This window comes from Enterovibrio sp. FF113 (genome assembly GCF_041439165.1).
GTDB classification, from domain to species: Bacteria; Pseudomonadota; Gammaproteobacteria; order Enterobacterales; family Vibrionaceae; genus Enterovibrio; species Enterovibrio norvegicus_A.
Genome location: NZ_JBGONO010000015.1, coordinates 1 through 56,628, shown reverse-complemented (window position 1 = coordinate 56,628; position 56,628 = coordinate 1). Strand labels below are relative to the sequence as shown.

The 56,628-nt window shown below is 46.4% G+C and carries 60 protein-coding genes and 1 pseudogene (1 of these 61 only partly in view); 37 read left to right on the top strand and 24 right to left on the bottom strand.

Annotation, left to right across the window (positions count from 1 at the left end; genetic code table 11):
- The 8 genes from ACED36_RS13400 to ACED36_RS13365 all read left to right on the top strand — a co-directional run.
- Positions 1-1,265, top strand: the 3' portion of a protein-coding gene (locus ACED36_RS13400; RefSeq protein ID WP_016960406.1) for a sugar ABC transporter substrate-binding protein. Its footprint begins 52 nt before the window's first position; the window shows 1,265 of its 1,317 coding nt (coding positions 53-1,317); the start codon falls outside the window, past its left edge; it ends in the stop codon at positions 1,263-1,265.
- Between the two features lie 62 nt (positions 1,266-1,327).
- Positions 1,328-2,188 carry a carbohydrate ABC transporter permease gene (locus ACED36_RS13395; RefSeq protein WP_016960405.1) on the top strand — a complete coding sequence of 287 codons (861 nt, stop codon included), beginning with the start codon at positions 1,328-1,330 and terminating at the stop codon, positions 2,186-2,188.
- A gap of 9 nt (positions 2,189-2,197) precedes the next feature.
- Positions 2,198-3,031 carry a carbohydrate ABC transporter permease gene (locus ACED36_RS13390; protein ID WP_016960404.1) on the top strand — a complete coding sequence of 278 codons (834 nt, stop codon included), beginning with the start codon at positions 2,198-2,200 and terminating at the stop codon, positions 3,029-3,031.
- Positions 3,028-4,131 (top strand): ABC transporter ATP-binding protein, encoded by a 1,104-nt coding sequence (locus ACED36_RS13385; RefSeq protein WP_016960403.1) that lies wholly within the window; start codon positions 3,028-3,030, stop codon positions 4,129-4,131. The genes ACED36_RS13390 and ACED36_RS13385 overlap by 4 nt, the downstream gene beginning before the upstream one ends.
- Positions 4,124-5,524, top strand: a complete 1,401-nt coding sequence (locus ACED36_RS13380) for a mannitol dehydrogenase family protein (protein WP_017003303.1) — start codon at positions 4,124-4,126, stop codon at positions 5,522-5,524. Before ACED36_RS13385 ends, ACED36_RS13380 begins: the two co-directional genes overlap by 8 nt.
- Positions 5,521-6,330 (top strand): L-iditol 2-dehydrogenase, encoded by an 810-nt coding sequence (locus ACED36_RS13375; protein ID WP_017006315.1) that lies wholly within the window; start codon positions 5,521-5,523, stop codon positions 6,328-6,330. The genes ACED36_RS13380 and ACED36_RS13375 overlap by 4 nt, the downstream gene beginning before the upstream one ends.
- A gap of 4 nt (positions 6,331-6,334) precedes the next feature.
- Positions 6,335-7,810 (top strand): xylulokinase, encoded by a 1,476-nt coding sequence (gene xylB / locus ACED36_RS13370; RefSeq protein ID WP_017006314.1) that lies wholly within the window; start codon positions 6,335-6,337, stop codon positions 7,808-7,810.
- A gap of 12 nt (positions 7,811-7,822) precedes the next feature.
- A complete protein-coding gene (locus tag ACED36_RS13365) occupies positions 7,823-8,704 on the top strand; it encodes an AraC family transcriptional regulator (protein ID WP_016960399.1) in 882 nt (293 codons plus the stop codon).
- A gap of 45 nt (positions 8,705-8,749) precedes the next feature.
- Here ACED36_RS13365 and ACED36_RS13360 read toward each other — a convergent pair whose 3' ends face one another.
- The 7 genes from ACED36_RS13360 to ACED36_RS13330 form a co-directional block, all read right to left on the bottom strand.
- The gene (locus tag ACED36_RS13360) at positions 8,750-9,151 is read right to left on the bottom strand and encodes a hypothetical protein (protein WP_017003301.1); all 402 of its coding nucleotides are present in this window, start codon (positions 9,149-9,151) and stop codon (positions 8,750-8,752) included.
- A gap of 194 nt (positions 9,152-9,345) precedes the next feature.
- A complete protein-coding gene (locus ACED36_RS13355; protein ID WP_017006313.1) occupies positions 9,346-10,104 on the bottom strand; it encodes an SDR family oxidoreductase in 759 nt (252 codons plus the stop codon).
- The gene (locus tag ACED36_RS13350; RefSeq protein WP_017006312.1) at positions 10,104-10,583 is read right to left on the bottom strand and encodes a cupin domain-containing protein; all 480 of its coding nucleotides are present in this window, start codon (positions 10,581-10,583) and stop codon (positions 10,104-10,106) included. Before ACED36_RS13350 ends, ACED36_RS13355 begins: the two co-directional genes overlap by 1 nt.
- Positions 10,584-10,810: 227 nt before the next feature.
- Positions 10,811-11,152 carry a DUF1428 domain-containing protein gene (locus ACED36_RS13345; protein ID WP_016960396.1) on the bottom strand — a complete coding sequence of 114 codons (342 nt, stop codon included), beginning with the start codon at positions 11,150-11,152 and terminating at the stop codon, positions 10,811-10,813.
- A gap of 347 nt (positions 11,153-11,499) precedes the next feature.
- Positions 11,500-11,916, bottom strand: a complete 417-nt coding sequence (locus ACED36_RS13340; protein ID WP_017003299.1) for a BLUF domain-containing protein — start codon at positions 11,914-11,916, stop codon at positions 11,500-11,502.
- Between the two features lie 234 nt (positions 11,917-12,150).
- Positions 12,151-12,414 carry a hypothetical protein gene (locus ACED36_RS13335; protein ID WP_016960394.1) on the bottom strand — a complete coding sequence of 88 codons (264 nt, stop codon included), beginning with the start codon at positions 12,412-12,414 and terminating at the stop codon, positions 12,151-12,153.
- A gap of 135 nt (positions 12,415-12,549) precedes the next feature.
- Complete coding sequence (locus tag ACED36_RS13330; RefSeq protein WP_017003298.1) at positions 12,550-13,032, bottom strand: MarR family winged helix-turn-helix transcriptional regulator; 483 nt, start codon at positions 13,030-13,032, stop codon at positions 12,550-12,552.
- A 111-nt stretch (positions 13,033-13,143) separates the two neighbouring features.
- Between ACED36_RS13330 and ACED36_RS13325 the strand changes: the two genes are divergently transcribed.
- The 8 genes from ACED36_RS13325 (at position 13,144) to ACED36_RS13290 (ending at position 20,590) form a co-directional block, all read left to right on the top strand.
- The gene (locus ACED36_RS13325; RefSeq protein ID WP_017003297.1) at positions 13,144-14,004 is read left to right on the top strand and encodes a DMT family transporter; all 861 of its coding nucleotides are present in this window, start codon (positions 13,144-13,146) and stop codon (positions 14,002-14,004) included.
- 386 nt (positions 14,005-14,390) lie between these two features.
- A complete protein-coding gene (locus tag ACED36_RS13320; protein WP_017003296.1) occupies positions 14,391-14,867 on the top strand; it encodes a GNAT family N-acetyltransferase in 477 nt (158 codons plus the stop codon).
- Between the two features lie 27 nt (positions 14,868-14,894).
- Positions 14,895-15,386: an N-acetyltransferase gene (locus ACED36_RS13315; protein WP_017003295.1), complete on the top strand. Its 492-nt coding sequence runs from the start codon at positions 14,895-14,897 to the stop codon at positions 15,384-15,386.
- Between the two features lie 646 nt (positions 15,387-16,032).
- Positions 16,033-16,458 carry an ATP-dependent zinc protease gene (locus tag ACED36_RS13310; protein WP_198928382.1) on the top strand — a complete coding sequence of 142 codons (426 nt, stop codon included), beginning with the start codon at positions 16,033-16,035 and terminating at the stop codon, positions 16,456-16,458.
- A gap of 4 nt (positions 16,459-16,462) precedes the next feature.
- Positions 16,463-17,371: a 30S ribosomal protein S6--L-glutamate ligase gene (rimK, locus tag ACED36_RS13305; protein ID WP_016960386.1), complete on the top strand. Its 909-nt coding sequence runs from the start codon at positions 16,463-16,465 to the stop codon at positions 17,369-17,371.
- Complete coding sequence (locus tag ACED36_RS13300) at positions 17,355-18,419, top strand: succinylglutamate desuccinylase/aspartoacylase family protein (protein WP_016960385.1); 1,065 nt, start codon at positions 17,355-17,357, stop codon at positions 18,417-18,419. The genes rimK and ACED36_RS13300 overlap by 17 nt, the downstream gene beginning before the upstream one ends.
- Before the next feature lie 236 nt (positions 18,420-18,655).
- Positions 18,656-19,597, top strand: a complete 942-nt coding sequence (locus tag ACED36_RS13295; protein WP_035008534.1) for a triacylglycerol lipase — start codon at positions 18,656-18,658, stop codon at positions 19,595-19,597.
- Positions 19,598-19,708: 111 nt separating this feature from the next.
- Positions 19,709-20,590 carry a lipase secretion chaperone gene (locus tag ACED36_RS13290; protein ID WP_371733416.1) on the top strand — a complete coding sequence of 294 codons (882 nt, stop codon included), beginning with the start codon at positions 19,709-19,711 and terminating at the stop codon, positions 20,588-20,590.
- Positions 20,591-20,662: 72 nt separating this feature from the next.
- On the opposite strand, the gene ACED36_RS13285 is transcribed toward ACED36_RS13290, so the two are convergent.
- Entirely contained in the window at positions 20,663-21,301 is a 639-nt protein-coding gene (locus ACED36_RS13285; RefSeq protein WP_371733415.1) for a hypothetical protein, read from the bottom strand.
- 138 nt (positions 21,302-21,439) lie between these two features.
- On the opposite strand from ACED36_RS13285, the gene msrB reads away from it, so the two are divergent.
- Complete coding sequence (gene msrB, locus ACED36_RS13280; RefSeq protein ID WP_016960380.1) at positions 21,440-21,883, top strand: peptide-methionine (R)-S-oxide reductase MsrB; 444 nt, start codon at positions 21,440-21,442, stop codon at positions 21,881-21,883.
- Between the two features lie 72 nt (positions 21,884-21,955).
- Here the strand turns inward: msrB and ACED36_RS13275 are convergent, their stop codons facing one another.
- Positions 21,956-22,192: an RNA recognition motif family protein gene (locus ACED36_RS13275; protein ID WP_016960379.1), complete on the bottom strand. Its 237-nt coding sequence runs from the start codon at positions 22,190-22,192 to the stop codon at positions 21,956-21,958.
- A gap of 167 nt (positions 22,193-22,359) precedes the next feature.
- The gene (locus ACED36_RS13270; RefSeq protein WP_371733414.1) at positions 22,360-23,751 is read right to left on the bottom strand and encodes a class II fumarate hydratase; all 1,392 of its coding nucleotides are present in this window, start codon (positions 23,749-23,751) and stop codon (positions 22,360-22,362) included.
- A 189-nt stretch (positions 23,752-23,940) separates the two neighbouring features.
- On the opposite strand from ACED36_RS13270, the gene ACED36_RS13265 reads away from it, so the two are divergent.
- Positions 23,941-24,213 (top strand): hypothetical protein, encoded by a 273-nt coding sequence (locus ACED36_RS13265; protein WP_016960377.1) that lies wholly within the window; start codon positions 23,941-23,943, stop codon positions 24,211-24,213.
- 51 nt (positions 24,214-24,264) lie between these two features.
- Here the strand turns inward: ACED36_RS13265 and ACED36_RS13260 are convergent, their stop codons facing one another.
- Positions 24,265-24,729 carry a DUF3429 domain-containing protein gene (locus tag ACED36_RS13260; RefSeq protein WP_017003289.1) on the bottom strand — a complete coding sequence of 155 codons (465 nt, stop codon included), beginning with the start codon at positions 24,727-24,729 and terminating at the stop codon, positions 24,265-24,267.
- A gap of 93 nt (positions 24,730-24,822) precedes the next feature.
- Entirely contained in the window at positions 24,823-25,086 is a 264-nt protein-coding gene (locus tag ACED36_RS13255) for a DUF5062 family protein (protein WP_016960375.1), read from the bottom strand.
- 620 nt (positions 25,087-25,706) lie between these two features.
- Here ACED36_RS13255 and ACED36_RS13250 point away from each other — a divergent pair.
- From ACED36_RS13250 to ACED36_RS13240, 3 genes are all read left to right on the top strand, one after another.
- Complete coding sequence (locus ACED36_RS13250; protein WP_017003288.1) at positions 25,707-27,653, top strand: PTS mannitol transporter subunit IICBA; 1,947 nt, start codon at positions 25,707-25,709, stop codon at positions 27,651-27,653.
- Positions 27,654-27,748: 95 nt separating this feature from the next.
- The gene (locus ACED36_RS13245) at positions 27,749-28,897 is read left to right on the top strand and encodes a mannitol-1-phosphate 5-dehydrogenase (protein ID WP_017006307.1); all 1,149 of its coding nucleotides are present in this window, start codon (positions 27,749-27,751) and stop codon (positions 28,895-28,897) included.
- A 76-nt stretch (positions 28,898-28,973) separates the two neighbouring features.
- Positions 28,974-29,504 (top strand): MltR family transcriptional regulator, encoded by a 531-nt coding sequence (locus ACED36_RS13240; RefSeq protein ID WP_016960372.1) that lies wholly within the window; start codon positions 28,974-28,976, stop codon positions 29,502-29,504.
- 303 nt (positions 29,505-29,807) lie between these two features.
- On the opposite strand, the gene rluF is transcribed toward ACED36_RS13240, so the two are convergent.
- Positions 29,808-31,034: a 23S rRNA pseudouridine(2604) synthase RluF gene (gene rluF, locus ACED36_RS13235; protein WP_371733413.1), complete on the bottom strand. Its 1,227-nt coding sequence runs from the start codon at positions 31,032-31,034 to the stop codon at positions 29,808-29,810.
- A gap of 500 nt (positions 31,035-31,534) precedes the next feature.
- Here rluF and ACED36_RS13230 point away from each other — a divergent pair, with 500 nt between their 5' ends.
- Both ACED36_RS13230 and yqfB read left to right on the top strand, forming a co-directional pair.
- On the top strand, positions 31,535-32,491 hold the full coding sequence (locus ACED36_RS13230; RefSeq protein ID WP_016960369.1) for a sensor domain-containing diguanylate cyclase: 957 nt from the start codon (positions 31,535-31,537) through the stop codon (positions 32,489-32,491).
- Between the two features lie 145 nt (positions 32,492-32,636).
- A complete protein-coding gene (gene yqfB / locus ACED36_RS13225; RefSeq protein WP_016960368.1) occupies positions 32,637-32,957 on the top strand; it encodes a N(4)-acetylcytidine aminohydrolase in 321 nt (106 codons plus the stop codon).
- 80 nt (positions 32,958-33,037) lie between these two features.
- Here yqfB and ACED36_RS13220 read toward each other — a convergent pair whose 3' ends face one another.
- Together ACED36_RS13220 and ACED36_RS13215 are read right to left on the bottom strand one after the other, a co-directional pair.
- Positions 33,038-34,279, bottom strand: a complete 1,242-nt coding sequence (locus ACED36_RS13220; RefSeq protein WP_371733412.1) for a cysteine desulfurase-like protein — start codon at positions 34,277-34,279, stop codon at positions 33,038-33,040.
- Complete coding sequence (locus ACED36_RS13215) at positions 34,257-34,892, bottom strand: 2OG-Fe dioxygenase family protein (protein ID WP_371733411.1); 636 nt, start codon at positions 34,890-34,892, stop codon at positions 34,257-34,259. Before ACED36_RS13215 ends, ACED36_RS13220 begins: the two co-directional genes overlap by 23 nt.
- 343 nt (positions 34,893-35,235) lie before the next feature.
- Here ACED36_RS13215 and ACED36_RS13210 point away from each other — a divergent pair, with 343 nt between their 5' ends.
- Both ACED36_RS13210 and ACED36_RS13205 read left to right on the top strand, forming a co-directional pair.
- Positions 35,236-36,408 (top strand): GNAT family N-acetyltransferase, encoded by a 1,173-nt coding sequence (locus ACED36_RS13210; protein WP_371733410.1) that lies wholly within the window; start codon positions 35,236-35,238, stop codon positions 36,406-36,408.
- A gap of 117 nt (positions 36,409-36,525) precedes the next feature.
- Positions 36,526-37,095: a DUF6151 family protein gene (locus tag ACED36_RS13205; RefSeq protein WP_016960364.1), complete on the top strand. Its 570-nt coding sequence runs from the start codon at positions 36,526-36,528 to the stop codon at positions 37,093-37,095.
- A 23-nt stretch (positions 37,096-37,118) separates the two neighbouring features.
- Here the strand turns inward: ACED36_RS13205 and ACED36_RS13200 are convergent, their stop codons facing one another.
- Positions 37,119-38,645, bottom strand: coding sequence for a sensor domain-containing diguanylate cyclase (locus ACED36_RS13200; protein ID WP_371733409.1), 1,527 nt, complete (start codon positions 38,643-38,645; stop codon positions 37,119-37,121).
- Positions 38,646-38,865: 220 nt separating this feature from the next.
- A complete protein-coding gene (locus ACED36_RS13195) occupies positions 38,866-39,234 on the bottom strand; it encodes a hypothetical protein (protein WP_017006228.1) in 369 nt (122 codons plus the stop codon).
- Positions 39,235-39,695: 461 nt separating this feature from the next.
- On the opposite strand from ACED36_RS13195, the gene ACED36_RS13190 reads away from it, so the two are divergent.
- Together ACED36_RS13190 and arsJ are read left to right on the top strand one after the other, a co-directional pair.
- Positions 39,696-40,709: an ArsJ-associated glyceraldehyde-3-phosphate dehydrogenase gene (locus ACED36_RS13190; RefSeq protein WP_371733408.1), complete on the top strand. Its 1,014-nt coding sequence runs from the start codon at positions 39,696-39,698 to the stop codon at positions 40,707-40,709.
- A 13-nt stretch (positions 40,710-40,722) separates the two neighbouring features.
- The gene (gene arsJ / locus ACED36_RS13185; RefSeq protein ID WP_371733407.1) at positions 40,723-41,952 is read left to right on the top strand and encodes an organoarsenical effux MFS transporter ArsJ; all 1,230 of its coding nucleotides are present in this window, start codon (positions 40,723-40,725) and stop codon (positions 41,950-41,952) included.
- Positions 41,953-42,105: 153 nt separating this feature from the next.
- Here the strand turns inward: arsJ and ACED36_RS13180 are convergent, their stop codons facing one another.
- Entirely contained in the window at positions 42,106-42,453 is a 348-nt protein-coding gene (locus ACED36_RS13180; RefSeq protein WP_016960359.1) for a hypothetical protein, read from the bottom strand.
- Between the two features lie 259 nt (positions 42,454-42,712).
- Between ACED36_RS13180 and ACED36_RS13175 the strand changes: the two genes are divergently transcribed.
- From ACED36_RS13175 to ACED36_RS13160, 4 genes are all read left to right on the top strand, one after another.
- Positions 42,713-42,883, top strand: coding sequence for a hypothetical protein (locus tag ACED36_RS13175; protein WP_016960358.1), 171 nt, complete (start codon positions 42,713-42,715; stop codon positions 42,881-42,883).
- A gap of 248 nt (positions 42,884-43,131) precedes the next feature.
- Positions 43,132-44,979 carry a GGDEF domain-containing protein gene (locus ACED36_RS13170; RefSeq protein WP_016960357.1) on the top strand — a complete coding sequence of 616 codons (1,848 nt, stop codon included), beginning with the start codon at positions 43,132-43,134 and terminating at the stop codon, positions 44,977-44,979.
- 177 nt (positions 44,980-45,156) lie between these two features.
- Positions 45,157-46,407 carry a glycosyltransferase gene (locus ACED36_RS13165; protein WP_241823338.1) on the top strand — a complete coding sequence of 417 codons (1,251 nt, stop codon included), beginning with the start codon at positions 45,157-45,159 and terminating at the stop codon, positions 46,405-46,407.
- Between the two features lie 160 nt (positions 46,408-46,567).
- On the top strand, positions 46,568-46,957 hold the full coding sequence (locus tag ACED36_RS13160; protein WP_371733406.1) for a response regulator: 390 nt from the start codon (positions 46,568-46,570) through the stop codon (positions 46,955-46,957).
- 68 nt (positions 46,958-47,025) lie between these two features.
- Here ACED36_RS13160 and ACED36_RS13155 read toward each other — a convergent pair whose 3' ends face one another.
- The 4 genes from ACED36_RS13155 to ACED36_RS13140 form a co-directional block, all read right to left on the bottom strand.
- Entirely contained in the window at positions 47,026-47,733 is a 708-nt protein-coding gene (locus tag ACED36_RS13155; RefSeq protein WP_371733405.1) for a UTRA domain-containing protein, read from the bottom strand.
- Between the two features lie 183 nt (positions 47,734-47,916).
- Positions 47,917-48,225, bottom strand: a complete 309-nt coding sequence (locus ACED36_RS13150; protein ID WP_016960353.1) for a hypothetical protein — start codon at positions 48,223-48,225, stop codon at positions 47,917-47,919.
- A 249-nt stretch (positions 48,226-48,474) separates the two neighbouring features.
- Positions 48,475-49,830: a sigma 54-interacting transcriptional regulator gene (locus tag ACED36_RS13145; protein ID WP_371733404.1), complete on the bottom strand. Its 1,356-nt coding sequence runs from the start codon at positions 49,828-49,830 to the stop codon at positions 48,475-48,477.
- Positions 49,831-50,570: 740 nt separating this feature from the next.
- Entirely contained in the window at positions 50,571-51,050 is a 480-nt protein-coding gene (locus ACED36_RS13140; protein WP_371733403.1) for an NADAR family protein, read from the bottom strand.
- Between the two features lie 184 nt (positions 51,051-51,234).
- On the opposite strand from ACED36_RS13140, the gene ACED36_RS13135 reads away from it, so the two are divergent.
- On the top strand, positions 51,235-51,834 hold the full coding sequence (locus ACED36_RS13135; protein WP_371733402.1) for a pentapeptide repeat-containing protein: 600 nt from the start codon (positions 51,235-51,237) through the stop codon (positions 51,832-51,834).
- Between the two features lie 2 nt (positions 51,835-51,836).
- Here the strand turns inward: ACED36_RS13135 and ACED36_RS13130 are convergent, their stop codons facing one another.
- Positions 51,837-53,336, bottom strand: coding sequence for a PLP-dependent aminotransferase family protein (locus ACED36_RS13130; protein WP_371733401.1), 1,500 nt, complete (start codon positions 53,334-53,336; stop codon positions 51,837-51,839).
- A 127-nt stretch (positions 53,337-53,463) separates the two neighbouring features.
- Here ACED36_RS13130 and ACED36_RS13125 point away from each other — a divergent pair, with 127 nt between their 5' ends.
- Both ACED36_RS13125 and ACED36_RS13120 read left to right on the top strand, forming a co-directional pair.
- Positions 53,464-54,123, top strand: coding sequence for a pyridoxamine 5'-phosphate oxidase family protein (locus tag ACED36_RS13125; protein ID WP_371733400.1), 660 nt, complete (start codon positions 53,464-53,466; stop codon positions 54,121-54,123).
- Positions 54,124-54,229: 106 nt separating this feature from the next.
- Positions 54,230-55,120, top strand: coding sequence for an aspartoacylase (locus ACED36_RS13120; protein WP_371733399.1), 891 nt, complete (start codon positions 54,230-54,232; stop codon positions 55,118-55,120).
- A 92-nt stretch (positions 55,121-55,212) separates the two neighbouring features.
- Here ACED36_RS13120 and ACED36_RS13115 read toward each other — a convergent pair.
- Positions 55,213-55,584: pseudogene (locus tag ACED36_RS13115) on the bottom strand (hypothetical protein).
- Here ACED36_RS13115 and ACED36_RS13110 point away from each other — a divergent pair.
- The 3 genes from ACED36_RS13110 to ACED36_RS13100 all read left to right on the top strand — a co-directional run bounded on the left by ACED36_RS13110 (position 55,583) and on the right by ACED36_RS13100 (position 56,500).
- Complete coding sequence (locus tag ACED36_RS13110) at positions 55,583-55,765, top strand: hypothetical protein (protein WP_016960344.1); 183 nt, start codon at positions 55,583-55,585, stop codon at positions 55,763-55,765. The pseudogene ACED36_RS13115 and the gene ACED36_RS13110 overlap by 2 nt on opposite strands.
- Positions 55,766-55,971: 206 nt before the next feature.
- Positions 55,972-56,220, top strand: coding sequence for a type II toxin-antitoxin system Phd/YefM family antitoxin (locus tag ACED36_RS13105; RefSeq protein ID WP_016960342.1), 249 nt, complete (start codon positions 55,972-55,974; stop codon positions 56,218-56,220).
- Positions 56,210-56,500, top strand: a complete 291-nt coding sequence (locus ACED36_RS13100) for a type II toxin-antitoxin system RelE/ParE family toxin (protein WP_016960341.1) — start codon at positions 56,210-56,212, stop codon at positions 56,498-56,500. The genes ACED36_RS13105 and ACED36_RS13100 overlap by 11 nt, the downstream gene beginning before the upstream one ends.
- The last annotated feature ends 128 nt before the right edge of the window (positions 56,501-56,628 follow it).

Genomic DNA, 56,628 nt, shown 5'->3' with positions numbered 1-56,628 from the left:
TCTCAATGTCCGCTTCTGCGGCGACCGAATTAACCATCGCGACGGTGAATAACGGTCACATGATCGAAATGCAAAAGCTTAGCGAAGAGTTTGAAAAACAGAACCCCGATATAAAACTTAATTGGGTGACACTCGAAGAAGGTGTACTCCGTCAACGTGTCACTACAGATATCGCGACCAAAGGTGGTCAGTTTGATGTCATGACAATCGGTATGTACGAGACCCCGATTTGGGCAGAGAAAGGTTGGTTGAAAGAAATCGAAACCGATGCTGCCTACGACGTAGATGACCTACTTCCGTCAATGCGCGCAGGCTTATCAGTCGACGGCAAACTATATGCCGTTCCGTTCTACGGCGAAAGCTCCATGGTTATGTACCGTAAAGATCTGGTCGACAAGGCCGGTATGACAGTCCCAGATCGCGCAACGTGGGGACACATTCGTGATGTTGCCGCAGCGATTCACGATCCGGATAACGGCGTTTACGGTATCTGTCTTCGTGGTAAACCTGGTTGGGGCGACAACACCGCTTTCGTCACCACCATGGCGAATTCGTTCGGCGCTCAATGGTTTGATGAAAACTGGAAACCACAGCTAAACTCGCCAGAGTGGAACCACGCCGTTAACTTCTACGTGGATCTTCTGAGCACTTACGGCCCTCCGGGCTCAAGCTCGAACAGCTTTAACGAAATCCTCGCCCTGTTCAATGAAGGCAAGTGCGGTATGTGGATTGACGCCACTATTGCAGCATCATTCATTACCGATCCAAAACAGAGCAAAGTGCATGACAAAGTCGCCTTTGCACAGTCTCCTGTCGCTGTCACCGATCGCGGTGCAAACTGGTTGTGGGCTTGGGCGCTGGCAGTACCCGCAGCAACCCAAAACACGGAAGCAGCACAGAAATTTGTCACTTGGGCTACGTCAAAAGACTACATCAAGTTAGTGGCTGAGAAGAATGGTTGGGCAAGCGTACCGACAGGTACACGCCAATCAACGTATGAGACACAAGCATTCCTTGATGCCGCATCGTTTGCTGAAGCGGAACTGGCTGCCATCAATTCGGCAGATCCCGCCAACAGCACACAGAACCCAAGCCCTTACGTTGGTGTTCAATTTGCTGCCATCCCTGAATTCCAAGCGATTGGTATTGCGACGGGTCAGCAATTGTCTTCTGCACTAGCAGGCAAAACAACGGTAGAAAAAGCGCTTCAAAGTGCCAACAAGTCAGCTGATCGCGAAATGCGTAAGTCTGGGTACTACAAGTAAACCCCTTTCGCCGGACAGTTCGCTGTCCGGCTACTTCTTCTTTAGTTTTTCGGATAGTCGCTATGCAAAAATGGTTGCCTCGACTGCTGGTTGCGCCCTCCTTTGTCAGCTTGCTGCTCTGGATGATCGTCCCTCTTTCCATGACGATATATTTCTCAACCATCAGATATAACCTGCTTTACCCCGGAGAGAACGAATTTATCGGCTCGATGAATTTCGAGTTCTTTTATACCGATGATGCATTCTGGCCTGCACTGATCAACACCTTGACCTTAGTTGGCATGGTGCTAGTGGTCACTGTAATTGGCGCGCTGCTCATCGCCATTGCGTTAGATAAGCCCTTTTTTGGTCGCGGCATTGCACGTGTCCTGCTTATTTCTCCTTTTTTCATCATGCCCACTGTCAACGCCCTGATCTGGAAAAATATGATGATGCACCCCGTTTATGGTGTGCTGGCATCAGTGTGGGAAAGTGTTGGGCTGGAGCCTATAGATTGGCTTACCGCTTTCCCTCTTGGCTCCATCATCACCATGGTCAGTTGGCAATGGATGCCCTTTGCACTGCTCATTTTTATCACATCGCTACAATCGATGGATCACGAACAAAAAGAAGCGGCACTGCTTGATGGTGCAACAGGCTGGCAAGTATTTCGTTATCTCACGCTGCCACACCTGGCCCGTCCCATTGCGGTCGTGATGATGATTGAAACCATCTTCATGTTGTCGATATTTGCTGAAATTTTTGTCACCACAGGCGGCGGTCCGGGCTACGAGTCCACCAACCTCGCCTTCCTGATCTTCGCGCAAGCACTGATGCAATTCGACGTGGGTGTCGCCTCTGCGGGTGGTTTGATTGCAGTCATTCTCGCCAACATTGTTGCGTTCTTCCTCATCCGTGCCATTGGCAAAAACTTGGTCGCTTAAGGAGGCATCATGGCTAAACAAGTTTCACTTATCGACCAAACTGGCTGGCTCCGTCCCATTATTTGTTGGGCATTGGCGCTACTGGTCTTTTTCCCAATTTTTATGATGCTAATAACGGCATTCAAAACCGAACAACAAGCGATTTCGGTGCCACCCGCGTTCATCTTTGAACCAACGATTGAAAACTTTGGCATTGTGCAAGAGCGCAGCGACTACATGAAGTTTGCGATTAACTCGGTGATCACAGCGTTCGGCTCAACAATATTGGCGTTACTCATTGCGATTCCCGCGGCCTATTCCATGGCGTTTTATCCTCAAAAACACACCAAGGATATGTTGCTTTGGATGTTGTCTACCAAAATGCTTCCAGCGGTTGGCGTATTGATCCCTATCTATGTGCTGTGCCAAAAGACAGGACTACTCGATACCACGTTTGCACTCACGATTATTTATACCCTGATCAATCTGCCGATTGTGGTGTGGATGCTGTTCTCTTACTTCAAGGACATCCCGCGTGACATCCTTGAAGCAGTGCGCCTTGATGGTGCAGATACGCTAGGAGAAATTCGTCATGTGTTGCTTCCATTATCGTTAGGGGGCATTGCTTCTACCGCATTGCTATCCATCGTATTGAGTTGGAACGAAGCATTTTGGTCAATCAACTTAACGTCTGCTAACGCAGGCACGCTGGCCACCATGATTTCCACCTATTCAAGTCCAGAAGGATTGTTCTGGGCGAAGCTGTCTGCTGCATCTACGCTTGCGTGTGCGCCTATCGTCATTCTGGGTTGGTTCTGTCAGAAACAACTGGTTCAAGGATTAACCTTCGGGGCTGTTAAATGAGCTACTTACAAGTCAAAAACTTATACAAGAAATACGGTGACGTCCTTGCGCTTAAGGACATCGACTTCGAGATTAAAAAAGGGGAATTCGTTGTTTTCGTGGGACCGTCAGGTTGCGGTAAATCAACGTTGCTACGGACAATTGCCGGCTTAGAGTCTTCTTCTGACGGGGATATTCGATTGGACGGTGAGTCGATCATTGAAACCCACCCCTCTAAGCGCGACGTGGCCATGGTGTTTCAAAGCTATGCGCTTTATCCGCACATGTCGGTGAAAGACAACATGTCATTTGCGCTCAAACTAGCAAAACGCCCACCGCAAGAAATAGAAGAAAAAGTTGGTAACGTTGCCAAAGCGCTAAAACTTGAAGCACTGCTTGACCGCAAGCCAAAAGCGCTTTCCGGCGGTCAGCGTCAGCGGGTGGCCATTGGTCGCGCCATCGTGCGAAATCCAAAAGTCTTTCTGTTTGATGAACCTTTGTCTAACCTCGATGCGGCGTTGCGTGTCGAAATGCGCATCGAACTTTCAAGGCTGCATCAAGAACTTCAAAGCACCATGATTTACGTCACGCATGATCAAATTGAAGCCATGACGTTAGCCGACAAAGTGGTGATCATGAGCCAAGGTGAAGTTGCCCAAATCGGTACACCACTTGAGCTTTATCACCAGCCTGCCAGCCGTTTCGTTGCCACCTTCATCGGCACACCCAAAATGAATACCTTGTCCGTTAACAAGGTATTTAGTGGAGAGATGTTAGACGTTACCTTCAATGACGACGCCCGAATTCTTTTACCCAAAGAGGCATATACAGAGCGCGCTTTGGAAGCCGGAAGCATTGGCTTTCGCCCTGAATCCTTGAGCATTTGCGCCACCGATGAAGGTCATATCAACGGAGATGTCGAAGTCATCGAACAGTTGGGCAGCGAAACGCTAACCTACGTCCGTACCTTAAGTGGCGAAACCATCGTCGTGCGTGCAGACCCTAAATTCACGCCTAAGTTGCGTGATGCTGTTGGCGTAAAATTGGACCCATCAAAAGTTTATCTTTTTGACAAAGAAGAAAAAGCCACCAACATATACGGCGAGGTTAGCCATGTCTGAAAACAACCGCCTTGTGCATTTTGGTATTGGTGCCTTCCACCGCGGTCATCAGGCTTTTTACTTGAAGCTGCTCAACGAGCAGCTCCCAGAAGCTGATCGCTGGTATTACACCGATGTGAATTTACGAGATGACACACGCCGTATACCCGATGCGTTGAAACAGCAACAAGGTCTCTATCATTTCAAACGCATCGCCCCAGATGGCACTGCACAATACATTGAGATAGACAGTATCGACCGCGTAGAAGATGCCTCAGCCGACCCTTCTGTGATTGAACGTATATTCAATGATAGCGCCGTTAAAGCCCTAACTATTACAGTGACAGAAGCGGGTTACTACCTTACTGACAGCGACGATCTCAACCTCGCCAATCTTGAGATTTCACATGACATAAAGGTAATTAGCCAAGGTAGTGGACAACCTCAAACTCTGTATGGCTACCTCGCACTCGCACTGCTCACTCGCCAAAGTATGGCATCAGGCGCTATCACCGTCGCCACGTGCGATAACTTACGCGACAACGGTAAGCGTCTTGAAAAAGCTTTTGGTCAGTTTATTGAGGCCGCTGAGTTAAGTGACCTTTCAAACTGGATGAGTGACAACGTCACTTTCCCGTGTTCGATGGTGGACAGAATTACACCCGTGCCACCAGCGAATCTGTCACAAGAGATTAAGCGAGAGTTAGGCGTGGATGATGCCTGCCCAATCATGGGCGAAAATTTCGAGCAATGGGTCATCGAAGACAAATTCGCGACCGACTTTCCCCCATTGGAAAAAGTCGGCGTGACCTTCACCAACAAGGTGCATGCGTTTGAAGAAGCAAAAATCCGCATTCTAAATGGCGGACATTTTCTGCTGTCCTATGTCGGTGCGCTGCGTGGCTATCAAACCTACGATGAGAATGTTCGAGACGCCAATCTCAACGAATGGCTCAAGCAGTATCATCAAAATGAAGTCATCCCGACGATTTACGACCGACCGTTTGATTTAGAAGAATATCGAGCAATCATCATTTCTCGTTTCAGCAATGCTTACATTGCCGATTCCATCGAACGTATAGCAATGGACAGCATCAGCAAATTTCCACAGTTTATTTTGCCAACGGTGAAACTCAATCTAGAACGAGATTATATCCCGACCGCTGCCATGAGGCTCATTGCACACTGGTACTGCTTTCTGGCACTCAACATCAGTGGTCGCTTTGCGTTTAACTATAAAGACCCCTACCTCGCGGTTGCAGAAGGGTGGATGGAGCAAACTGACCCAATCGATGCCTTCTTGCAAGACCCTGATGTCTGGCAGGGGCTCAATCAACGTTATCCGTTTTTCGGTGAATCCCTTGCCATTCAAATCAAGCAGACCTTAGACGAATATGAGGAGCGCTACCCATGACACTTTCTCTCGACCTTCACGGTAAGCCGGTGCTCGATAGCAAAGTCGCGTTACTTACTGGTGCGAACGGTGGCATTGGTCTGGCGGTGGCCTATGCCTACCTCGCCAGCGGGGCGAAATGTGTGATAGTCGATTTACCCCAAGATCCCTCCCCTGGCGTGAGTGCCCTACTCGATAAATATGGCGACAACCTTGCGTATCTGCATGCTGACCTCACAGATGCTGAGGCGCGTCAGCATATTGTCAGCGCCGTAGTATCGAAGTTTGGCGGCATTGATGTGCTGTTTAACAATGCGGCGGTGTTCGACATGGGGCCGTTCCTTGAAGCCACTGAAGCGCAGTTTGACAAGCTGTTCAACGTCAACGTGAAAGCCATGTTCTTTCTGATGCAAGATGTCGCTAAGGCGATGGTTGAAGCTGGGAACGGTGGCAAGATCATCAATATGGCGTCACAAGCAGGACGACGAGGAGAAGCGCTCGTCGCCCATTACTGCGCGACCAAGGCTGCGGTGGTCAGTTACACCCAATCCGCAGCGCTTGCCCTTGCAGAGCACGGGATTACAGTGAATGGCATTTCGCCTGGCGTGGTTGATACCCCAATGTGGGATAGCGTGGATGCCCTGTTTGCCAAGTACGAAAACCGCCAACTGGGTGAAAAGAAAAAACTCGTGGGTGAAGACGTCCCCCTCGGGAAAATGGGTGTGCCCAATGATATTGCCGGCATGGCACTGTTTCTTGCCTCGCCGTTATCGGACTACATCACCGCCCAGACATACAATGTCGATGGCGGCAACGTGATGAGCTAACGATATGACGACCTATCTCGGTATTGATATTGGTACGTCAGCGGTGAAAGTGCTGTTGGTTGACAGCCACGGTGATGTACTTGATAGCCACTCAGAATCTTATGGGATCGACTCGCCGCAGCCATTGTGGAACGAGCAAAACCCAGATGTATGGTGGCAAGCCACCGTCAATTCGCTCAAAGCGCTACAAGCCGTGAATGAATCAGCATGGCGTCAGGTTGCAGCGATTGGGCTATCAGGCCAAATGCACGGTGCAGTGTGCCTTGATGACCAAGGCCAACCATTGCGTCCTGCTATCTTATGGAATGACGGTCGCGCCTTCCAAGAGAGCGCAACACTCAACCGTTTGTGCCCGAACATAGGGCACACCGCAGGCGTTCCGGCCATGCCTGGCTTTACCGCGCCAAAGCTGCTTTGGTTGCATGAACATGAACCTGACGTTTTTCGCCGTATCCACAAAGTTATTCTGCCGAAAGATTATGTCCGTCTAAAACTGACCGGCACGTATTGTACCGATGTGAGTGATGCAGCCGGCACGGTATGGCTCGATGAAGCCAAGCGCGATTGGGATGATGACATTTTGCAAGCTTGTCACCTGACGCGAGTGCAAATGCCAACGCTGATTGAAGGTAATGGAAACAGCGGCACACTGCTAGAAGACATCGCAAATCAACTTGGCTTATCCACGCAAGTCTGTGTCGCAGGAGGCGCGGGTGATGCGTCAGCCGGCGGTATTGGCATTGGGGCGATCAACGAAGGCGATGCCTTTTTATCTCTCGGCACATCTGGTCAGATATTCGTTGCCAAAGAGCAACACCTCGCCAACCCAGATGCTTACATTCATGCCTTCGCACATGCGCTGCCAAACCGATGGTGCCATATGGCTTGCCTACTTAATGGAGCCAGTCCACTTCAGTGGTTTTCCACCATTACGTCAACACCCATTGCAACATTGTTAGAAGAAGCAGAAAGCCAGCACAATATTCATGACTCCGTCTATTTTCTTCCCTATCTCACAGGCGAGCGTACCCCGCATAACAATCCTTTTGCAACGGGCAGTTTTGAAGGTATTACGGGGCAGACCCAACGCAGTGACATGACACAAGCCATTCTGGAAGGCATCGCATTCAGCTTTCGAGATTGTTTGCTAGCACTCAACAGTCGTCATCCCTCTTTAACAGCACTTGGTGCCATTGGAGGCGGAGCGAAAAGTGCGTTCTGGCTTCAGATCCTAGCAGATGTATTAAACGTCCCCATTCACAAATACCAAGGCGCTGAAACCGGGCCAGCAATGGGCGCCGCTAGACTCGCTATTTTGAGCCACACTCAACAAGATATCGAATCAGTCTGCACTCCGCCGCCTGTTGAAGCGATCTTTTTGCCCGATCCCGACAGACACAATATCTATGTGAAAAAGCACGTGCATTTTGACCGTTTGTATCAAGCGCTGTCGCCGACCTATGGTCACACAAGCAAGTAGAGGTTACACCTAATGTCAGTTGCTCAAGATCCGGTTTGGGAATTTATACAGATAGAAGATAAGTCCGTGTTCTATAAAGAACATGGTGTGCCGCACCACAGCATTCACTGGCATGTGCACGAACAATATGAACTGCATCTCATCGTAAAAACCAATGGCAAGGCCATGATAGGTAACCACTTGGGTCCTTTCTCACCAGGCCAACTTACCTTGGTAGGGCCGTGGTTGCCTCATAACTGGGAAAGCCAGTTAGCGCCAGGGGAAACGCACGAACTGCGTGACATGGTGATCCTGTTTAAACCTGATCTTTTCTATACCGCTGCAAAGTCATTTCCTGAACTCGTCCAATTTGGTCCATTACTTGAGCAAGCTAAAATGGGGATTGAGTTTTTAAATGTCCCTTTTGATACGGCCGTGGAGTATTTTACTAAAGTAAAACAAAGTGAAGGCGTGACACGCTTGGTGAACTTTCTTTCGTTTATTGATTATCTCAGCCATCGAAATACGCGCTTGCTTTCGAATATGCCAGCATCAGAAGTGAAAGATGCAGGTACCTTGCAAACACGAATCAATGAAGTGGTGGACTACGTGATGCAAAACTATCAGCATCCGCTTCGATTAAAAACGCTTGCTGATAAATTGGGCATGACAGAATCATACTTCTCTCGTTTCTTTCATCAATCCTCAGGACATCGATTTACTGACTTCGTCAACCGCGTCAGAATCCAACGCGCCTGTGTGCTTCTGAGTGATACCAATAACACCATTGCCGACATCAGCCAAACGGTCGGTTTCCACAATCTCGCGAACTTCAGTCGACAATTTCGTCGTATTAACGGGATAAGCCCGCTGGCTTACCGCAAGAAACACCTATCTCCAAGTCGAAATCTCTAGACCGATTCGACACTAAGACCAATAAAAAGACGGCTTAGTCGCGTATCAAGGACGATGATCAAAACTTTGAATCTGACCGGTTTTTGGTGCATACGCCTTTTCAAGGGCATCGATTTCCAAAAACTGGATCAGCGCCAAACTGGCGGCGCAGTAGCTCTGTTTTTCCTCAAATACAGCGCGCGCCACATCAATGCTTTCCTCAGCGAATCGTCGAATTTCCATTGAATTCTGACTATCACTGAACGTAATCTGTTGTTGTAAAAGCATCGTGCGTAAGTGACTGCTGCAAACAGATTCACTCGTGTTCACTTGTTGCCGATCATAAAGAGGCTTGCCTCTAGCCGCCTCAGATCCGTTTGTAATTTCAGCGCAAAACACCGACGGCACAAACAATAAGAACAGAAAAAAAGCAGAGACATAAAAGGAAGAGCGCATAAGTAACAACATCAAACTTATCAACCTGTTATTAGGTTGAAGATTATTTCATAGATAGGAGTGATTGTTGATACCGCATTCCATTTTTTGAAGCAGGATAGTGTAACGAAACCTATACCCGATGACTTAGAGTCCAACGTGTCAACGCACCACACGTGCCATATTGTCAAAGATACCCAGTGGCGTTTACGTTCAAACGGGGCGTGTTAGACACCTCCCGTCACATCAATAATGGTACCCGTGGAGAAAGACGCGTCATTGGACAATAAAAAGCAGATTGCAGCAGCAACTTCTTCTGGGCTACCACCACGCTGCAAAGGAATACGCGGGGTAAGGCGAGCAATACGGTCAGGCTCTCCGCCATCAGCATGAATATCAGTATGGATTAGACCCGGCCTCACACCGTTAACACGAATACCTTCTTCCGCCACTTCCTTTGACAGCCCAATAGTCAATGTATCCACCGCACCTTTACTGGCGGCATAATCGACGTACTCGTTTGGCGAACCCGTGCGGGAGGCCCCAGAAGACACATTAACTATCGCACCACCTTTGCCACCGGATGATATCGCCATACGTTTGATGGCTTCGCGAGCACAGAGAAAGCTCCCCGTTACATTGGCGAGCAATACCTTGTTAATGCGGTCGGCATTCATGTCCACCAGCTTACTTTGAGTAAACAAAATACCCGCATTGTTAACCAATCGAGTTAGCGGTATACCGAATGTATCGATACAAGCAAACAGTGCCATCACCTCCTCTTCCTGCGATATGTCTGCTTGAACTGCAAAAGCATGGCCCCCCGTGGCTTTAATGGACGAAACCACAGCATCGGCTGCATCCTTTCTTGAATGGTAATTCACACAAACCACAAAGCCTTGTTCAGCAAGACGCTTCGCTGTCGCCGCGCCAATGCCTCGACTTGCCCCAGTCACGAGGGCAATTTCTTGATGCTTTTGTCCCATCACTTCTTACCAGCATTGGGGAAATCAATATCTTCTATGTCAACGACTTGCCAAGGACGTCCTTGATTGCGGAAGATGCGCTTGTTTAAGCGTGGATAATCCGCTTCATCATGTGCAAGACGCTGCCCTACAACAATACATCGCAGTGTGCTCTCTCCGGTATTGATCATGGTATGTGGTAACCCTCCCGCGGGATAACCAATAAAATCGCCCTGTGAGACAGGGAATACCTCTTCATCAATAGTAACTTCCGCATTACCTGCCAGCACATAGACACATTCATCTTCAAAATAGTGAACATGGTATTGGGTTGACTCATGGCCCGGCTCAATCTCAATGATATGAAAACCCAATCCTGTCAGGCCAACGAGATCACCCAATGATTTGCTCTTTCTAACCGCATTGGCATTCAAAAAGTGGGTTTTGGTCACCCCTTCCATTTCTTCAATGGCTTGTTTTTTGATGATGTATTCGCTCATAGTCGTCGTCCTTTTCCTTTAGCCAACGATATTGACTTAACATACCGTCCACTGGCAGCACAAGTTGCCTGAGTTTATTCAATCATAAAGGAGTATCACTTCATTAGCTGACAAGCAAAACAGGACGCGAAGAATGAGCGCAAGTTATTGAAAGCGCGAGAAGGGTCTAGACATATACCCAAGTAGCCTAAAGACACTTGTTCAGTGACAATGGGTTTGGGTATGTATCAGTGAAGTTTAGGACTGAATGATGCATCCAAATCTATTCGTTCACCGTCGAGTGCAATCGGATTCATCACTTCATCAAAGCGCGGATCGGAGAGCATTTTTTCCATACCCTGATCACGCACTTGTCGTGACGGCCAGATAATCCACGAAAACAGGACGACGGATTTGGCGTTGTGATTGCTACTTTGTGAAGGGTAGTCATCAGAGTTTTGGTCACTGCAATGCACTACATTGATCGCACCATAGGCACGCATCAACGGGATAGCGTCAGTCACAAGGCGTCGATAAGTTTCTTTGTTTGTTACGGGTAAGGCGGTAACTAAGCCATCAACATATAGCATGATCTATTTCCTCAGCCGTTCGCGATTACTGATATCGGAACCCGAAATGCGGCGTTATGATCAAGCCACTGACTTTGTTGCTTTTTGGTTAAAACTTTTTAAGGTTTTTTAGCCTTTTTTCAACCTATGCCTACGCATTTTTTGACGTATGCAGCATGGATAAAAAGAAGCGAGTTTGAGATTTAATATTAATCTTGTTGCACTCCCCGTTGCTGACTCATCATCGAGAAATGCATAAAGTTTCTTATGTGTTATTGATTTTGCGGAAGAACATTTTGCGAAAGAAAAGCATGAGGAAATAACGTGACTAAAAGAAGAGATATAGAACGAGAGAGAACATCACCCGGTCACCAAACACTTTTGAATTGCTCAATCATGTAAATAATATCCGAGCCCATCTCGCCAAACTCTTTCGCAGACAGTTTACGATCGAGAAAATCGTTGTACCCACGCAGTTCTTGCTTATCAAAATGCTCCAAATTTTTAAATCCCATGGACCAATCTGGAAATACACGTTTGGTGATCTCACTGCGCTCAAGCACCACTACGCTGGTATGACGATCATCTTGCTGAATTTGACAATAAAGCCTTTCAACAGCTTGCTGCTCACCCTCTAAGATCTGAAAGAAATTTCCTTTTGCATAAAGTAGCAACCCACTGATGTTGTTTCCTGCGTTGTGTGTACGTGCTTTACCTAGAAGCTGCATTAGCTTTGATTCACTAAACTCAATGGTGGCAGCACTCGCATAGATTAACCGAAACATTCATACCCCGAAAACGCACAATTTCACGCTGTTAGCGACATTTACTCTAGTTGTCTAATAAATATAGTCGTTTATACACGATAAACATAAACACACTTATGCAACGAGATTACGCATAGCCAAATAACCTCAAGATGCTTGTTCAGCGAGAATTTTTGGGCGTTAGGCACGTCACTGAGTAGAACAGTAGAAGGGCAGAGAAAGTAAGGAGAGATGAAATATTAGTGAGACGTTTCAGGGAATATTCGATTGAAATATGGACACAGGAATAGGCAGATCTTGCCCTGTATCCTGGAACAGCTTAAACGCCGCCGAGATACGGTGACCACCATCCTGAAGAATGTAGGTTTTTCCACATGCACACCGAATCAGTTGAATCGCCTCTTTTATACTGTCACCGCTTTTGAGGCTTTTTAGCACACTTTTAAAGCGTGCATCGTCACCACGCAACCATTGGAGATCCATCTTTACCAATTCACTGACTGGGATCAATTCCATGGCGTTTTACCTCATATTCAAAGCATGCAGAACAGCCACTATGACGCAACAAATCCTAAATATTGGAACTATAAGTGAGACTATCGGTGTTCCCATTTTTGTCGCGTACCTGGCTTGAAGGCCGATAGCTCTCCGTTATTCGTTTGCCATTAGCCATTTTTTCAACAAAGCTGCGAGTTGTGCTTGTTCATTGTCATCGAGCGAAGACAGCATTTCTCGTTCATTGTCGACATGCGCTTCCACCACTTTGTCGATTAATACCAAACCTTCCGTTGTCAGCGTCACGAGGCAGCTTCTTCTGTCTATTTCGCTTGCTTGTCGTTCAACTAATCCACGCTTCACCAACCCATCAACGCGAGTGCTCATCGCACCAGATGACAGCATCAACGTCTGATAAAGTTCTGTCGGGGTGACCGCTTCACCCGCTCGACGTAACGAGGCGAGAATATCAAATTCAATATTGCTCAGATCAAATTGCTTAAACACCCCATCAACCCGAATGGTCATTAACTGTTTCGCACGACCTACGCGCCCAATGACCCCCATAGGAGAACAGTCCAAATCCGGCCTTTGCGCCTTCCACTGGGCCAAAATTGTATCAACGTGATCCGTTTTCATTACGCCTCCAAAAGTATCTTTTGTAAAAGATACTTGATCGAAAACACGAAAGCGAATACTTTATCTTTTACAAAAGATACTTTTTAGCGAAATATCAATGAGGAGCTCACCGTGCCAAATTATTTACTCGCAGCACTTGTTCCCATTCTGTGGGGCAGCACCTACGCTGCGGTGAGTCTCTTCTTATCAGATTTATCGCCATTTTGGGTGGCAGTATGGCGTGCACTACCCGCAGGCCTTTTGCTGTTAATACTAAAACCCGGTCGGCCCCCTTTGCCTTGGAGCAAAATGACACTGCTTAGTGTGTTCAACATTGCGGCTTTCTTTCCTCTCCTTTTTATCGCAGCGTATCGCCTACCTGGCTCCGTCGCGGGTACCTTAGGCGCGACACTTCCTTTACAACTGATGTTGGTTCAGTGGCTAGTCGAAGGAAAAAAACCAGAATTTAAAATGCTGGTACTGGCTTTAGTTGGGTTAGGTGGTGTTGTGCTTATCCTTAATCCCAGTGCAGATATCGACCCAATCGGCGCAGCAGCCGCATTGACAGCGACGGCACTCGTGGCACGTTCATCATTGTGGTTAAAAAACTGGCCAGTGACTGACATTTTTCGCCTCACTGCGTGGCAATTGACGCTGGGTGGATTGATGTTGGTGCCAATCGCCTTTTTGGTCGAAGGCATGCCAAAAGCACTGACTCTGCATGAACTGCCCGGTTTGCTTTGGGTAAGTTTGCTAAACAGCTCTTTCGCATATTGGGCATTTTCACGTTCAATCAAAAAGATTGGTGCCGATTCAATGGCGATGATCAGTATGCTCAACCCTGTAGCCGCAGTGACTCTTGGCATTTTCCTTGTCGGCGAAGTCTTAGGGCCCTATCAATGGTTAGGTATCTCAATCGTAATGTTGAGTTTATTGCTGATGGTAAGAATGAAGCAAAAAGCAGTCAGAAAGGCTTCGCTCAAAGGGTTGTGACAAACGCTTACTGCGATGCGTCGTTATTCAATCAATGTCGACTTAATAAAGGTATGGATAAGGAGGCTTTGAAAGGCCTTTCTTGCTCTCGTTTAATGAGCAGACGACACATAATGGCAACACTGATGCACTCCATCACCAAAGAAACTTGATCTAAGTCGAGGATTTGAGTTCATGTTGATGCATAACGCTCCTCCCTTAACTTGAATCAATCCCCCATCGATAGATAACAGATCAGTGAATAACATCAACATTCCCTTCGTATGCAGCCTGATATAAATCATACATAGCGCATGACCTTCGGTTACTTCCAAAAACACAAACTTGAACAGCGCCCAAACACAGTGCTAAATGCAGGATGATTTTACTTAATGGAGGAAGCGATCATGGAAATACGCATAGACGATCTCAGTGGTAACGAAATTCAGGCACTCCTCCAACAGCACCTCAATCGCATGCACGAAATTAGCCCTGCAGAGAGTGTTCATGCACTTGATTTGAATGGACTGAAAAGCCCAGATGTCACGCTCTGGAGTGCGTGGGTCGATGGTGAGTTGGCAGGTTGCGGAGCGCTAAAGCAAATTAGCCCCTCACATGGCGAAATCAAATCAATGCGTACATCAGAGAACTTTCTTCGTCGTGGCGTTGCTGCGAACCTCCTCGCACATATTCTTCAAGAGTCACGCAGACGCCAATACTCACGTCTAAGTTTAGAAACGGGCACTGAAACAGAATTTGAACCCGCACGGAGACTTTATCAACGTTTTGGTTTTGAAAACTGCTCACCGTTTGCTGAATACGTCGAAGATCCTAATAGCGCTTTTTTCACACGTGCTTTGCAGCAGTTCAGTCCAGCCCTCTAATCCAGTGTTATAGATTTAGAAGAGCCTATGAACCATAGAATTGAAATTGTTGACTACCACCCGCGTTACACCGAGCAAACCATCATGATGTGGCGAGCAAGTAAAGAAAAAGCCATAGGAAAACCTGAAGCACACAATCTAGAAGCACATCGCTATTATTTAAACCGAATTCTCGCGGCAACGAACCGGATTTATCTAGCCATTGAACGCAGAACCGGACGCGTGCTAGGCATGATTGCTGCAGAAGAAGCGTTTATTACTCAACTCTATGTTGCGCCAGGTTCACAGCGGCAAGGGATTGGTTCTTCTTTAGTTCACTTAATTAAAGAAACCGCCAGCGGGGATCTGCGGCTGTATACATTCGAAGTCAATAAAGGTGCTCGCTACTTTTGGGAGAAACATGGCTTTATCGAACGTGAAATCGGCCAACACGATAATGAAGAAGGCTTAGTCGATATACTTTGCGAGTGGCACAATAGGTCGGCTTTTAGCAGAACCATACATTATGCGTACTCGTAATACGTTATCGCCCTTCTCTTATCGTTAAACGATGCTGTTACACCATCAAGCACCCACGACGAACTCAACTGACTTAAAGGTGTTTGTTCAGAGAGGCATTGTTGTCAAAGCCCCTCAAAGGGGCCACAATCCTTAGACTTTTCTCCTCACATTGCACGAGATGTGCGAATCTGAATCCTATATCTAGAAGTTAGTCAGGCATGACGACAATCTCCTATCTCTTTTACGATAAACAATTCTCGCCAAATGTAGCAATGCAGCGCAAAGACTCACAACGCTTAGCGCGTAAAGGATAGGCCGCAAGCCTTGATGAATATAATTTATCGTGACAAATGAAAAATTGACTTGTCGCTTATAGAGCAAAGCTGTAAGTTGCGCCCTCCTTAGTGCGGTGCTGTCAATGTGGATGCGATAATTGTGCCGCCGGAGCTGTAACGATAGTGTTGATTATTCAATCAGTTCTTATAAATGTGAGCGGAATATATTCGCAAAGCAACTATCGTTTACTTGAGTAGTGTCAACGACTGACGCGCTCACTCCATCTTTCCGACATTTTTTATCCGGGGCATTGACAGAGATGACTAACAACAACACCACTCGACCAACACACGTCGAGAACTCAAACCAAACATTGGCAGATTCAAAAATGTTGGTTGGTTGGCGCGAATGGGTGAGCCTGCCTGAGCTAAACATCTCTGCAATTAAAGCAAAAGTGGATACCGGCGCGCGAACGTCTTGCCTGCATACGTTTGGCATCGAAGAATACGAAAAAGATGGCGAAAAATGGGTGAAGTTTATGATTCATCCTATCCAAGACGACAACATCACTCAAGAAGAGTGCCATGCAAAAGTCAAAGACATGCGAACAGTGCGTGACTCCGGCGGCCATGAGACACTCCGCTATGTGATCGAAACGCAGCTAATTATTGGAAACTTGAGCTATCTGATTGAGATGACATTGACTGCACGCGATAGCATGATATTTAGAATGTTATTGGGACGCACCGCAATGGAAGGCCGCTTGCTGGTTGATTCAGAAGCATCATTTATCGTTGAAGCGCCACAAGGTTAAGTTTATGAAAATTGGAATTCTATCTCGCAACGAAAATCTATACTCCACTCGCCGCCTGATCGAAGCGTGTGAAGCACGTGGGCACGAATACAAAATCATTGATGCTTTGCGTTGCTACATGAACATCAACTCAACCCAGCCATCAATTCACCTGAAGGGTGAAGACTTGGTCGGGTTTGATGCTGTCATTCCACGCATCGGTGCGTCTGTGACTTTCTATGGCTGCGCTGTATTACGTCAGTTTGAAATGATGGGCATATACACCGTTAACGATTCCGTGGCCATTTCACGTTCGCGCGATAAACTGCGTTCACTCCAGTTGTTGTCGCGTAAGAACATCGGTATGCCGATCACTGGGTTTGCAAGCAAGCCGGGTGACATTAAAGACCTTCTGAGCATGGTTGGCGGCACGCCAGTTGTGATCAAGCTTTTGGAAGGCACGCAAGGTATTGGTGTGGTATTGGCAGAAACACGCAAAGCAGCAGAAAGCGTTATCGAAGCTTTCATGGGCTTGAAAGCCAATATCATGGTTCAGGAATACATCAAGGAAGCGGGCGGTGCGGACATTCGCTGCTTCGTGATTGGCGACAAAGTCATTGCAGCCATGAAGCGACAAGCTCTGCCTGGCGAATTCCGTTCTAACCTCCACCGTGGCGGCAGCGCATCACTGATACGCATCACGCCAACAGAACGTAAAACTGCAGTTGCAGCGGCAAAGGCAATGGGCCTTCACGTTGCGGGTGTAGATTTGCTGCGCTCTGAGCGCGGACCTCTGGTAATGGAAGTTAACTCATCACCAGGTTTAGAAGGGATCGAAACAGCTACCGGAAAAGACGTAGCTTCTTTGGTCATAGAACATATAGAGAAAATAGTCTCTGCTCCGAGGACAAGGACACGTGTCAAAAGCCAATAATAAAAATAACGCATTTGAAATTGGCGGGATCACCATCCCGCCAGGTGAACGCGCTAGCGTTGAATTTGAAGTTGCCAAGCTTTACACACACTCGCCGCTGTCAGTGACAGCGGAAGTTATTCATGGAAAGAAGCCCGGCCCTGTTCTAATGATTAACGCCGCCATTCATGGCGACGAATTGAATGGTGTTGAAGTCGTCCGTCAGACGCTAGAGCGCATTAATCCAGCGACGCTGAAAGGCACGCTTATTGCGATCCCTGTCGTTAACGTTTTCGGCTTTATTCACAAATCACGTTACCTCCCTGATCGCCGAGATCTCAACCGCTGTTTCCCAGGCTCAGAACGTGGTTCGATTGCAGGACGCATGGCATATCAGATCTTTGAACAGATCGTACGCCGATGCACCCATATTATGGACCTGCATACCGCGGCTATTTACCGTACCAATTTGCCACAAATCCGTGCGAATTTGTCCAACGAAGAAACCAACGAAATGGCGATCGCTTTCGGCACCCCTGTGGTTATCGATGCTGCGCTTCGTGAAGGTTCTTTGCGTTCTGAAGCCGAGAAAATTGGCATTCCTGTCATCACCTACGAAGCAGGTGAAGCGCTACGTTTCGAACCGTATGCGATTACTGCGGGTGTGAATGGCGTTAAGCGCGTGATGCAGCACCTGGGGATGATCCGCAAGAGTGCACGCAAGTCGAAAGTTGAACCTGTTATTGCTCGCGCGACGCGTTGGCTTCGTGCAGAGTCAGACGGCATTTTGCGCTCACACGTGTCTCTTGGTCAGCGTGTCAGTAAAGGTCAGTTGCTAGCATCAATCAGCAGCCCAGTCGGTAGCGAAGAAGTACAAACAATTGCACCACTGGGTGGCATTATTATCGGTCAGCAAACACTACCACTGGTCAATGAAGGTGATGCAATCTTCCACATTGCTTACTTCGAAGAACCAGACCGTATGGTTGAGCAGCAGGTAGAGAACTACTTGGATGAAGTGACTGATGATGCAAGCAATGAAATTAAGTTCGGCATCGGCGTTCAGTAAGCCACAGACGAAGTAGCTACTGACATTTCGTTTATCTGTATAGAGTTGCAGTCTATCTGCAACTCTTTTTTGTTCTTTTTATCTATATTCCCGCCACTCTGTACCCCGTATCTTTCCTCAATTTCCACTCAAGTGAATTTAACAATTCGTCAACATCTTATTATTGAGACAGTTGGCAGGGTTAACCGATGGTTAATATGTAATCGACATCAGAGGACTGACCAGAGGTAATTATTGTGAAAGGATTCATATTGTCATTGCTACTCGCCACCGCCTCGTTTTCCGTGTTTGCGGGATCAACAACGAGCGGGGTTTCTGCCACAGGCTATACCCAAACCAAATACCCCATCGTGCTTGTTCATGGCCTGTTTGGCTTCGACCGGATAGCGGGCGTTGACTATTTCCATGCCATCCCACAAGCGTTAACCCGCAGCGGCGCAAAAGTCTTTGTCGCACAGGTTTCAGCAACGAACAGCTCAGAAAAACGCGGCGAGCAGTTATTGCAGCAAGTTCGCTGGGTACTTGCGGTCACAGGGGCAAAAAAGGTCAACCTAATCGGACACAGCCACGGTAGTCCAACAGCACGATATGTCGCTTCCGTTGCACCACGATATGTGGCTTCAGTCACCAGTGTTGGCGGCGTGAATAAAGGATCAGAATTTGCTGATGTCGTACGAAAAACCTTCTCACCAGGCTCTTCAGGGGAAGCAGTTGCAGTCGGCGCGGCCAAAGCATTGTCTGGATTAATTAGTGTTTTATCGGGCGGCAGTCACTTACCTCAAGACCCACTCGCTTCACTGAATTCTTTGACGACCAAAGGCTCGTTGGCATTCAATGCCAAATACCCAGAAGGCATACCTACGTCTCGCTGCGGTGAAGGGCGTTACCGCGAATCAAATGGTGTTTACTATTACTCTTGGTCAGGCACGAGCACTGCGACCAACATCTTCGATATCACCGACCCTGTTCTATTCGTCACAGGGCTGTTCTTTTCAGAACCCAACGATGGGCTTGTAGGACGCTGCGCAACACATTTAGGGCGTGTGATTCGAAGCAACTATCGCATGAATCATCTTGATGAAGTGAACCAGTTCTTCGGACTTCACCACTTATTTGAAACGGATCCTGTGACTGTCTATCGCCAGCACGCCAACAGGTTGAAGCGACAAGGCTTGTAACCATAGACAATAATGTCGACGTCTACACACTTAGAAATCAGTGTTCTCATCCTGCTAATACAAACGATCACAGAAGCATACGCTGACATCTAGGATGACAAGGAGTCCCAAATGCGCATTACATATACGTCTTACAAAATCATCTTTCTCATTGTGGTGGGATTAGTATTTGCTGCATTTGTCTACCTGTACGCAAACGATGAAAATGAAGACCAAGCGCAGATACGCTCTCATCTTGGAACTGACGTCGACATCTCATCAGATCGTGATACGTTTGAGTATTTTCTCTCGACCTTAGGTGAACAAGACTTGGTACAAGTGAACGATGCCTATAGCCATTTTTCGGAAACAATGAGTTTCGGAGAACGCCAAAAAGCATTGTTCGATAAGTATCAGGCGTATCGTCAATCGCTGTCGCTGATCGCCGCACCAACATCATTATCAGGTATAGAGTACTTGCTCCATGTTCATTATCAGAGCCTATCTATTCAATCACTGCATTTCAGCGAAGAAGAACAAAAGCGCCTGTTTTACGAACAAAACTTAACGAGTGAAATGGCAATCAAACGCCTTGAGCTTGAGCTAATGGGCCTTGATGAGGAGAGCTACCAAGCGCAATGGCAATCTGAACTCGACCAATTACCGCCGGATATGAAAGAGAGTTACCAGAACGCCGCATTGATTAGCAACTTAAACACCCTCTCTCAGCAAGATGGAGTGATGAACATTGATAAAATCCGCGCGTTGGTTGGTGACGATGCCGCACAACGTCTTCATGAACTCGATGTGCAAGAAACGGCCTTTCACCAAACCTTCCAACGTTATCTGACCGAGCGCGGTGACATGCTAGATCAAGAATTTGGCTCTGACGCTGAACGAGACAGCGCGTTAACTGCCTTAATAAACACGCACTTTTCACCCGAAGACCAGCGTCGTGTAAAAGCGTTGCAAACGCTCGATAGCGAAGAGAACAATGCCTCTAATTCCATCTAGTTTCAGACTGTGATACTCAGTTATACGCTGGTCAATTATCCACAGTCGATGTGGTGCAGTTCTGACGTGAATCTAGTGAAAATGTTGCGAAGGCGCGAGCAAGGAGACGCGAAACCGAACCTGCTCCCCGAACCGCTGACGGATGTCATGAATAGCAGATTGAGATTCATCCACGACTTCAACAGCAACAATCTCATCAAACTCATCGGTGTATAACCGCAGGTTGCCTATGTACACCACGTTGTCGTCAACACGTACCAAAAATTTGAGTGGCTCCGGAAGCACCAACATGGCATAGACAAGGTCGCCATCATCATCGATTGCACGCTCTAGCCCTGTGAGTAGTTGGGTTCGTTTCGGAATCGCGAAATAAAACGGCTGGCCCCAATCTGTTAGTAGCCCAAGTGAATTGGCAGAAACGTTGTCTGCGCGAATCCAAATCAGCACTCTTTCCCTTATAAACGGCTCAAAGGTGTCAGTTTCTTGTTTTAAAGATGCGCCAACCACAGCAGGCAATACTGTCAGCCGACCCACCACTAATACTTCATCATCTTTGATCTGAGAGATATCTGTGAGCGTATCTGTCATAGGGTTAGAAGAAGAACAACCTGTGATAGTCAGGATCAGAAAAATGAGCATTGCACGCAATGCTGACTGTCCATAGCCCAAGCGAATAGAAAGATGGGCGAAGTGAAGTTGGTGACACATCATGGTTCAACCATAGTACACATCATGATGTTCAGCTGCGCTCTTGTGCCGTGAAAGTAATCGACACCCCATGCGGTCTTCTCATCCACAGCGCGTTTTTATGACGCGCGTTCCAATGACAACATATAAGAAGGTGACACTATGCTTAACTGGGAGTCTGTATTAACCACCGCGAAACACGGTAACCCTATCCCTCCGCGTCGGGTTGAAAAATCGGAGGTGGAATGGCAGGCCGAGCTGAGTGAAGAGCAATTCTATGTCACGCGTAAACATGGCACCGAACGCCCCTTTAGCTCTGAAATGTGCGGTATTTTTCACCCCGGAATTTATGCTTGTGCCTGCTGCAATACACGCCTTTTTGATGCTCAGGAAAAGTTTGATTCGGGCTCAGGATGGCCGTCTTTTACTGCCCCTGTCGAGGACAATGTCGTGGCGTACACCATGGACATTTCCCATGGCATGACTCGCATTGAAGTGACATGCAACGTGTGCGACGCGCACCTTGGGCATGTCTTCCCTGATGGGCCGCCGCCAACCAAACTGCGTTACTGCATTAATGCTGTTTCGTTAAGCAAAGAAGAGTAGCAGCGACGCGTAAAACGTAAAAAGCCAGCCCATATCAGGCTGGCTTTTTATTGTTCAGAAAGACTGAATTAACTAATCAGCTTTCTTAACGCGGATCTTGCTGCTGGCAACATCACTTTGATTCAGGCTTGCAATCGCTGCTTTTGCTTCATCGTCATTTGGCATTTCAACAAACGCAAAGCCTTTTGAAAGACCTGTTTCTTGGTCTAAAACGAGCGTGCATTCACCCACTGAGCCATGTGCTGAAAAAAGAACACGCAGTTCGTGCTCTGTCGTGGTGCGCGCAAGGTTGCGAACTAGAAGTTTCATATTAAGCCGTCTGATATAAAAAATACGAATGAATTGTCTCAGGTAAACGAGGGCAAACCAAGAAAAGAATCTGCGCATTCATCGATAGTTGCCGTTTGTAACGATGTTGCCAATACCTTCTTGCCATTTCACGCTCTATAACCAACGCCCCCATCACCTACTGTATATTATTTGTCCGCAATTCCTCCGCGCGTTAACGCGGCTGGATCTAACAGCGCGTCGAGCTGCTCTCGTGTCAAATCCGTTTCTTCAAGCGCGACCGCTATGATTGCCCGATTTTCGTTGTAAGCCTTTTTTGCAATATCCGCCGCTTTCAAATATCCAATGACAGGGTTAAGCGCTGTTACTAGAATTGGGTTTTTCTCCAATGCCGCCCCCACACGATCTTCACGTACCTTAAACGTCGCGATAGCTTTTGTTGCAAGAAGATTAAGTGCGTTGGCCATCAAATGAATACTGTCCAGTAGATTGTCGGCGATTAACGGTAGCATCACATTAAGCTCAAAATTCCCCGACTGCCCCGCGATACCAATAGTGACATCATTGCCCATAACCTGCGCAGCGACCATGGCGCTAGACTCTGGGATAACGGGATTTACTTTACCCGGCATGATCGAAGAACCGGGCTGTAAGCTTTCAAGTTCTATCTCACCGAGCCCAGCCAAAGGACCAGAGTTCATCCATCTTAAGTCATTGCTGATTTTCATGACGGCGACGGCAAGATTACGCAATTGGCCAGACAAACCCACTAAGGCATCTTGGCTTCCCATCACATTGAATGGGTGAGAATGAGGCTCAAATCTCGTTCCGGTGAACGCAGTAATCTCAGTGGCAAACAATGACGCAAACTGAGGATGTGCGTTAATTCCCGTTCCTACCGCTGTCCCACCTTGCGCCAACTTCCTTACCTCTTCTAACGCAAAAGTAATACCACGCTGACAACAAGTCATTTGTCGTCTCCATGCTTCCAACTCTTGCCCAAAGGTGACTGGCATGGCATCCATCAAATGGGTTCGCCCTGTTTTGACGATATGCCCAACTTCTGCTTCTTTATCGACCAATGTGCTCGTCAGAATATCAAGGGCAGGAAGCAATCGATTTTCGCACTCTAAAACTGCGCTGATTTGAATCGCTGTTGGCACCACATCGTTGCTGCTTTGGCTCATATTGACATGGTCATTGGGGCTAATGTCTATGCCACATTTAATGGTTGCTAAGGTCGCAACCACTTCATTCATGTTCATGTTTGAGCTGGTGCCTGAACCTGTCTGAAATACATCGACAGGAAAATGATTAAGGTATTCTCCAGCAGATATTTCTTCACAGCTTTCCGTGATTGCTTCTGCAATCTGGGCATCCAAAAGCGACAAGCTGCTGTTCACACTAGCGGCGCAATACTTCACCATGGCCAGCGCGCGAATAAACGGTGCAGGCATCTCCCTTCCACTTACCGTAAAATTATTCACCGCTCGCTGTGTCTGAGCTTGATAAAGCATATTTTTGGGCACTTCCACATCACCCATGCTGTCATGTTCTACTCGTACTTCTTCCGTATTCATCCAATACTCCCAAGTCATGACTCTACCCAAGCAGTTTCAATATGCTTATTCAGCGAGAATTTGTTTGGGTATAACTGTTTAAGTATGGTGGTAAAAATAAAATTACGTTGTCTCAGTAGCGGTTAGTCTTCCTTTTGCCGTACCATACTCAGCGAAAAACATAACCACGCAAGCGCAAGGCAAAAAATCATGAATGACGACGACATCCTTACCAGTGAACACCTGATTGAAATCGTTGAGAATCAACTCTCCGACAATAATCCAAAGAAAGTAAAAGAAACCTTGATGCGTCTGCGCATGACAGGTTCCTCTCAAGAAGAGGCCATCGAGTACATCGCATGTGCGCTGATGGTAGAAGTCTACGATGTAGCGAAAGGTAGCGGCGAATTCAACTTAAAACGCTATGAAGAGCATCTTGAAATGTTGCCAGAAATGCCATGGCAGGAAGATCTAGAAGATTAACCGCTGGTGACATAGATATTCAATAAAAAAGCGCCTTTCGGCGCTTTTCGTTTATATCGCCTGAGAAGGCAGCCCACTCAGTCCTATCCCTTCTAACCAATACAGTAAGAAGATATGACACACCACCACAACAGCGGTTAACGCCGCGCGCATGAGGGTATACCAAAATGGATAAATTCCTTTAAACATCAGCCCCACTTCCAGCGCAAACAAAATCACAAACGATGCGATCAATAAGTAGAGCGAATAAGGATACGGCATCAACAAAGCGCCAACCGCAACCAAAGAAAATACAATCCCTACCGTTAACCCATTCGTTGGCTTGTCAGGCTTTGCGCCACTGATTGTCATTCCCCACACAGCACCAGAAAGAAACGCCAAAATAACTGCGCTGTAACTCAAAAAGGTGTGAACGAGTGCGCTCTGCCAGTCGATTGGCCAGATAGGTAACAAAATGCCGAAAGCAACAAAGGGTATCAACCCCATTGCGCCATAGATAAGTGCTGTCTTTTTCATGATCAGGACTCTCATGTTGTTTACGCATACTGCCAATCTGCGCGAGATGAAAAATGGTGAAGCTTTGTTTTGGTCTGAGCTTTGTTTTGGTATTTAGTCAGCGAGAAGTGCGTGTCCTTCGGGAAGCTGTTTTTGAATCCAAAGCACCAATTTGTGCTTCATGTTGGGGCCGTCTTCCTTATCTGAGGCAAGAGGAACGATAATTTTGTCATCCACCAATAGACGGTAGATACATTCAATTTTGATTTTATTGGACGTCCCATCATCAAAGCTCGTAAACCCGCGCTTCGCCGCGTACTGCTCTCCAATTTGCAGCGCTTTTTTCAGTAACTGGGCTTCGTGTTTAATTTTTTTCATTCCATCACTCCAGTTTATTTTCTCGAGCCAGCATAGCAGAGTGATACCTATACTCAAACAGAGTCAATCTGAGTGCTTGGTTATTAACCAAATCTCATCCGGCGACACATTTTTAGATGCAGTGATATTCCCAAGTATCTTCAAGCAACTTGGGTATATCAGGTCGAAGACAAACAAAGCAATCACACTATGTCAAAAAATTACAGAATCAAGTATCGGGAAGTACTTCTATTTTTTAATGACGCGAATTAATCAACAAATAGAGATCCAGATCACTCAAAATTTTTAACATCCCCGTAAATTAGTCAATTTAGTGATGCTTGTCACAATAAATATCACAACCACAAGATCAATAAACGAGACTTAGATCGGCATTATTGCAATAGAAAAATATTGACTTCTGAATCCAAAGGGAAATGAAATAAAACTACACGGCAAATGCGAGATGGCTCTCACTTTTTTGGCGACTCACGAGGAAGATAACGTGACAAAGATCAATAAAAACCCGTTATCGGTGTCTTTGAGTGTTTGTGTGGTAATTTGATTTTGACGACAAACAAACCAGCGGTTTTGGCGAACCGCTATACACAATTCAAAGAAACTTCAAACGGGTAACGTTTATGATATCACCAGATGCGAAGATCAAAGTACAAAATTTTGGTCGGTTTCTCTCAAACATGGTTATGCCTAACATTGGCGCGTTTATCGCGTGGGGTCTAATCACAGCACTGTTCATTCCAACCGGTTGGTGGCCTAACGAAACAATGGCTGCTCTGGTTGGTCCTATGATCACCTACCTACTTCCACTTCTTATCGGTTATACCGGAGGTAAGCTAGTGGGCGGCGACCGCGGCGCAGTTGTGGGTGCAGTCACCACCATGGGCGTTATCGTTGGCGCCGACATTCCAATGTTCATGGGCGCAATGATCGCAGGTCCAATGGGTGGTCTAGCCATCAAAACCTTCGATAAGAAAATGGATGGTAAAGTCAAAAGCGGCTTTGAGATGTTGGTTAACAACTTCTCATCCGGCATCATCGGTATGCTGTGTGCCATCATCGCATTCTTCCTGATTGGCCCATTTGTTAAAGTCATCTCAGACGTACTGGCATCAGGGGTTAACTTCCTTGTTGAAGCAAACCTTCTCCCTCTTACTTCTATCCTTGTTGAGCCAGCGAAAATTCTGTTCCTAAACAATGCGATTAACCACGGTATTTTCTCTCCGTTGGGTATTCAGCAGGCTGCAGAAACGGGTAAATCGATCTTCTTCTTGATTGAAGCTAACCCAGGCCCAGGTCTCGGTATTCTGTTGGCTTACATGTTCTTCGGCAAGGGCATGGCAAAACAAACAGCAGGCGGTGCATCCATCATCCAAATCTTTGGTGGTATCCACGAGATCTACTTCCCATATGTACTGATGAACCCACGCCTTCTGCTAGCTGCCATTGCTGGCGGCATGACCGGCGTCTTCATTCTGACTGTGTTCAACGCTGGCTTGGTTTCTCCTGCATCACCGGGTTCTATCTTCGCGATTTTGTTGATGACACCCAAAAGCTCTTTGGTGGGCGTACTGTTGTCAGTCACGGCTTCAACCGCAGTGTCATTCTTCGTAGCATCAATTCTACTGAAAGCGCAGCGCACCACCGATGAAGACGGTGACGAAGATGCGCTGAACAAAGCAACATCACAAATGAAAGACATGAAAGCGACGTCAAAAGGTGCAGTTGCCGCTAAAAGTAGCGGCAACGTAAACATGGCTGACGTTAAGAACATCATCGTTGCTTGTGATGCAGGCATGGGTTCGAGTGCCATGGGTGCTGGATTGCTGCGTAAGAAAGTGAAAGACGCAGGCCTTGATATCAGTGTCACTAACGTGGCGATTAACAATCTTCCATCAGACGTTGATATCGTGATCACCCATTCTGACCTGACAGATCGTGCTCGTAAACATGCTGAGCACGCTCACCACATTTCGTTGAAAAACTTCTTAGATGGTGAGATTTACAACAACTTGGTGACACAACTGTTGGCGGCACAAGGCCCAAAGGCCGCGAATGATGCCGAGTACATCAAAAAACCGTTACTTGCCGCTAACGATGAAACCCTACAGCCTCAACCTCTACCTGCGTTCCAACTCGAGAAGAAGAACGTGCATCTTGGCCTTCGTGCAGACAACAAAGAAGACGCAATTCGCTTTGCAGGAGAACGTTTGGTTGAATTGGGTTACGTTGAGCCAGAGTACGTAGATGCTATGTTTGCTCGTGAAAAACTGGTTTCAACCTACCTTGGCGAGTCTATCGCGGTTCCACATGGCACCATTGAAGCGAAAGACAAGGTCAAGAAAACGGGTATCGTAATTTGCCAATACCCTGCTGGCGTGCGCTTTACCGATGACGAAGACGATGTAGCGAAGCTGGTTATTGGTATCGCTGCGAAGAACGACGAACACATTCAAGTTATTACCGCCATCACCAACGCGTTGGATGATCCAGATGCTATCGAACGTCTTTCTTCAACGAACGATGTTAATGAAGTCCTGGAGATTCTCTCTGCAACCGAGGCTGCATAAGCCCAGTTAAGCCAAAAGGAGCCAGCACCTGTTGGCTCTTTATTTATAACAAGATCTTGATACAAAAGATCGACTTTGTTGGTGAGGTAATAATCATGAAAAAAGCAGTACACTTTGGTGCTGGCAATATTGGTCGCGGCTTTATTGGCAAGCTCCTTGCTGATTCAAACGTGGCTGTCACCTTTGCAGATGTCAACGAGCCACTGATTGATCAGTTGAGCCATAAACAACAATACAATGTTCGTGTGGTTGGTACAGAAAGTACCATTGAGTCAGTCAGTCATATTTCAGCGGTTAATTCGATGAGTGCTGATGTGATCGACCGCATAGCAACCACAGATTTGGTCACCACAGCCGTCGGCGCAAACGTATTAGACAAAATCGCGCGCACCATTGCCGAGGGCCTTAAAAAGCGATTTTCAGACGGTAATGAATCCCCGTTAAACATTATTGCCTGCGAAAATATGGTACGTGGTAGTACCCACCTCAAGGCAGAGGTTTACCGCCACTTAAACGAAGATGAACAAGCGAAAACTGATGAGTACGTTGGGTTCGTCGATTCTGCCGTAGACCGTATCGTTCCCCCGATGGATGCGGCGAACGACGACCCACTTGAAGTCACCGTCGAAAGCTTCAGCGAATGGATTGTTGACGATCAGCAATTCAAAGGCGAGATCCCTGCCATTGAAGGCATGGAACGCACTAGTGATCTCATGGCGTATGTTGAGCGCAAGCTCTTTACTCTTAACACTGGCCACTGTATTACAGCTTATTTAGGATGCCTTCATGGCTATAACACTATTAGAGAGGCTATCGATGACCCGATAATCAGAACCGATGTCACGCAAGCAATGATGGAGAGCGGAGAAGTACTCATTCGACGCTATCGTTTTGATCGTGAAAAACATTATGCTTACATCGATAAGATTATTGAGCGCTTTGCCAATCCCTTCCTCGTTGATGAAGTAGGACGTGTCGGACGTGAGCCGATCAGAAAATTGGGGTCGAATGATAGATTAATCAGGCCGTTACTCGGTACAATGGAATACGAAACCGAAAACGATGCATTATTAAAAGGCATTGCTGCCGCGCTGAAATATGAAAACAGCACTGACCCGCAAGCCGTGGAACTTCAAACCTATTTACAACAACACGGTGTGATCAAAACGCTTGCACACTATTGCGGCCTAGAAGAAACAAGCAAAGAGGCGCAAAGCATTGAGTCAATCTACCACCAGCTTTAAAGTCAATTTCCCGCTGAATGGGAACGATAAACGGGAGCAAAAGCTCCCGTTACAGAGGAAGAACACCAAGCCTAAGATGGTAGCACCGATAAAAGAAACGCAGATTATAGAAAGGCTTAACAGCGCGCCGTCAGTGCGAGGGTTCTTTATTGCCTCTGTGGAGGTATTTACCGATGCGATTGACTCTCTCGTGCAACGGATTTTCCGCAAAGATGACTTTGCCGTGAAATCTGTCGTTGGCCCACTGCTCGATGATACTGGTCCCCTGGGAGATATTGCGGTTCGTCTTAAGCTGCTCTATGGCTTGGGTGTATTGCCTGACGCGATTTATCAAGACATCAATGACATCATCAAACTACGAAATCAATTGAACAACGACAGTGAAGAGTACACGTTTACGCACCCTTTCATTCTCAATGCCATCAAGAAACTTAACTTGGTAGAAAAAATGGGCATGGTAAAACTGGACGTGATGCAGCCTGATGATGATGTGGGTTTGGAGTTCTATCAAATGCAACTTATACGTCAACAGCAGATGATAGTCTCTGGCCTTTCTCTTGCGATTGTTGAAATTTGTAACGAACTGAACAAGGAGAGTCCTTTCTAGCGTGTGGTATGAGTACTCACGAATCGACTTTCTGCTATGAAAGAGAGGATGCAAGGACGCACACTCTCAACACAACTCCTGCATCACTCCTCGATATCTATCAGTATCCAAGCATGAATAACCAACGGCAAAATCCACGTAACTTCATCATCAAATTCACTGCCAATACTTAAAATACACACAATCAAACTTCCGGTGTGAATGCTTCAAGGTTTATCCGAACAACAAAAAAGGGAGTGACATCATCACCCCCTTTCTCGATTCGCGACCTTAAACATAAGCCACAAGCCTGCGGCTCATAAACTATGGGCGACGGTTTCTCGGTTTTCTATTGTTAGGCGTACCATTCGGTGCGTTACGAGGTGCTCCGCCGCTACGAGAGCCCTCTTTGCGCGAGTTATCGTTGCGTGAACTGTCGTTACGCGAACCGTCTCGACGTGCGCCGTCTTTATCGGAACGTTGCGGACGCGCATTGTCTGGACGAGGGCCACCTCGGCGAGAGTCATCTCGGCGGTTGTCATCTCTACGCGACTCACCTTTTCGCGAGTCACTTGGGCGTGAATCGCCTTGTCGAGCATCGCCACGGCGTGCATTGCCCGATCGTGAGCTATCTTTACGATGATCGTCTTTCGAGAAAGAACGGCCATCGCCACGTCCAGAACGCGCATTTGATGATGTTCTTGGCTTCGCAAAAGCAATCTTGCCGGATTTTAGATTTTCCTTAGCGGCATGACTCGATGCGCTTTTCACGTCACCCGATCCTGGCTCATTACTCACGTATGCCTCATCAGGGACAAAAGTACTCTTAGAGTCAGCCACAGCAGAGTTAATGTCATCCATCTCTTGTGGTGTTAGCTCGCGCCACTCGCCCAGTTTCAACGTCCCTAAACGCACGTTCATAATACGAATACGTTTTAGTTTGGTAACTTCAAACCCCAAGTATTCGCACATGCGTCTAATTTGGCGGTTCAAGCCTTGGGTCAGGATGATCTTGAAAACAAATTTACTTTGTCTTTCGACGACACAAGGTTTGGTGACGGTATCCAGAATTGGGATGCCGTTTGACATCAATTCAAGGAATTTTGGCGTGATAGGACGATCAACCGTGACAAGATATTCTTTCTCGTGATTGTTGCCCGCACGCAGAATTTTATTGACGATATCACCGTCACTGGTCAGAAAAATCAAACCTTCAGAAGGTTTATCCAAACGTCCAATAGGGAAAATACGTTTTGGGTGACGAATCGCGTCAACAATGTTTCCACGTACATTGCTCGCCGTGGTACAGGTAATACCAATAGGTTTGTTATAAGCAATGTAAACGCGGTCTTCTTTACTTTCAGGCACTTTGTCGATGCGTTTGTTGTTCACCTTTACTTCGTCGCCTGGCAGCACTTTGGTGCCAAGCTCAGGCACGATGCCGTTGATGGTGACTTTTTGCTGCTCAATGAATTTGTCTGCTTCGCGACGCGAGCAAAAACCAGAATCACTGATGAATTTATTTAGTCGTATTCCGCTACTTGTGTTCACAAACGTTTCTTATCTCAAGTTGTACTGATCACGTTCAGCCATGTGGTTTGCGAGCACGCATTGACGCGGCTTCCGATGGCTTTCTCGATGTAATCGCTCATTGTACTTGAAACATAACTTGGCAAGATAGATTGAAGCGCATTTTTTATCATGGATGCTGATAACAGCTGTCTGAACGTCGACATACAGATCTCGAAGGCCAAGCCAACAGAACCGCGAAAGATGTTGTTTGTTTTGTGACAAAACAATCGTTACAAATAGACCACGATAAAATATAACAGACAAAGATAGAAAAATTTGACACGAACCGTCTTAATATTGATGCACGATAATAATGTGCTCTATAATTTATCTATTCTCGAGTAACCTCAAAGGCAGGATTCAGAGGGCCTTGAGGATACTCGGCAACACATTCGTGACACGTGAAGAACAATCAACGCATTGAAAATCATTACAGAAAAGTAACAGCCGTTCGCGCCAAATTTCAGGGAAGAAAACAGATGAAAAAGCCTTCTTTTCCAGACAATGAAGAGTTTCGTGTTAACACTCTCAAGTCTTTAGATATTCTCGACACCATTCCGGAAGAGCGATTCGATCGTGTCACTCGCATGGCAAAACGCCTCTTCTCCGTTGAGATTGCACTTGTTAGCTTGGTCGATTCAAACCGACAATGGTTTAAATCCAGCCAAGGCTTGGATGCAAGCGAAACACCACGAGACATATCTTTTTGCGGACACACCATACTTGGCGACGAGGTTTTCATTATTTCGGATGCGTCGAAGGACGCGCGTTTTTCTGATAATCCTTTGGTTACTGACAATCCCAATATCCGCTTCTATGCGGGCTATCCAATTAAAACCCCCAATGGTGCCAAGATCGGCACACTGTGTCTGATTGATGCTGAACCTAAAGAATTTGATACCGACGACAAAGAAGCCTTAATTGACCTCGCAACCATGATTGAGCACGAACTGGTGGCTCTGCGTAACTCAAACATCGATGAGCTCACCGGCATTTCAAACCGTCGCGGATTCATGACACTGGGTGCCCATTGCATTCAGATCTGCAAACGCACAAGCATTGATGCAACTCTGATTTTCATCGACCTCAACAAATTTAAGCCCATTAATGACAAATTTGGCCATCAAGAAGGCGATCTCGCCTTAAAAACCTTTTCCAATTTACTGTTTTCGTTTTTTAGAGAGTCTGATCTCTGTGCTCGCATTGGCGGCGACGAATTCGTTGTGTTGCTTGCAAATTCCAAAGCGTTAGTCGCATCCACCATTATGACTCGCTTCCAAACTTACGTAGATGAATACAACAATCATTCAGGAAAAGAGTATGAGCTAGCATTCAGTTATGGCGCAGTCGAATACCAACCTGAACAACACGCATCACTAGAAGATTTACTGTCAGATGCAGATGCCTTGATGTATAAGCAAAAACAAGCAATATAGTGCTAGCGTGACATGGCGTCACTCTGTCTCGCCTCCCCCCGCGATTCCTGCTTTATTGCCACAGGTAAGCGAAATATAATTGAGAACTTCACAGGCTGTGCTTTAATGCGGATCAATAGTCATCTCACCTATTTGAGGCATTACTGTGAGCCAAGCACCGACTAAAATTACTTTCTTTGAATGGCTAACGCCGCTTGTTGCATCTGGCAAGAAAACCATCACGATCCGCGATGTGTCTGAATCACATTATGTACCAGGCACTCGCGTAGACGTACACACCCTAGAAAAAGATGAGTATGTTTGTCAGATCGATATTCTGACCGTTGAGCAGATCGCATTTGAAGACATTGGCGAAGTTCATGCCGCCCAAGAATTTCTGCCACTGGATGAACTGAAACCTTTGATCCGCAAGATCTATCCCGAAGACGATACGTTTTACGTGATCAGCTACAAGCTCGTTAGCTAACCAATACACCATAAGCTGCAGATTGAAATAGAAGCCGACATCATGTCGGCTTTTTTACGCCTTAGTTCCAGACATGGTAATCAAAGCACCGCTTTCAAAGCCTCAAAGAAACGGTCAATTTCTTCTATTGTGTTGTAGTGCATTAAGCCGACACGAAGAATACCGCCTTTGTCTGTGACACCAAACGCGTCCGTGAGCTTGTCGGCGTACAAATGCCCACTCCACACATAGATCTGACGTTTGCCGAGCGCTGACGCAATCTCTGCGGGGTCTCGCTCACCGAAGCGAAGCGCAAACGTCGCTGTTCGCCCTTCGGCTTGCGGCAGGCCAAACAGTTGCACATTCTCTATCAATACCAATTGGTTCAAAAAGTAAGCAGACAGTGATGCTTCGTACTGATGAAGGTTGTCGTAACCCGATGCGAGTCGGTTTCGAAGCGTGTTCCCCTCGCCTAACGACGCGAGATATTCCACGGTGGCCACAAACGCACTCAGCGCTTCGAAATTGAGTGTTCCTGTCTCCCAGCAGTGAGGGGCATAAGTCGGTGCGGGCTCGACTTTATAGGGCTCAATCGATGATAGCCACTGGGCTTTTCCATACAGAAAACCAAGGTGTGGGCCATAAAATTTGTAGGCAGAACCGGCGAGGAAATCCACATCTAATGCCTGCACGTCCACCAGCTGATGTGGCAACAAATGAACCGCATCAATAAACACTTTTGCGCCTACCTTGTGGCATTTTTTTATCACAGCTTTCAGGTCAGTTATTGTGCCCGTAATGTTGCTTGCCGCCGTCAGCGCAACCAGTTTTGTCTTTCCACTCAGCAATTCATCCAACGCATCTAAATCCAACTCACCACGCTGATCTTTCACTGGCAAGTAGTGCACCTGCACATCTCGGTCTTGCGCCGCCGTGACCCAACTGGATCGATTGGCACCGTGATCCGCCACTGAGACGATCACTTCATCGCCAGGCAGCCATTGTTGGCTCAAGGCGCGGCTGAAGGAAAACGTCACAGACGTCATATTTGGACCAAAAAAAACCTCACTCGGCGAAGCCGCCCCCACTAGCGCAGCCGCACTTGCTCGTGCATGTTCAACCAATGACACCGTTTCCTCACTCACTTGAAACTTGCCACCAAGGTTAGAATTACCAGCACGAAGATAATCACCAAAGGCATCGATAACAGAGTCGGGCAGTTGCGTGCCGCCGGGTCCATCAAGATAGACGGGGACCACATCATCAATTTTACGTTGCAGTGCAGGAAATTGACGGCGCAGCGATTTAACGGTTTCTTGATTAAGCGGTAAAGACCAAGACATCACGTACCCCCTCCTGCCCAGATTCGCTCGAGAGCGTTTCTGATATGTGATGGTAATAGCGTTGGTCATCAATAATTACGAATTGATTGGGTTCTAATACCGTATTGAGATGAGGATGTTGTTCAACGGGAGATGTAAATATCTGCGTAAAACCGCCTGCGATGTTTTGTCTCTGCACACAAAAAATACCAACAAAGCGGAAGCCATCTTGATGAATCCCCTCAGGCGCTGGAGCGCTGGTATCTTGCGCTGAACATGTCACACGGATCTGATGAACATCAACCTCACCGCCGGTATGCTCTAACCCGGTTGCAGCACTGAATGATCTCAAAAGATGAGCGAATTCAGGCAAGGTCACCATGCCATCATCCATCGGGGCGAAATGACGCTCAACATCGCCAACCACACGATTTACATCCGAAGATTGCATGAAGGCTTTATGAGGCAAGCGCATGATCTCTCCCTCAGTGTCGATCGCAAAACGCGCATAGCTTCTAAAGCGCACATCACTGTCGACATAAGGGTCTTTGCTCAACCTCGAAAAGTAAGGTAGCAAGGTTTGTGACACCGCATCAGGTGTTTGGAAGGCTTCGATCAGAAATTTGTTTTGCATCTCTCATTCCTTGTAAACCGTAACAAAACCTCAACCTGTTATCAGATTGTTAATGAAATCTTATGCCACATATAACCCAACAAACAAGAGCAAAACGCCAATAAAGACTAATTAACCAGTATTAAATATCACACCCACCCAGAACTGGCATATTCCATTGCTTCTGATGTCATCGTTGGAATTTTGTACCACCCTTAATACTATTAACGGGCATTGGTACCTAATCAGTGTGTATTACCTGGAGCACCCAAAAGGCCCCAAATACCCTCCATGTCTGTGGGTTGTATTTCAGCAAAAGCTCAACCAAGATGCGTATTCATCTCAAAGGACATCAAACATCAACATGGACAACAAACAAAGCGACACAGAGAATTTGACATGTCGGGCAGTCCCGACAATTGATGCGTTCAAAGAAGACGAATGGAATTCCCTACTGAAGGATGACTACCCATTTGCCCGTCATGCCTTCTTTGTCGCACTAGAGAAAAGTGAGGCCATTGGCCACAAAAGTGGTTGGGCGGCGCAATATCTCACGGTTTATAGAGGCAACACCCTCGTCGGTGCCATGCCATGCTTTGTTAAGAGCCATCCTTATGGCGAATATGTCTTTGATTGGTCTTGGGCCGAAGCCTACGAAGACGCGGGGATTGAATATTACCCCAAACTAGTTTGTGCCATCCCCTTCACGCCTGCTGCCGGCCCACGCTTGCTTATTGTCGAGGGTGAAGACCTACAGGAAATCACGACTTATCTGTTAGGGGGCATGCGCTCGCTAATAGACCAAATCGACTGCTCCGGTGCGCATATTCTTTTCCCTACGCAGGCGGATTTACCCTCGCTCACTCAACGCGGATTTCTTGAACGACGCGCCGTGCAGTTCCACTGGTTTAATCGAAACTACCTGACGTTTGATGATTTCCTTGCCACGCTAACGTCGCGTCGACGCAAGAATATTCGCAAAGAACGAAAGAGCATTGGCGATCAATGTGTTGATGTAAAAATGCTGGATGGAGATACCGCCGCACCCTCCGACTGGGCAACGTTTTACCGCTTTTATCAACGTACTTATCTGAAACGTTCGGGGCATACAGGCTATCTCAATCAGGCATTCTTCGAGCGCATTGGGGCATCACTGGGAAAAAGCTTGGTGCTTGCTCTTGCATACGTCAACGACGAGCCAGTGGCTGGCGCTTTGTATTTCAAATCGTCCGATACCCTTTACGGTCGATATTGGGGCTGCTTGGCTGAATATGAAAACCTGCACTTTGAACTTTGCTATTACCAAGGCATTGAATATTGCATCCAGCATGGCCTTGAGCGATTTGATGCTGGCGCACAAGGCGAACACAAACTGATGCGTGGGTTTGAACCTGTTTACACCTATTCAGCGCATTACTTGCAGCATCAAGGATTTCATCAAGCCATTGGCGACTATTTGCAGCGGGAGCATACGTTGATAAAGCAGTACCTTGACGATGCAAAGACCCATTTACCTTATCGTTCTGATCTAATCTAAGTTTATGAATTACCTTGATCAATGGCAATGAGTGATGGAATTTGGTGATTTTTTCAACCTTAACGACGGATTAAATTAGGTATTATTTCAACTATCTAATCGACAAAGGACTGCACAATGACCGATCTCACACTGCGTTGTGAATGTGGCACATTACAAGGCACTGTAAAAAATGTCTCGCCTAAAACAGGCAACCATTTGGTGTGTTATTGCGATGACTGCCAAGGGTTTGCCAACCGTCTGGATGCTGGAGGAAAATGGTTAGATGAATGGGGTGGGACTGAATTATTCCAACTCGCTCCCGCGCAAGTTGATATTCACCAAGGCGCTGACCAATTACGTTGTATGCGAATGACACCTAAAGGGGTTTATCGCTTTTATACGGCCTGTTGCCATTCACCTATCGCTAATACGATTAGCCGAAAAATGCCATTTGCTGGTATACCAACAACAGCGATCCATGGTGATGGCAAGGAAGCGGCTTTTGGCCCAGTAAAATGCTACGTGATGGGGAAATTTGCCAAGGGCACACCGCCAACAAATCCACATCCTAAGTTTTCTGCTTCATCACTCATGGCGGTCATGTCGTTTATGCTGAAAAACAAGATAAAAGGCACTAACGTCCCCACGCCTTTTTTTGATGACCAGGGCCGAGCAGTGGCCAAGCCCGACCAAATTGAACGTTAGACCCCATAGGATTGCTAACGCACCTAGTTCACCAGCTTAGGTCGGCGCAACTCTCTAAAGTGTTGTTGCCGATTTCTCCCCTGTGCTTTGGCCGAATACAAAGCTTGATCCGCTTCATCAAACAAGGTTTCAAGTGAACCCGACGCACGAGTAGGCGACATTGAAGAGATCCCAATACTCATTGTGAGTTTTGTGTCCCAGGGGAACGGTAACTTCGCAAATCGCATGCAAACACGATCCGCAAGGTAGATCGCATCTTCAGCATCCAGTTCAGGACAAACGACAAGAAACTCGTCTCCGCCCCATCGGCCAATATGATCGACAGTCCTAAACACATTCCGTAAGTGATCCGCCGCCATCACCAAACCTTCATCTCCCGCAGTATGCCCCTCGTTATCATTAAGCGTTTTGAAGTCATCGATATTGATCAACAGCACTGACATATTTCTTCCATACCGCTTTGCACGCTTCACTTCCACGTCCATCAATTGTTCCATCGCACGTCGACTTCGAAGGCTGGTCAGCAGATCGTATTGAGGATCATTTTCCGTTTTATTTTGGGCCGACAAATCCCGAATAATGGCGATATTTCGATAAGTTTTATCATATTCAAACGAAGAAATAGCAATCGATAATGGCTTAGCATTTCCAAATTTCGTTTTCCCTTTCACTTCGGTGGTTGAATCTGACATCAATCGTGTGCGGCTTATCTTGGAAAAGTCTTCTCTATGTAAAACATGATCCTGACGCAATGATTCATCCATCAGATCTTCCACTTTCATCGACGTTAACTCTGTCAGGCTATAACCAAAAATCGTGGTTACCGCTTTGTTTGCACGCAGAATATTCCCCTCAGAATCTGCATATAGGCAGCCGTCAGGAGAGAAATTGAAAATAGCATTGGTTTCACGCTGGCGATGAAACATCTGGCGGGCAACCACAGAAACAATAATGGCGAGAAATACAATGACGAATAGCGGAAGGGAGGTGGAAACGTACGACCACGTGCTTTTACTCTCATCTCTAGAGTTGGCATTTTGATTGTGCTTGGAAAGATTCGTAACTACCGCTGCTCGTAGTCTAATTAATGCTTCTCTCGCGTTATTGTCGTCGACCCTTACGCGCTTATCGACATCAACTGCCGATTCTAATTTCAGTTCCAAATAGACATAATTGAGGTTTTTAAAATACGCATTCAATGTGTCTTGAATCGTAATGATGTCATTGACGTCAGAGTTAGGGAGATCGACCAATAGAAGATTGAGCAATGCCTCATTGGCTTCCCAATAGCTTTTCGTGGCTTCAACGTAGTAGTAATCAGTCCGCCTCAACACGTAGTTTTTGAAATGATGTATGAAGCCCAGATAACCGAATGCTCTCTCTAATGCTTCAAATTCCAGCGCCACATTCAATTGCTGTTGAGTTTCTGGATGCCATTCATCATTGAGTTTTTCGACGTGATTCGCCTGATGAACGCTATACCCAACAGACGTTGCCAACATAGCAACACACAGAAGAATGAGAATGGTGTTAAGGGTTTTGTTTGCCATGTATACCTGACACTTAGTCTTATTTTTGAACCACTTAAATTGTAGTAGATATTCATTCACAAGCTTGAGTATATAGACGGAACGAATGTACAAAGACAGGCACTAACAGGCAAAGAGGTTAGTACAAAAAGTGTGGGTAATACATTGCGGAGGGTACAAACCAATGAAGGTGGCATAAGCCACCTTCATAACTGAATATTCTATATTTAGCCGCTAGCTGCTAGCTGCTTTGAAGGCTGGTTTTCACCGCTTCAATACGTTTACCAACATATTCTCGGTATTTAAAGTAACCGTATGTCGCCACCAAGGAGAAGAATAGGTATGACAACGCAAAAACAAATGGCGATGTCAGCAGGTCACGTTCCAAACTCCACATCACACCGAATACCGTAATGCCCATTTTTACGGCAAATCCCGAGATAAGCATAAGAAGCGCAAGTTGTGGGTAGTTGGTATGGCGAAAACTCAGCCAGTAACAACAACCAACGGCCAGTGTCGCTAGTGAAAAGCCCACCATGTACGAGTGAAAATGATCACCAGCAAGGATGCCACCAACAACAGACAGAAAAACAACCGCGAAAAAGGCCATTTCTACTCCTACATAAAGGGTTAATAGAGGGTTGAGCAATATTTGCTCGCTTGGGTCTATTTTTACATAGTTTTGCGCAGAGTGCTAAAACGCCAAATGTTACAATCCTGCAACATAATAACGCCAATTCAGGGTATTAGCAGAAGCTATCTTGCGGTTTTTCTATCACTTAGACATACTTCCGCACGTTAACAATTTGTGTATTTGTTACCGATGGAAACATATTGTTACGATTATGATTTAAAAATATGCGATTCAGACATGATTAATACCTTTGGGGAGCCATTCTCGCCACTTCTTATCGGTAAGCGTGATATTTCATAGGAGATAACACGCCACATTTTTCAGCTTTTTCCACCCTGCTTCATACCTTGTCAACAAATCTTCACTTTACATATGTTATTTCGCATATATGATTTTCCAAATATTAAAGCTTTCAGTGTGAATGATAAGGACAAAGCATGACTATCAAAATCGGTATCAATGGATTTGGACGGATGGGACGCCTCTCTTTCCGTGCAGTATTCGATCAAAGTGACGTAGAATTTGTCGCTATTAACGATCCAGCTGGCGATGCGGCAACACTGGCTCACTTAGCCAACTTCGACTCTGTGCACGGTCGTTGGCACCACGAAGCCAAAGCGCAAGGCAATCAAATCATCGTGGGTGACACCGTGATTCAATGCAGCCAAAACCGCGCCATTGGAGATACCGATTGGTCTGGCTGTGATTTAGTGATTGAAGCATCGGGGCAAATGAAGACAAAGGCACTGCTAAACGCCTATTTAGAGCAAGGTGTAAAGCGTGTTGTAGTGACTGCGCCAGTGAAAGAAGACGGCGTACTCAATGTGGTCATGGGTGTTAACCATGATCAATATGTTCCAGATGATCATCGTATTGTGACCGCAGCATCTTGCACCACAAACTGTCTTGCACCCGTGGTGAAAGTTATCCATGAGCAGTTGGGTATTGTTCATGGTTCAATGACAACCATTCACGATATTACTAATACGCAGACTATTATTGATGCGCCGCATAAAGACCTTCGTCGTGCCCGTGCGTGTGGTAGCTCACTCATTCCTACCACCACAGGCTCAGCCACCGCTATTACACACATATTCCCGGAGCTAAAAGGCAAGCTAAATGGCCATGCAGTGCGCGTTCCATTGACCAATGCTTCACTGACTGATTGCGTGTTTGAAGTTAGCCGCCCAACCAGCGAGCAAGAAGTAAATCAGATGCTGAAAGCCGCTGCTGAAGGGCCGCTAAAGGACATCTTGGGCTTCGAAGAACGTCCGCTAGTGTCTATCGACTATCGCACTGACCCTCGATCAGGCACGATCGACGCGCTTTCAACCATGGTGATCAACGGCACACAAGTTAAACTTTACGTTTGGTACGACAATGAGTGGGGCTATGCAAACCGTACCGCCGAACTCGCATTGATGGTCGGCCGCATCGACAAAGCACAATAGGAGTTTGCAAACCATGCCGTTTGCTGCACTTTCATCAGAACTAAAACAGTACCTAGTCGTCACCGGTAACTACTGGGCTTTCACCCTCACCGATGGCGCATTGAGAATGCTGGTTGTCCTCCATTTTCATAGTTTGGGTTACAGCCCTCTCGATATTGCATTGCTGTTTGTGTTCTATGAATTCTTTGGTGTTGTCACCAACTTAGTGGGTGGCTGGCTAGGTGCACATATTGGTTTGAACCGCACCATGAACATAGGCTTAGGGCTTCAAATTGTTGCTCTGGCGATGCTAATGGTGCCATCAAGCATATTGACTGTTGGCTGGGTCATGGCGGCACAAGCCCTTTCAGGCATTGCCAAAGATCTAAACAAAATGAGCGCAAAGAGTGCGGTTAAGGCGCTGGTTCCTACAAATGCCGAAGGCACGTTATATAAGTGGATTGCAGTACTCACCGGTTCAAAAAATGCACTGAAAGGAGCGGGGTTTTTTCTCGGTGGTGCATTGCTCTCATTGGTTGGATTCCAAGGCTCTGTACTCATCATGGCCAGCGCATTGACACTGGTTTGGTTAGGTAGCTTGTTTTTCCTAAAATCCGAAATAGGACAAGCAAAGAACAAACCAAAATTTACCCAGCTATTTTCCAAGAGTGCCCCCATAAACGTACTTTCTGCGGCGCGTATGTTCCTATTTGGCGCACGTGATGTCTGGTTTGTGGTCGCACTTCCTGTGTTCCTTGCCAGTCAATTTGGCTGGGATCACTGGACCGTTGGCGGTTTCCTGGCACTTTGGGTGATTGGATATGGTGTTGTTCAGGGGTTTGCACCCAAGATAACGGCAAGAACATCAGGGAGAGTACCCGATGGGCATGCGGCCATGATCTGGGTCGGCGTTTTAACCGTGATCCCCGGACTCATTGCGCTTGCCCTAATGAACAACATTACACCGCAAATTAGCCTTGTTGCTGGCCTTCTGATATTTGGCGCCATCTTCGCCGTTAACTCATCGCTTCACAGCTATCTTATTGTCAGCTATGCACGTGAAGACGGCGTATCTTTAGATGTTGGGTTCTATTACATGGCGAATGCGATGGGAAGGTTACTAGGAACTCTGCTATCTGGCTGGATTTATCAACACTATGGCTTGGTTGCCTGCTTATGGGTTTCGTGCGCAATGCTTGGCATAACCTGTGTGATATCGCACTGGCTACCCGCTACAGACAAAAAAATGTCAGTGCCATCCTAGCCACACTCATCTCACTAGGCATTGGTTTCCTTGTTCAGAAAGTCTGCCCGTCAAAAAGCAATATCACAAACAACAAAGCCGAGTTTCAAACTCGGCTTTTTTGCTATCGCATGGGTGAGAACCTGGTGCAACGGCCCCTAACAATAAGCATAGTTACCCAACTGGGCAGCAATCAGCGTTTATGCGCTTCTTTTCCAAGTAGGCCTTGTTCAATGCGCCAACTTCTACAACCGGCCCGAGCATTTTAACGCGCATCAATGTGCCATGTGATCCAGAGATTTCAGCGACATGTCCTTCAGAATAATCACTGACGTAGGAAAATGTTTCGACGGCAAGGCGTAACAAATTGAAATCTTGTCTGCGTACCGAAAGGTAAGAGCGCCACATTAACGCATCAAAAACTTCAGATGTGTTATACGCTCGAATGACGAATCGCCAACCTCTGTCTGCGCCATAAAAGTCTAGTGGAAAGAACTTTCGAATTCGTTTTCTAGTTTTCAATGTGGTATCTCTTCTTCATGTGAAAACCTGATGTGTACAAGATCTGAGTATAGAGCCAGATTTCATTGCTGCCATAAATCCACTACAAAATAAATTGTTGTTTTCATTAGTATCTATTCTTTCTTTTTCGTAAATCTGGGTCTAATGATCCAGAACATAATTCTGTACAGTAACCCGAGACAGTTTCCATAATGCAATCCAAGTACAGATACCTGTTTATACTTAGCGCTAATGGCATATCAAAGGAGCGACAGCTTACATGAAGTTAAACATTTTTAGATGGATTATCGTTGTAGTGCTCGTCATCGGCGCATTTGTACTGGGTGTCGAATATCAAAAATTCACCCATCTGGATGCATGCTTAGACATGGGGAAACAAACTCATGCTGGCAGCCATAGAATTTGCGTATTACAAGACAAGCAACAATAAAATAGAAATACGGTCTACTCGTGCAGAAAACAGAAAAGGTTAAAAATCCAAGGTCATAAAACTCACACTTCGTTGATTATTGAGGCCAATGAAAGCTACCTTAATGTAACAATTTATTTATATCCGATGGTTTTCCATTCGATCAGTGCGCTAAATAACTCATTGGTGATTTTTTAAGCCAGAGTTGACTATTTATTGCGGTAAACTGCTGCGAGTAACAGCGTTCTGTTAATTATGATGAGCCTTGCATGCCAAAAACCTTTCTTAATACGCGCCAAAGTATCCAAGCTAAATTATCCGCACTGGTCCTAGGTTTAAGCTTAACTTTCGCTGTTGTCTCTATCTGCTTGCAGCTACACATCAATTATACGAACACCTATTCTTTGACCGTTTCATTGCTAGAAAAAAGAGCAGACAGCTCTTTATCTACCATTCGTTATTCACTAAAAAAAGAAGACACGTCCTTACTTCTTCATCAGCTTCAAAGCCTTGCAGATATGCCATTTGTGAAAAACGTCCATTTAACGAGCATAGATGGAGAGCAATATTGGGCTGACAACATTACACGAAGCCGGAAAGATGGAAGATACAAAAAATACCCACTTGTCACTCAAGGCGAGAGTATTGGCCAACTCGACATCTATTTAAACCTTGAAGAAATTGAAAATAGCGCGTTACGCGATGCCATCCCCGCGGCACTGGTTTACCTTGTTGAAGCTTTACTGGTAGCAATGCTACTTCTGATGATCATTGGCAAAACGTGTATTACTCGCGTGAAGTCATTAGTCGAAAATATAGACAAAATTGACCTTAATAAAGTCAACAAATTTGCTATCCCACACTCGCTGACTCATCACCAAGATGAACTAGGACAAGTGGCGAGATCGGTGCAAGAACTCTATATGCGCATACGAGCTGATTCCATTGAAAAGCGATTAAAAGAACGCACGTTAAAACAACACAAATCGCTACTGGTAGAGGAAGTCACTGCCCGCACTCAAGCTATTGAATGGCAAAATCTCGCTAACAAACTACTCGCAGATTTATCACTCAGACTGTTGAAAGGCCACAAAACCAACGTTGAACATGATGTTCGATGTTGTATGCCTCAAATGGCAGAACTGCTTGGATCAGACCATATTTTCTGGCTTTCATTCGATCACGACAATATCCTATATCGTGCTTCTTATCCCGAAAGCAGCGAGCAGCCCCCAATTGATTTCAGCGATATGTTCAAAGTGAAACGCTGGCTCATGGCGGCGCAGAATGTGGCGCTGGTTGATGTCGATAATTTCGAGGAAGACGCGCTTGCAGAGCACGATTTTCTCAAAGACGTAGGCATACATAGTTTGGCAATGTTCCCTCTCACTGATGGACGAAAAAGCTTTGGTATACTCGCTGCAACCAACAATCACCGCTCACTCGCTTGGAATGAGAACAAAAGCCTCTTACTGACACGTTTTGCCACCATGCTCAGTGAGCTGACGATTCGCGAGCGCGATCACTATGCGATGGCTGAGCTTCAAGAAGAGCTGATCATGGCCAATGAAAGGCTTCGTGTGGAAGCTGAAACCGATGATCTGACACATTTGCTGAATCGTCGTCCATTTAGCCGCCAATTAAGCGCCGCGTTGTATGACACTGTGGATGACCAATCCATGCTGTCTGTCATGATGATAGATATCGATCATTTTAAAGCCTACAACGACATTTATGGTCACTTGCAAGGCGACAAAGTGTTGTCTCGCGTTGCTCAAGCAATGAGTGGTATTGCGAAGCAATGGGATGCACCACTCGCGCGTTTTGGTGGTGAAGAATTTTCCTTGATGCTACCTAACAGCGACCTCGAAAAAACACAAAAAGTGGCCTGGCAACTTTGCCAAGCAGTGCGTGATCTTTGCGTCTCCCACCAAGGGAGCACCAGTAGCGGCATTATCACCATCAGTATCGGTGGCATTACCTGCGAACCCACCGCAGACACTCAGCCCAACCAACTACTGGAAGCCGCTGATCAATGCTTGTACAAAGCAAAGCACGGAGGAAGAAATCGCGCGATTTTGCGACCTTACCTTCCTCTTGATAAAGAACCCCAATAACGCCTAGCGGGCACTGCATTTATCGCGATTCCATTTTTCTTCTCGCTCAATGACGCCTACCTAAGCGGACAACACCAACGTCGTTCAAGACATCGCACGTTGCTTTTTTTGTCGTTGTCTCTGAAATCGGAAATGTTGCCTCTTGCAACTGTGCGACTATTACTCAACGTTTTTCGCATGAGCAAGAGGTTCCCGATGGTGTCTGTCAGACTGCAGCCACTCCATATCTGCCACGTTGTCAGCTCCTTGAGCGATGCGATGCAAAATGATCAGGTCTTTTCGAACATCCGTCACTTTCCACAACCCTACTTTGAGCACACACTGATCGTATTGAAAAAATCAAAAATACTTTCAGCGCAAACACTTCCTCACCACGCAAGTTGCTTAGAGTTAGACTTAAAAGGATCGCTACCCAGACGGCTAAGAGAATGCCATAAAGCACTCGTGGCGCTTAAACCTCATGTTTGCCAAACCTATGGTGATAAGACATTTCCAATACAATGGGTCGCGCGCAGGCAAAACGTGCCCGTTAAGCTGCACATGTATCAAAATAGCGTGGGAAAAATCAAGGGTCTTAACGCTTGGTTTCGCCAATGGATGCATCGAACGCTTTCCTATTCCTCTGATTTTGTGATTGCACAATCAGACACGGACAAGGCATGGCTTAACCAGGTAGCTCATATCCCAAAAGACAAACTGAAACTTATCCGTTGTGGTGTAGATAGTCGAAAATACTGCCCTTCATTGAAGGTGATTGACACCAATGTGACCAATCATTTTGTCGGTACCGTTCCTGTTCCAACACACCGATTCGTTATCGGCGTCGATGTGTCCGGGCAAAGGAAAAGTGAATTAGACGCATTTTTCGACGAGTATTTTGCAGCGTGCATGCGCTCACCGACGTTCAAGCAACAAACCTTGCTGCTTGTCTCCGGCAATAGCCCCCACTTAAATAGGCTACGCCGTGGTTTTGAAGTTAAGAATGTCGCAGAAGAACAAATCCGTTTTTGTGGCCACTTAAAGGATAAATATGTTTTTCATACACATATCGATGTCTTTGTCTGTTTACACCCTGAGCAGCATGACACTTCAGTATTGGAAGCCATGTCGATGGGACTCCCAATAGCATCCCATCGAACTGATAGCGAATATGCTGATGTTGACCATCCACTTTATTGGTCGACCGATTCCGAAACCAATATGCTGCAAGATCAGCTGCTAGAGCTATTTTCTGACAACAACAAACGCTTAAAAATCGGCCGAGCAGCGCGACGTTATATTCAGGATTTTCATTGCCAGCCTACCTATCATTCTCGCTTCGGTATGCTCTACGATTTGGCGCATTCACCCTTGAAAGCCGAAGGTTCAACAAGCTCTCCTAGGCCCAACCCTCGTCCAACACAGCCACATCCGAAAAATTTTCAATGAATAAAAACAGGGGTGTTAATGCCAGCTATGCCCCTGAATATCTAGGATGTCAGTCAACCTGCCCAATATACAACCAAGCTCACTTGGGAGCACTTCTCGAAGTTACTGAGTGTTAGGCTATATTTTATTCAGGAAGCCAATATAAAGGTAATGCTCAACGATGAAAATTCTGGTCGTGGATGACATGACATCCATGAGGCACGTCATGCTTAATTTACTGAGAAGCATTGGCTATTTAGATTTGGAGGAAGCCACCAACGGATGGCAAGCCTTTCAAATGTTGAAGAAGAACAGTTATGGATTGCTCATCACGGACCTGAACATGCCAAAGATGGATGGCAGAGAGCTACTCAAAGAAGTGCGTTGTGACGAAAGGCTAAAACAAACCCCAGTCCTCATTGTGTCCTGTGAGCAGGATAAGGAGCGGGTAAAAGAGTTGATTCAACATGGTGTTAATGGCTTTGTAGTGAAACCCTTCAATGCGGCGACACTGCAAAAACAAATACAGCGTATCGAGCGCCAGCAGCAACTCAGAGCCCAAGCGAAGTAGCGCAAAGCATTTCGACTATAGCAGCAAGAAATCCCACTCTATCTACGAGATTTGGGCATTCAATCTAATCAGTTACCACCAAATTCGACCGTCATATCTAACGAAATCGCGTTGTGTCGCCAATGTTCGATGACATATTCCTGCGCAACCCCTGCCTCATCAATATGCACACGAGAGATACGCAATGAGGGCGCCCCAACGGTTGATTTTATCGTTGTTGCTATCAGCGCATCAAATGTCGAGGATCGTACGGTGTAGCAGCATTTACTGATGTGGAGCTGCCAGTTCTCTCGATAGAGTTCTGCCAAATTTCCATCCAGTGGGTGCTGGAGCAAGTTAGGCAGTCGCTCCGCGCGAACATAATGATCAGCGTACATTACAGCCCTTCCATCAAGACGATGAATACGGCCAATGTTAAACACTTCCGTAAACGGTAGCAGTGATAGGTATGTCGTACTCTCATGATTCGCCATCACACTTTCAGCACGATGAACCTCAATGGAAGGTACGCGGCCTTGGGCGCTGGCAACTGATGAAAACACAAAAGGCAATGAGAGGTCCAAATGCAGTGCACGGTGTGAAATGAACCACCCACGTCTATCTTCACGGTAGATCAGGCCATCTGTTTCCAATAGTGAAAGCGCTTCTCTCAGCGTGACACGCGTCGTTTTAAAGGTGTCTGCCAGTTTTCGTTCTGAAGGCAGCTTTGCACCCGCCGCCAATTGCCCGCTTTGGATCTGCTCTTTGATCGCGTCTTTGATTCGAATGTATTGCAAGGTTGCGGCTTCGCTCAGCGATTAACAATAGACTCAGCATACCGCAGCTATTAAAAGATTGCAGCTTAGAGGAGAAAGATCAGGTGCTTACTTACGTCTTTGTTTTATATCTATACCCTTCAACCTCAAAGTGCTTGTTGAGCGAGAGTTTACTCGGGCATAGACAAGAAGGGATGGTTAGCGTCAACGCACGCCATTAAGCTTTATGATTTCCATGCGTTCAAGCTCATGCAATAACCTTTTTGCATATTCTGGCTCGCAGACTGACAACGCTGAAAGTGCCGCGCCAAGTGGAAGGTTCTTTTCAATAAGGGAAAGGAAAACGCTGGTCGCACTATCGCAGATAAGCACGTCTTCAGTATTGGGGCTGAAAATAACAAGCTGATCACCCGATTCATAACTGCATATATCGAGAGAGAAATTGTCCGCTATACACACATCAACTTCAGCTTTTAGTACCAAATTACTATCAACCAATTCAGCTACTTTCATTCTACTACTCCACGTCATTTTCGCTGACATAAGCGTGAGATGACTACCTCACACGAACAAGACAACCTTCCCGAAACGCACTCCCATTAACGGACAAAGAAAACAAGGTGGGGAACATTCGACAAATTCGTTGCCTTATATTCACTGTATATGCTTTAGCGATAAGCCCATTGAGAATGAAAGGCTATTTACCCCGAGCTCTCATAATCAAGACGAACATGCCCAACCCGTTGCTATACATGTACTCCTTTAGCGCTGCAGCGCGTACTTTTCAATTAAGGTATATAGCGTCGGGCGAGAGACACCAAGAAGATTGGCTGTTTGCGACATATTGCCTTCAGCTCGTGCCAACGCACGCGTCACTGCTTGGCGCTCCGCTTCTTCTCTGACCTGACGGATATTGAGTGGTAGCCCAGAATCTTTTTTTTGCTCTTTCGTTAACGCCAGATCTGAGGCCGAGATTTGATTACCATCAGCCATGATCACGGCAGACTTCACTTTGTTTTGAAGTTCTCGCACGTTTCCTGGCCACATGTGCGTCAACAAGGCTTCCAGTGCATCATCGCTAAACCCCGATATGCCGCGGTTCATGGATTGGTTGAACTGAAGCAAAAACGTTTTAGCCAGCAACAACACGTCGTCTCCACGCTCTCTAAGAGGTGGGATAGTGATGGGCACTTCACCAATCCGGTGCAATAAATCTTCTCTGAAACGCTTTTCAGAACAACGTTGCTTGAGATCTTGATGCGTTGCACAGACGATCTTTACATCAACAGGGATTGAGCGCTGGCCAGAAATTCGGTCAACCACGCGTTCTTGCACAAATCGCAATACCTTGGCTTGAACATGCAAAGGCATGTCCCCGATTTCATCTAAGAACAAGGTGCCGCCATGAGCGGCTTCGATTTTGCCCACTTTGACACGACGAACACCTGAGGTATCGCTCTCGATACCAAATAATTCATTTTCAAGCAATTCTTCAGGAATAGACGCGCAGTTGATAGTGATGAAAGGCTTCTCGCTACGCGGACTACGATCATGGATAGCTCTTGCCAACAACGCTTTGCCCGTACCACTTTCGCCATAAATCAACACGTTGATATCCGTCAAGGACACACGATCAACCATGCGCAGTAACTGCATCATTTGCGGACTGCCACCAAGAATAGACTCTTGCCGACGCTCATAGCTTTTCAGGCGATCTACTTCCCGCTCTAGTTGCCCGATATGTCGCGCGCGACGAACCAATAACCTTAATAGTTCATCACTAAACGGTTGTTCGATAATATCAAACGCGCCAGATTCCAGCGCTAAAACCGCATCACCATCGTTCTCTGTGTTCACCACAACCAGCACTTTTGTGCGAGGTGCAAAAGAGAGAATTTCCTTCATCAACGACAATGTATTGGCATCACATCGTCCAATAACCACAACCGACGTTAACAGTTGCTGCAACGCCGCTGACACACTCAATGAATGCGCGGTGAGTATCGAGCCTTCACTTTCTAATGCTTGGCAGAGTTTCTTCTGTGCGTATGGGTCATCCTCGACAATAAGCAACGCTTCTTGCAATTGAGAGGCCAAACTTTGATGGGTATCAACCATGGATCTCACCTTATAGGGTAATTAGCACCGTGAGTTTGAAAATGCCTCAGGCCAAGCGCGAACAAACTGAAATATTCGCATTCGGAAGCAACACGTAAATCCGTGTTTTTTGCCTTTTTGGCGCATCAGATCCAACGGGTAAGCACGTTCAGGTATTTGGGTTCAATCATTTCCCCCGAACTCATCTCTCTCGTGTTACCTCTGCCAGTCGATTAAAGTCACTGGTGCTACTTTCTTAATTAAAAACAATCTTGATTAAAACAATGGGTACTCTTTCAGGCATAGGGCAAATTCTGAAAGGGCTGGTAGCGCAATTCTCACGCACCACGTTAGAGTATGTTGATAGAAGCTGTTTGATTAACGCCAATTCCCGTATCAGAAAATTAAATCAACAGCAGTCTGAACGCTAAAAGGTCCGTTGCTGTGTCAGAATTCATCGGTGCTTAATCTGCACAGGCACCCTAAACCCTGAGTAAAAGTGTTGATTATCGCCTTTGTTATTGAAGTAGGTAGCGAGCACTTTTTTCATTCAACTGCATGTGTGAATGACACAATCACCGAGACCTTAAACGCTCGATTACCACTCTAGCAGCGTGAAAAAAAGTCGGGCAGTGCAAACCTAGGAATTACGATTAATTCTTATTTTGTAGTCACTTTTCTTTGATATTGAATGGCGTATATGAACGCAGATGTTGCGGGAAGTTGATGTTATTTGATGTCTATCTACCTAACAATAATCCTTAACGATGATGTGTTCCAGGGTTGCTCAAAAGTACGTCTTGAACAAGAATTTGATGCCTGACATCCATCAAAATATGACCGAGCTTATTAAGGCCATCACCGCTCTTTCCCGTCCCCCAAAATGCATCACAATGTGAACATTCCACCAAATCCGCAGGATAAGTTGAAGCCAGTTTTAGAGCGAGATCGGCATGTTGTTGAAATTTTTGCCCCACAACATGGCGCATGACATCACAACGTATATCTAACCAATCACTTTTTACTTCATGGTTAAATTCACGACTCAATGAAAATGCTTCATCAGGTGTCAGCGCGCATTGGATTTTTTGTTGCAATGCCATACTTTCAAACTTACTCGCCTGATAGTAATGTTCTGACGTTAGCCACGCCTTCCCGTCAATGCGTAATGGTGCGCCATAGAAGTTAGAAAGAAAGCCGTAGGCCTCGTCCGGTTCGTAAAAACAGATCGTGTTGGTCATTAGCGCAGCCTATTTTTATGTTGTTGGCTGTCTCTAATCATAGTTAAAGGATGAACATTGAGCACTCACGTCTTTAACATCATAAAGAAAACAGTAAACATTCACATGACATTGAAATTTATATCGACTTTTCAGCATGTAATGCTTAAATACCACGTCTAATTGCGCACTCATTGAGGTGAAAATGCAGCATCTACAAAGCCATTTCGAATATTACGACCAAACTTTCGATAAACTTGAATTGGCCAGCCAAACCCTTGAGAGCACTGAATTTGAAGAGTGTGAATTTCGAGACTGTCAGCTATCTGAATCCGCTTTTCGACGTTGCAAGTTCATAAACTGTACCTTCACGCGCTGTAATCTTAGTTTGATGAAAGTGAATCACTCTCGCTTCTCTGACGTTACGTTTAGTGAATGTAAATTGGTTGGGGTTGATTGGACTTTTGCGGAATGGCCAGCCTATCGTGTTGATGCCGATATGACATTTTCTAAGTGCATCATGAACGATACCTCGTTTTTTGGCTTAACACTCAGAGGGCTAAACCTCAAAGAATGTAAGCTACACGATGCCGATTTTCGTGAAGGCGATTTTACTGATTCGTCAATGACTTACTGTGATTTCACCAACAGTGTATTTATGCGCACTAATCTTCAAAATGCCGATTTGACTGAATCCACCAATGTCTCGTTGAGCGTGTTGGACAACAACGTCAATGCCGCTAAATTTTCCCGCTACGAAGCCCTTTATCTGCTCGAAGCACTTGGCATTGAATTAGTGGACTAAACCTACTGGCAAGAAAAACACTCTGCCAGTTTCTTCACACCTTGGCGGATATCATCCAGCGAACTGTTGCCAAACCCTGCTACCAAAGTTCGCTGCATCCAATCGGGTATCTCGTTCACCGTGTCAGCATCGCAGTAAAACGCCAAAGTTCGGATAGTAACCCCCTTCTCTTCTAACAACGCTTTCGCTTTAAATGCGGTTATTCCACCTTGCCATCGGAAGGTGACATGCAACCCCGCCGCTTGGCTGATCACTTCCACTTCGTCGCCAAAATGTTGATGTAAGGCTTCGACAAATACCCGCTGTTTTTCTTGATACAAGGTCCGCATTTTTCGGATATGGCGAAGGTAATCCCCTTCCGCGATAAACTCCGCCAAGACTTCTTCAATGTGCATGGCAGTGTCGCCGCCGATAGCGTCTTTTACGCTCAAGCATTTCTCGACGAGAGATTCTGGCACCACCATGTAGCCGACACGGATCGCAGGCAGCAGGGTTTTACTAAACGTACCAACATAAATGACATTAGCGGCGTCACCATGAAACTTGGTTGCTAAACCTTGAAGTGAAGGATAGGGACGATTCGCGAATTGGAATTCACTGTCGTAATCATCTTCGATGATCCACCTTGCTTGCTCTCCTTGGGTTTTCTGCGTTACCCACTCAATGCATCGCATCCTGTCATTGGTGTTTAAACTTGTTCCCATGGGGTATTGATTGCTCGGCGTCAGGTACACCGCCTTGCCATCAAACTTATCGAGCAATGAAATATCTGCCCCTGTTATCGCATCAACAGGCATGTAGGACACATCAATGTTGCTGCGATCAAGCACCTTCCGCATTTGCGCGTAACCGGGGTTTTCCATCATCACCTTTTCACCCGCTTCGAGGATCGCGTTGATGGCAATATAGAGCGCTTGCTGTGCGCCAACAGTAATAATAATGCGTTGTGGCGAGGCATCCACCGAACGGCTGAACGAGAGATAGTCGCTCAGCGCTTGGCGAAGCGCGAGATTCCCTTGAATGTCATTCTGCCCACCGAGTATTGAACGTTGAAAATGGCATTGCAGCGATCTTGCCCATTTTTTATAAGGGAACTGCTCCAAATCAGGCACACCGGGCGCGAAAGGTCGGTTTCTAACATGCGCATCAAAAGGCGGTCGCTTCTCTTCCCTATCAGCAACAACGCATTTAGTTTCCAGTGAGCGCTGGCGCTCGCTGTTGATATTTGTATGTAAATACTGATCTGGCATTGCCCATTGAATGAAATAACCCGCTCCACGGCGACTCTCAATGTAGCCTTCCGCTTTCAATTGTTCATACACGGCAGTCACCGTGTTTCGGCTCACGCGCAGTTCTTCCGCCAATAAGCGAGTGGCAGGTAAACGTCCGTTCGTTGGCCAAAGGCCATTCAAGATCTTGTCTTGAATCGCCAGGTACAAGGCACTTTGCTTAGACGTATTGCTCGCATCTAAGCGTAAATCACCGATATCAATGGGTTGCATCTCATCTCGCCTCAAATTGGATCTATTGAGTTATTCAAACTGGCTCTATTTAAGGTGCCAGTTTATCCGTAAATTACAAGTCAACGGACAAACAAACGCAAAACAGCGCCAAAAGAAGGGAAAGGTTATGACAGTAGGAACAACAGAAAGAACACGCGTAAGAAAAGGCGCGCACAAAGCGGTAAAAGACCAAGAGGCGCTTTATAACATCATTGATGAATCCAAACTCGCGCACGTCGCGTTCAATGACAAACGCGGCCCTACTGTCATCCCTATGCTTGCATGGCGTATCGGCAACAACATCTATATTCATGGCGCGAAAAACAGCCAAATGCTGAAGCACTTGAAAAACGGCGAGCCGTGCAGCATGACATTCAGCATTCTTGATGCATGGGTATTAGCACGTTCTGCCTTTCATCACAGTGCACACTATCGCTGCGCCATGGCTTTTGGCCGCTTTTCTGTGGTGGAAGACAACGGCGAAAAATCCATCGCACTCGATGCGTTCCTTGAGCAAATCGCACCGGGACGAAGCAAAGACGCGCGCCCCGGCAATGAGAAAGAACTGACCGCGACAGAAATGCTGGTGATGCCGCTGGATGAAACCTCGGTGAAAATTGGACGTCATGGCGTAAACGATGATTTGGCGGACATGGACATTGATGTGTGGGCGGGTATTTTGCCGTTTCGCACCGTTGTTGGGCCTCTAGAGCCGACATCTGACAATAAAATCGACGAAGTACCTGACTACTCCAGCGCGTACAAAGGCCGTTGGCATGACGAGTAACCATACGATTATTGAATGATTATGCACTCCTCAAGTATGTCGAAGCGCTTGGGGATTGCTCATCTCCCTGATATATTGAATTTTCGTCTATCAGGAGAGGACAAGGATGAGCACATTCAATCGGGTAGCCATTGTCGGCGGTACCCACGGCAACGAATTCAGCGGTATTTATCTTCTTAAAAAGTGGCAGGCTTCCCCTGCGCTTATTCGCCGCGCCAGCTTTGAAACGGAAACACTCTTTGCTAACCCTAATGGCTTTCGCGATAACAAACGTTATCTTGATTGCGATCTCAACCGACAGTTCCTTCCTGCCGATCTCGCGAACATGGAATTAAGCAATTACGAGCAAAGCCGCGCCAAAGTGATCAACGCTCAGCTTGGCCCAAAAGGCAGTGCTCGTACTGATTTGGTCATCGACCTGCACAACACCACCAGCAACATGGGTCCTACCATCATTTTGCTGAAAGCAGATGCGTTTAACACCCAGTTAGCTGCGTATGTGTCTTCGCGTATGGAAAACGCCGTGATTCTGTTTGAAGACCATTGTTCGGTGGAAGAGCATTACTTCCTCTGCTCAATCGCTGACCAAGGCATCATCGTAGAAATCGGCCCGCAATCTCAATCTGTGGTTCGCCAAGATGTGCTGGATTGGATGGACGAAATGACCGCCCACATTCTGGATTTTGTCGAGTTGTTCAACAAGAACGAAGTGACTGAACTGCCAGCCACCGTGTCTGCCTACCGCTATGAAGAAACGCTAAAACTACCAGAAAGTGAAGACGGTGAACGCCTAGGTATGGTGCATAAGAATGTGCAAGATGCTGACTTTACCGTACTGCGAAACGGCGACCCCATCTTCACCCTGTTTGACGGCACTGAAGTTTGCTGGGAAGGTGATTACGATGCTTACCCGCACTTCATTAATGAAGCCGCGTATTACGACAACAACCTTGCGATGTCGCTGGGTAAGAAAGTCGAGATTGATGTGATTCGTTAATTATTTACGGATTCGAATTAGATAAGAAAGCGCCGTGTAAAAACGGCGCTTTTTGTTTTGTGCGGAGCACATGTTTTCGCGTTGCTTAACGCTTAGTCAATGTCGCAATCATTGCAACGTTGCAGTGAGATTTCATGTTCAAAAACGGCGTCGTTACCTTCTGCTAAAAGCTCTGCGATTTCATCCGCCACTTCTTGCTCGTCTTCCGCTTTCACTTGGCTCGCAAGGTCTTCTTCTGAGTAACCTTAGAAATTAAGCAGTAAGTAATCGCGCGCTTCCTCTTTTGTACACGTCACGTTCACCGAAAACTCTGGCTCAACCTTGCCTTGAGCAACAATCGCTGCCATTTGTGCAACGACATCCTCTTTCATCGCCGCAGTCAACCAACCAAGATCGGTGCTTACTTTGGTATTTTTAGAGTTAAAACAAGGCGCTTGATGAAAGTAATATTGAAAATTAGTCATGGATAGTTTTTCGTTAAGTGTTTTGAAGCAAGATTATGAGCGTTTTTTGGAAAATACTATCTCAATAGGTTCGGAAGAGAGGATTGCCGCCCCCGAAGCCAGTGCACGATTCTCTAAAGCAACGCAAGACGACGTTAAGCTAGATTGGGGAAATACAGGCAGCGGTGAGACCGCAGTATGAGGCCTTCAATCTGTGTTTGCCGTAAGCAATACCTTAATGGCGAAAGTGACAGAACGAGGTAGACAGCTTTGTTGTTCGAGAGCATTGGCTGCTGGCGCAGCAAAACCAAAAATAACACGCGTTGCGAATCACTCGTAAGCAACTTGTTAAACCGCTTGGTTGAGGCTAAGATGACCAACACAAAGACCAATTTAGAGACCGATTAAATGACCGCTAGAATTTTAGCCGATGTTGCTGCAAGCATTACTGAGTTGAAAGCTAACCCGATGAAAGTTGCAACGAGTGCTCACGGTGAACCTGTTGCTGTATTGAACCGAAATGAGCCAGCATTTTATTGCGTACCTGCCGAAGCGTACGAAATGATGATGGACAGACTCGAAGACCTTGAACTACTAGCTATTGCGAGAGAGCGTGAATCTGAGGAGAGCATTTCGGTAAATATTGATGACCTATAAACTCGACTTTAAAAAGAGCGCACTCAAAGAGTGGAAAAAGCTTGGCTCTACTCTGCAGCAACAATTTAAGAAAAAGCTAATCGAGCGCTTAGATAACCCACATGTTCCGGCTTCAAAACTCTCTGGGGCTGACAACATATATAAAATCAAGCTGCGTCAATCAGGCTACCGTCTCGTCTACAAAGTTGAAGACGATGTCATCATTGTAACCGTCTTAGCTGTCGGAAAACGCGAACGTAGCGATGTATACCGTAAAGCGACGAAAAGGTTAGATGATTGATTGCGGTATAACGCACGCTCAACGCTCAAGTTGCTTACACCTAGCCTGAGCCTGAAGATAACTGGAAAACGAATGTTTAGCCTTCTTCTTGAATAGTGCCAGCCTGGGTTAACGGAATAGTGTCTAGT

Bases quoted from the DNA above. Each gene is read 5' to 3' on its own strand.
- ACED36_RS13395 (WP_016960405.1), top strand. From the start codon at position 1,328: ATGCAAAAATGGTTGCCTCGACTGCTGGTTGCGCCCTCCTTTGTCAGC.
- ACED36_RS13390 (WP_016960404.1), top strand. From the start codon at position 2,198: ATGGCTAAACAAGTTTCACTTATCGACCAAACTGGCTGGCTCCGTCCC.
- ACED36_RS13385 (WP_016960403.1), top strand. From the start codon at position 3,028: ATGAGCTACTTACAAGTCAAAAACTTATACAAGAAATACGGTGACGTC.
- ACED36_RS13380 (WP_017003303.1), top strand. From the start codon at position 4,124: ATGTCTGAAAACAACCGCCTTGTGCATTTTGGTATTGGTGCCTTCCAC.
- ACED36_RS13375 (WP_017006315.1), top strand. From the start codon at position 5,521: ATGACACTTTCTCTCGACCTTCACGGTAAGCCGGTGCTCGATAGCAAA.
- xylB (WP_017006314.1), top strand. From the start codon at position 6,335: ATGACGACCTATCTCGGTATTGATATTGGTACGTCAGCGGTGAAAGTG.
- ACED36_RS13365 (WP_016960399.1), top strand. From the start codon at position 7,823: ATGTCAGTTGCTCAAGATCCGGTTTGGGAATTTATACAGATAGAAGAT.
- ACED36_RS13360 (WP_017003301.1), bottom strand. From the start codon at position 9,151: ATGTTGTTACTTATGCGCTCTTCCTTTTATGTCTCTGCTTTTTTTCTG.
- ACED36_RS13355 (WP_017006313.1), bottom strand. From the start codon at position 10,104: ATGGGACAAAAGCATCAAGAAATTGCCCTCGTGACTGGGGCAAGTCGA.
- ACED36_RS13350 (WP_017006312.1), bottom strand. From the start codon at position 10,583: ATGAGCGAATACATCATCAAAAAACAAGCCATTGAAGAAATGGAAGGG.
- ACED36_RS13345 (WP_016960396.1), bottom strand. From the start codon at position 11,152: ATGCTATATGTTGATGGCTTAGTTACCGCCTTACCCGTAACAAACAAA.
- ACED36_RS13340 (WP_017003299.1), bottom strand. From the start codon at position 11,916: ATGTTTCGGTTAATCTATGCGAGTGCTGCCACCATTGAGTTTAGTGAA.
- ACED36_RS13335 (WP_016960394.1), bottom strand. From the start codon at position 12,414: ATGGAATTGATCCCAGTCAGTGAATTGGTAAAGATGGATCTCCAATGG.
- ACED36_RS13330 (WP_017003298.1), bottom strand. From the start codon at position 13,032: ATGAAAACGGATCACGTTGATACAATTTTGGCCCAGTGGAAGGCGCAA.
- ACED36_RS13320 (WP_017003296.1), top strand. From the start codon at position 14,391: ATGGAAATACGCATAGACGATCTCAGTGGTAACGAAATTCAGGCACTC.
- ACED36_RS13315 (WP_017003295.1), top strand. From the start codon at position 14,895: ATGAACCATAGAATTGAAATTGTTGACTACCACCCGCGTTACACCGAG.
- ACED36_RS13310 (WP_198928382.1), top strand. From the start codon at position 16,033: ATGTTGGTTGGTTGGCGCGAATGGGTGAGCCTGCCTGAGCTAAACATC.
- rimK (WP_016960386.1), top strand. From the start codon at position 16,463: ATGAAAATTGGAATTCTATCTCGCAACGAAAATCTATACTCCACTCGC.
- ACED36_RS13290 (WP_371733416.1), top strand. From the start codon at position 19,709: ATGCGCATTACATATACGTCTTACAAAATCATCTTTCTCATTGTGGTG.
- ACED36_RS13285 (WP_371733415.1), bottom strand. From the start codon at position 21,301: ATGATGTGTCACCAACTTCACTTCGCCCATCTTTCTATTCGCTTGGGC.
- msrB (WP_016960380.1), top strand. From the start codon at position 21,440: ATGCTTAACTGGGAGTCTGTATTAACCACCGCGAAACACGGTAACCCT.
- ACED36_RS13275 (WP_016960379.1), bottom strand. From the start codon at position 22,192: ATGAAACTTCTAGTTCGCAACCTTGCGCGCACCACGACAGAGCACGAA.
- ACED36_RS13270 (WP_371733414.1), bottom strand. From the start codon at position 23,751: ATGAATACGGAAGAAGTACGAGTAGAACATGACAGCATGGGTGATGTG.
- ACED36_RS13265 (WP_016960377.1), top strand. From the start codon at position 23,941: ATGAATGACGACGACATCCTTACCAGTGAACACCTGATTGAAATCGTT.
- ACED36_RS13260 (WP_017003289.1), bottom strand. From the start codon at position 24,729: ATGAAAAAGACAGCACTTATCTATGGCGCAATGGGGTTGATACCCTTT.
- ACED36_RS13255 (WP_016960375.1), bottom strand. From the start codon at position 25,086: ATGAAAAAAATTAAACACGAAGCCCAGTTACTGAAAAAAGCGCTGCAA.
- ACED36_RS13250 (WP_017003288.1), top strand. From the start codon at position 25,707: ATGATATCACCAGATGCGAAGATCAAAGTACAAAATTTTGGTCGGTTT.
- ACED36_RS13245 (WP_017006307.1), top strand. From the start codon at position 27,749: ATGAAAAAAGCAGTACACTTTGGTGCTGGCAATATTGGTCGCGGCTTT.
- ACED36_RS13240 (WP_016960372.1), top strand. From the start codon at position 28,974: ATGGTAGCACCGATAAAAGAAACGCAGATTATAGAAAGGCTTAACAGC.
- ACED36_RS13230 (WP_016960369.1), top strand. From the start codon at position 31,535: ATGAAAAAGCCTTCTTTTCCAGACAATGAAGAGTTTCGTGTTAACACT.
- ACED36_RS13220 (WP_371733412.1), bottom strand. From the start codon at position 34,279: ATGTCTTGGTCTTTACCGCTTAATCAAGAAACCGTTAAATCGCTGCGC.
- ACED36_RS13215 (WP_371733411.1), bottom strand. From the start codon at position 34,892: ATGCAAAACAAATTTCTGATCGAAGCCTTCCAAACACCTGATGCGGTG.
- ACED36_RS13210 (WP_371733410.1), top strand. From the start codon at position 35,236: ATGGACAACAAACAAAGCGACACAGAGAATTTGACATGTCGGGCAGTC.
- ACED36_RS13205 (WP_016960364.1), top strand. From the start codon at position 36,526: ATGACCGATCTCACACTGCGTTGTGAATGTGGCACATTACAAGGCACT.
- ACED36_RS13200 (WP_371733409.1), bottom strand. From the start codon at position 38,645: ATGGCAAACAAAACCCTTAACACCATTCTCATTCTTCTGTGTGTTGCT.
- ACED36_RS13195 (WP_017006228.1), bottom strand. From the start codon at position 39,234: ATGGCCTTTTTCGCGGTTGTTTTTCTGTCTGTTGTTGGTGGCATCCTT.
- ACED36_RS13190 (WP_371733408.1), top strand. From the start codon at position 39,696: ATGACTATCAAAATCGGTATCAATGGATTTGGACGGATGGGACGCCTC.
- arsJ (WP_371733407.1), top strand. From the start codon at position 40,723: ATGCCGTTTGCTGCACTTTCATCAGAACTAAAACAGTACCTAGTCGTC.
- ACED36_RS13175 (WP_016960358.1), top strand. From the start codon at position 42,713: ATGAAGTTAAACATTTTTAGATGGATTATCGTTGTAGTGCTCGTCATC.
- ACED36_RS13170 (WP_016960357.1), top strand. From the start codon at position 43,132: ATGCCAAAAACCTTTCTTAATACGCGCCAAAGTATCCAAGCTAAATTA.
- ACED36_RS13165 (WP_241823338.1), top strand. From the start codon at position 45,157: ATGAGCAAGAGGTTCCCGATGGTGTCTGTCAGACTGCAGCCACTCCAT.
- ACED36_RS13160 (WP_371733406.1), top strand. From the start codon at position 46,568: ATGAAAATTCTGGTCGTGGATGACATGACATCCATGAGGCACGTCATG.
- ACED36_RS13150 (WP_016960353.1), bottom strand. From the start codon at position 48,225: ATGAAAGTAGCTGAATTGGTTGATAGTAATTTGGTACTAAAAGCTGAA.
- ACED36_RS13145 (WP_371733404.1), bottom strand. From the start codon at position 49,830: ATGGTTGATACCCATCAAAGTTTGGCCTCTCAATTGCAAGAAGCGTTG.
- ACED36_RS13140 (WP_371733403.1), bottom strand. From the start codon at position 51,050: ATGACCAACACGATCTGTTTTTACGAACCGGACGAGGCCTACGGCTTT.
- ACED36_RS13135 (WP_371733402.1), top strand. From the start codon at position 51,235: ATGCAGCATCTACAAAGCCATTTCGAATATTACGACCAAACTTTCGAT.
- ACED36_RS13130 (WP_371733401.1), bottom strand. From the start codon at position 53,336: ATGCAACCCATTGATATCGGTGATTTACGCTTAGATGCGAGCAATACG.
- ACED36_RS13125 (WP_371733400.1), top strand. From the start codon at position 53,464: ATGACAGTAGGAACAACAGAAAGAACACGCGTAAGAAAAGGCGCGCAC.
- ACED36_RS13120 (WP_371733399.1), top strand. From the start codon at position 54,230: ATGAGCACATTCAATCGGGTAGCCATTGTCGGCGGTACCCACGGCAAC.
- ACED36_RS13110 (WP_016960344.1), top strand. From the start codon at position 55,583: ATGGATAGTTTTTCGTTAAGTGTTTTGAAGCAAGATTATGAGCGTTTT.
- ACED36_RS13105 (WP_016960342.1), top strand. From the start codon at position 55,972: ATGACCGCTAGAATTTTAGCCGATGTTGCTGCAAGCATTACTGAGTTG.
- ACED36_RS13100 (WP_016960341.1), top strand. From the start codon at position 56,210: ATGACCTATAAACTCGACTTTAAAAAGAGCGCACTCAAAGAGTGGAAA.